The 57435-nt window shown below is 71.1% G+C and carries 51 protein-coding genes, 1 tRNA gene and 2 riboswitches (1 of these 54 only partly in view); of the genes, 19 read left to right on the top strand and 33 right to left on the bottom strand.

Features of this window, described 5'->3' with window-relative positions:
- Window positions 1-77 precede the first annotated feature (77 nt).
- Window positions 78-1358 (top strand): PKD domain containing protein, encoded by a 1281-nt coding sequence (locus tag FLL47_RS30590; RefSeq protein WP_144125250.1) that lies wholly within the window; start codon window positions 78-80, stop codon window positions 1356-1358.
- 126 nt (window positions 1359-1484) lie between these two features.
- On the opposite strand, the gene FLL47_RS30585 is transcribed toward FLL47_RS30590, so the two are convergent.
- The 4 genes from FLL47_RS30585 to ettA all read right to left on the bottom strand — a co-directional run bounded on the left by FLL47_RS30585 (window position 1485) and on the right by ettA (window position 4997).
- Window positions 1485-1952 (bottom strand): type III secretion system chaperone family protein, encoded by a 468-nt coding sequence (locus FLL47_RS30585; protein ID WP_120321434.1) that lies wholly within the window; start codon window positions 1950-1952, stop codon window positions 1485-1487.
- 273 nt (window positions 1953-2225) lie between these two features.
- A complete protein-coding gene (locus FLL47_RS30580; protein ID WP_144125247.1) occupies window positions 2226-2855 on the bottom strand; it encodes a DUF8185 domain-containing protein in 630 nt (209 codons plus the stop codon).
- Window positions 2840-3241: an acyl-CoA thioesterase gene (locus tag FLL47_RS30575; RefSeq protein WP_144125244.1), complete on the bottom strand. Its 402-nt coding sequence runs from the start codon at window positions 3239-3241 to the stop codon at window positions 2840-2842. The genes FLL47_RS30580 and FLL47_RS30575 overlap by 16 nt, the downstream gene beginning before the upstream one ends.
- A 79-nt stretch (window positions 3242-3320) precedes the next feature.
- Window positions 3321-4997, bottom strand: a complete 1677-nt coding sequence (gene ettA, locus FLL47_RS30570) for an energy-dependent translational throttle protein EttA (protein WP_144125241.1) — start codon at window positions 4995-4997, stop codon at window positions 3321-3323.
- A gap of 292 nt (window positions 4998-5289) precedes the next feature.
- On the opposite strand from ettA, the gene FLL47_RS30565 reads away from it, so the two are divergent.
- Together FLL47_RS30565 and otsB are read left to right on the top strand one after the other, a co-directional pair.
- Entirely contained in the window at window positions 5290-6711 is a 1422-nt protein-coding gene (locus tag FLL47_RS30565; protein WP_144125238.1) for an alpha,alpha-trehalose-phosphate synthase (UDP-forming), read from the top strand.
- A gap of 8 nt (window positions 6712-6719) precedes the next feature.
- On the top strand, window positions 6720-9248 hold the full coding sequence (otsB, locus tag FLL47_RS30560) for a trehalose-phosphatase (RefSeq protein ID WP_144125407.1): 2529 nt from the start codon (window positions 6720-6722) through the stop codon (window positions 9246-9248).
- Between the two features lie 219 nt (window positions 9249-9467).
- Here otsB and cobA read toward each other — a convergent pair whose 3' ends face one another.
- Complete coding sequence (gene cobA, locus FLL47_RS30555; RefSeq protein WP_144125235.1) at window positions 9468-10667, bottom strand: uroporphyrinogen-III C-methyltransferase; 1200 nt, start codon at window positions 10665-10667, stop codon at window positions 9468-9470.
- 42 nt (window positions 10668-10709) lie between these two features.
- Window positions 10710-11783, bottom strand: a complete 1074-nt coding sequence (cobT, locus tag FLL47_RS30550; protein WP_144125404.1) for a nicotinate-nucleotide--dimethylbenzimidazole phosphoribosyltransferase — start codon at window positions 11781-11783, stop codon at window positions 10710-10712.
- A gap of 152 nt (window positions 11784-11935) precedes the next feature.
- Between cobT and FLL47_RS30545 the strand changes: the two genes are divergently transcribed.
- Complete coding sequence (locus FLL47_RS30545) at window positions 11936-14128, top strand: transglycosylase domain-containing protein (protein ID WP_246158880.1); 2193 nt, start codon at window positions 11936-11938, stop codon at window positions 14126-14128.
- A gap of 57 nt (window positions 14129-14185) precedes the next feature.
- On the opposite strand, the gene FLL47_RS30540 is transcribed toward FLL47_RS30545, so the two are convergent.
- Window positions 14186-14785 (bottom strand): GNAT family N-acetyltransferase, encoded by a 600-nt coding sequence (locus FLL47_RS30540; RefSeq protein WP_144125229.1) that lies wholly within the window; start codon window positions 14783-14785, stop codon window positions 14186-14188.
- 194 nt (window positions 14786-14979) lie between these two features.
- Between FLL47_RS30540 and FLL47_RS30535 the strand changes: the two genes are divergently transcribed.
- Together FLL47_RS30535 and FLL47_RS44315 are read left to right on the top strand one after the other, a co-directional pair.
- Entirely contained in the window at window positions 14980-15795 is an 816-nt protein-coding gene (locus FLL47_RS30535) for an SURF1 family cytochrome oxidase biogenesis protein (protein ID WP_246158859.1), read from the top strand.
- A 124-nt stretch (window positions 15796-15919) separates the two neighbouring features.
- Window positions 15920-16858 carry a hypothetical protein gene (locus FLL47_RS44315; protein WP_246158858.1) on the top strand — a complete coding sequence of 313 codons (939 nt, stop codon included), beginning with the start codon at window positions 15920-15922 and terminating at the stop codon, window positions 16856-16858.
- A gap of 184 nt (window positions 16859-17042) precedes the next feature.
- Here FLL47_RS44315 and FLL47_RS30525 read toward each other — a convergent pair whose 3' ends face one another.
- The 4 genes from FLL47_RS30525 to ssb all read right to left on the bottom strand — a co-directional run bounded on the left by FLL47_RS30525 (window position 17043) and on the right by ssb (window position 21524).
- A complete protein-coding gene (locus FLL47_RS30525; protein WP_144125226.1) occupies window positions 17043-18416 on the bottom strand; it encodes a dipeptidase in 1374 nt (457 codons plus the stop codon).
- Window positions 18417-18509: 93 nt separating this feature from the next.
- Window positions 18510-19070, bottom strand: a complete 561-nt coding sequence (locus FLL47_RS30520) for a uridine kinase family protein (protein WP_246158856.1) — start codon at window positions 19068-19070, stop codon at window positions 18510-18512.
- The gene (locus tag FLL47_RS30515) at window positions 19067-20605 is read right to left on the bottom strand and encodes a cobyric acid synthase (RefSeq protein ID WP_144125223.1); all 1539 of its coding nucleotides are present in this window, start codon (window positions 20603-20605) and stop codon (window positions 19067-19069) included. Before FLL47_RS30515 ends, FLL47_RS30520 begins: the two co-directional genes overlap by 4 nt.
- 265 nt (window positions 20606-20870) lie before the next feature.
- Window positions 20871-21524 (bottom strand): single-stranded DNA-binding protein, encoded by a 654-nt coding sequence (gene ssb, locus FLL47_RS30510; protein WP_144125220.1) that lies wholly within the window; start codon window positions 21522-21524, stop codon window positions 20871-20873.
- Window positions 21525-21691: 167 nt separating this feature from the next.
- On the opposite strand from ssb, the gene FLL47_RS30505 reads away from it, so the two are divergent.
- The 3 genes from FLL47_RS30505 to FLL47_RS30495 all read left to right on the top strand — a co-directional run bounded on the left by FLL47_RS30505 (window position 21692) and on the right by FLL47_RS30495 (window position 23790).
- The gene (locus FLL47_RS30505) at window positions 21692-22636 is read left to right on the top strand and encodes an alpha/beta hydrolase (protein ID WP_186315997.1); all 945 of its coding nucleotides are present in this window, start codon (window positions 21692-21694) and stop codon (window positions 22634-22636) included.
- A 127-nt stretch (window positions 22637-22763) separates the two neighbouring features.
- Window positions 22764-22840 (top strand) — tRNA-Arg (locus FLL47_RS30500).
- Window positions 22841-22941: 101 nt separating this feature from the next.
- Window positions 22942-23790 carry a DUF4190 domain-containing protein gene (locus FLL47_RS30495; protein ID WP_144125217.1) on the top strand — a complete coding sequence of 283 codons (849 nt, stop codon included), beginning with the start codon at window positions 22942-22944 and terminating at the stop codon, window positions 23788-23790.
- A 74-nt stretch (window positions 23791-23864) separates the two neighbouring features.
- Here FLL47_RS30495 and FLL47_RS30490 read toward each other — a convergent pair whose 3' ends face one another.
- Genes FLL47_RS30490 through FLL47_RS30470 form a run of 5 tightly spaced genes read right to left on the bottom strand, consistent with a single transcriptional unit; the run spans window position 23865 to window position 28421 of the window.
- Window positions 23865-25535, bottom strand: a complete 1671-nt coding sequence (locus FLL47_RS30490) for a M16 family metallopeptidase (RefSeq protein WP_144125214.1) — start codon at window positions 25533-25535, stop codon at window positions 23865-23867.
- 2 nt (window positions 25536-25537) lie between these two features.
- Complete coding sequence (locus FLL47_RS30485) at window positions 25538-26485, bottom strand: hypothetical protein (RefSeq protein WP_144125211.1); 948 nt, start codon at window positions 26483-26485, stop codon at window positions 25538-25540.
- A gap of 58 nt (window positions 26486-26543) precedes the next feature.
- Window positions 26544-27536 carry an NADP-dependent oxidoreductase gene (locus tag FLL47_RS30480; RefSeq protein WP_144125208.1) on the bottom strand — a complete coding sequence of 331 codons (993 nt, stop codon included), beginning with the start codon at window positions 27534-27536 and terminating at the stop codon, window positions 26544-26546.
- On the bottom strand, window positions 27533-28003 hold the full coding sequence (locus FLL47_RS30475; protein WP_144125206.1) for a MarR family winged helix-turn-helix transcriptional regulator: 471 nt from the start codon (window positions 28001-28003) through the stop codon (window positions 27533-27535). The genes FLL47_RS30480 and FLL47_RS30475 overlap by 4 nt, the downstream gene beginning before the upstream one ends.
- Before the next feature lie 4 nt (window positions 28004-28007).
- Window positions 28008-28421 carry an organic hydroperoxide resistance protein gene (locus FLL47_RS30470; protein WP_144125203.1) on the bottom strand — a complete coding sequence of 138 codons (414 nt, stop codon included), beginning with the start codon at window positions 28419-28421 and terminating at the stop codon, window positions 28008-28010.
- Window positions 28422-28628: 207 nt separating this feature from the next.
- On the opposite strand from FLL47_RS30470, the gene FLL47_RS30465 reads away from it, so the two are divergent.
- Both FLL47_RS30465 and FLL47_RS30460 read left to right on the top strand, forming a co-directional pair.
- Window positions 28629-29249 (top strand): thermonuclease family protein, encoded by a 621-nt coding sequence (locus FLL47_RS30465; RefSeq protein WP_186315996.1) that lies wholly within the window; start codon window positions 28629-28631, stop codon window positions 29247-29249.
- Window positions 29250-29315: 66 nt separating this feature from the next.
- The gene (locus FLL47_RS30460) at window positions 29316-30083 is read left to right on the top strand and encodes a serine/threonine-protein kinase (protein ID WP_186315995.1); all 768 of its coding nucleotides are present in this window, start codon (window positions 29316-29318) and stop codon (window positions 30081-30083) included.
- A 7-nt stretch (window positions 30084-30090) separates the two neighbouring features.
- On the opposite strand, the gene FLL47_RS30455 is transcribed toward FLL47_RS30460, so the two are convergent.
- Both FLL47_RS30455 and FLL47_RS30450 read right to left on the bottom strand, forming a co-directional pair.
- Entirely contained in the window at window positions 30091-30258 is a 168-nt protein-coding gene (locus FLL47_RS30455; RefSeq protein ID WP_222106272.1) for a DUF397 domain-containing protein, read from the bottom strand.
- Between the two features lie 230 nt (window positions 30259-30488).
- On the bottom strand, window positions 30489-30683 hold the full coding sequence (locus FLL47_RS30450) for a DUF397 domain-containing protein (protein ID WP_222106271.1): 195 nt from the start codon (window positions 30681-30683) through the stop codon (window positions 30489-30491).
- A 180-nt stretch (window positions 30684-30863) separates the two neighbouring features.
- Here FLL47_RS30450 and FLL47_RS30445 point away from each other — a divergent pair, with 180 nt between their 5' ends.
- A complete protein-coding gene (locus FLL47_RS30445; RefSeq protein WP_186315994.1) occupies window positions 30864-31748 on the top strand; it encodes a helix-turn-helix domain-containing protein in 885 nt (294 codons plus the stop codon).
- Between the two features lie 46 nt (window positions 31749-31794).
- The gene (locus tag FLL47_RS30440) at window positions 31795-32529 is read left to right on the top strand and encodes a PIG-L deacetylase family protein (protein ID WP_144125188.1); all 735 of its coding nucleotides are present in this window, start codon (window positions 31795-31797) and stop codon (window positions 32527-32529) included.
- 124 nt (window positions 32530-32653) lie between these two features.
- Here FLL47_RS30440 and FLL47_RS30435 read toward each other — a convergent pair whose 3' ends face one another.
- Complete coding sequence (locus tag FLL47_RS30435) at window positions 32654-33157, bottom strand: DUF6232 family protein (RefSeq protein WP_144125185.1); 504 nt, start codon at window positions 33155-33157, stop codon at window positions 32654-32656.
- Window positions 33158-33649: 492 nt separating this feature from the next.
- Window positions 33650-33790, top strand: a riboswitch (cyclic di-AMP (ydaO/yuaA leader).
- 5 nt (window positions 33791-33795) lie between these two features.
- Here FLL47_RS30435 and FLL47_RS30430 point away from each other — a divergent pair.
- Window positions 33796-34776 (top strand): C40 family peptidase, encoded by a 981-nt coding sequence (locus FLL47_RS30430; RefSeq protein WP_246158850.1) that lies wholly within the window; start codon window positions 33796-33798, stop codon window positions 34774-34776.
- A gap of 73 nt (window positions 34777-34849) precedes the next feature.
- On the opposite strand, the gene FLL47_RS30425 is transcribed toward FLL47_RS30430, so the two are convergent.
- The 4 genes from FLL47_RS30425 to FLL47_RS30410 form a co-directional block, all read right to left on the bottom strand.
- A complete protein-coding gene (locus tag FLL47_RS30425) occupies window positions 34850-35782 on the bottom strand; it encodes a sigma-70 family RNA polymerase sigma factor (RefSeq protein ID WP_144125384.1) in 933 nt (310 codons plus the stop codon).
- Window positions 35783-36383: 601 nt separating this feature from the next.
- Window positions 36384-37310 (bottom strand): N-acetylmuramic acid 6-phosphate etherase, encoded by a 927-nt coding sequence (locus FLL47_RS30420; RefSeq protein ID WP_144125182.1) that lies wholly within the window; start codon window positions 37308-37310, stop codon window positions 36384-36386.
- Window positions 37303-38247, bottom strand: coding sequence for a MurR/RpiR family transcriptional regulator (locus FLL47_RS30415; protein WP_144125179.1), 945 nt, complete (start codon window positions 38245-38247; stop codon window positions 37303-37305). Before FLL47_RS30415 ends, FLL47_RS30420 begins: the two co-directional genes overlap by 8 nt.
- A 15-nt stretch (window positions 38248-38262) precedes the next feature.
- Window positions 38263-38898 (bottom strand): dTMP kinase, encoded by a 636-nt coding sequence (locus FLL47_RS30410; RefSeq protein ID WP_144125177.1) that lies wholly within the window; start codon window positions 38896-38898, stop codon window positions 38263-38265.
- A 125-nt stretch (window positions 38899-39023) separates the two neighbouring features.
- Here FLL47_RS30410 and FLL47_RS30405 point away from each other — a divergent pair, with 125 nt between their 5' ends.
- Complete coding sequence (locus FLL47_RS30405) at window positions 39024-39917, top strand: MHYT domain-containing protein (RefSeq protein ID WP_144125174.1); 894 nt, start codon at window positions 39024-39026, stop codon at window positions 39915-39917.
- 120 nt (window positions 39918-40037) lie between these two features.
- Window positions 40038-40760, top strand: a complete 723-nt coding sequence (locus FLL47_RS30400; protein ID WP_144125171.1) for an HD domain-containing protein — start codon at window positions 40038-40040, stop codon at window positions 40758-40760.
- A gap of 36 nt (window positions 40761-40796) precedes the next feature.
- Here the strand turns inward: FLL47_RS30400 and FLL47_RS30395 are convergent, their stop codons facing one another.
- The 3 genes from FLL47_RS30395 to FLL47_RS30385 all read right to left on the bottom strand — a co-directional run bounded on the left by FLL47_RS30395 (window position 40797) and on the right by FLL47_RS30385 (window position 45378).
- On the bottom strand, window positions 40797-41792 hold the full coding sequence (locus tag FLL47_RS30395) for a ribonucleotide-diphosphate reductase subunit beta (protein WP_144125381.1): 996 nt from the start codon (window positions 41790-41792) through the stop codon (window positions 40797-40799).
- A gap of 17 nt (window positions 41793-41809) precedes the next feature.
- Window positions 41810-44233, bottom strand: a complete 2424-nt coding sequence (locus tag FLL47_RS30390; protein ID WP_144125378.1) for a ribonucleoside-diphosphate reductase subunit alpha — start codon at window positions 44231-44233, stop codon at window positions 41810-41812.
- A gap of 303 nt (window positions 44234-44536) precedes the next feature.
- Window positions 44537-44724: riboswitch (cobalamin riboswitch) on the bottom strand.
- A 177-nt stretch (window positions 44725-44901) separates the two neighbouring features.
- Window positions 44902-45378, bottom strand: coding sequence for a rhodanese-like domain-containing protein (locus tag FLL47_RS30385; RefSeq protein WP_144125168.1), 477 nt, complete (start codon window positions 45376-45378; stop codon window positions 44902-44904).
- 95 nt (window positions 45379-45473) lie between these two features.
- Here FLL47_RS30385 and FLL47_RS30380 point away from each other — a divergent pair, with 95 nt between their 5' ends.
- Window positions 45474-46457: a helix-turn-helix domain-containing protein gene (locus FLL47_RS30380; RefSeq protein ID WP_144125165.1), complete on the top strand. Its 984-nt coding sequence runs from the start codon at window positions 45474-45476 to the stop codon at window positions 46455-46457.
- Window positions 46458-46535: 78 nt separating this feature from the next.
- Here the strand turns inward: FLL47_RS30380 and FLL47_RS30375 are convergent, their stop codons facing one another.
- Window positions 46536-48563, bottom strand: coding sequence for an AfsR/SARP family transcriptional regulator (locus tag FLL47_RS30375; protein ID WP_144125162.1), 2028 nt, complete (start codon window positions 48561-48563; stop codon window positions 46536-46538).
- A 186-nt stretch (window positions 48564-48749) separates the two neighbouring features.
- Here FLL47_RS30375 and FLL47_RS30370 point away from each other — a divergent pair, with 186 nt between their 5' ends.
- Both FLL47_RS30370 and FLL47_RS30365 read left to right on the top strand, forming a co-directional pair.
- Entirely contained in the window at window positions 48750-49622 is an 873-nt protein-coding gene (locus FLL47_RS30370; protein WP_144125159.1) for a M23 family metallopeptidase, read from the top strand.
- A 38-nt stretch (window positions 49623-49660) separates the two neighbouring features.
- Window positions 49661-50440, top strand: coding sequence for a M23 family metallopeptidase (locus FLL47_RS30365; RefSeq protein ID WP_246158848.1), 780 nt, complete (start codon window positions 49661-49663; stop codon window positions 50438-50440).
- Here FLL47_RS30365 and FLL47_RS30360 read toward each other — a convergent pair.
- From FLL47_RS30360 to FLL47_RS30335, 6 genes are all read right to left on the bottom strand, one after another.
- Window positions 50437-51363, bottom strand: coding sequence for a phytoene/squalene synthase family protein (locus tag FLL47_RS30360; protein WP_425457778.1), 927 nt, complete (start codon window positions 51361-51363; stop codon window positions 50437-50439). The genes FLL47_RS30365 and FLL47_RS30360 overlap by 4 nt on opposite strands.
- Before the next feature lie 512 nt (window positions 51364-51875).
- On the bottom strand, window positions 51876-52880 hold the full coding sequence (locus FLL47_RS30355; RefSeq protein WP_144125153.1) for a sugar phosphate isomerase/epimerase family protein: 1005 nt from the start codon (window positions 52878-52880) through the stop codon (window positions 51876-51878).
- Between the two features lie 114 nt (window positions 52881-52994).
- Window positions 52995-54164, bottom strand: coding sequence for a Gfo/Idh/MocA family protein (locus FLL47_RS30350; protein ID WP_186316003.1), 1170 nt, complete (start codon window positions 54162-54164; stop codon window positions 52995-52997).
- Between the two features lie 89 nt (window positions 54165-54253).
- Window positions 54254-55309: a substrate-binding domain-containing protein gene (locus FLL47_RS30345; RefSeq protein ID WP_144125147.1), complete on the bottom strand. Its 1056-nt coding sequence runs from the start codon at window positions 55307-55309 to the stop codon at window positions 54254-54256.
- Window positions 55310-55421: 112 nt separating this feature from the next.
- Window positions 55422-56519 carry an ABC transporter permease gene (locus FLL47_RS30340; protein WP_144125144.1) on the bottom strand — a complete coding sequence of 366 codons (1098 nt, stop codon included), beginning with the start codon at window positions 56517-56519 and terminating at the stop codon, window positions 55422-55424.
- A 67-nt stretch (window positions 56520-56586) separates the two neighbouring features.
- Window positions 56587-57435, bottom strand: the 3' portion of a protein-coding gene (locus tag FLL47_RS30335; RefSeq protein WP_246158847.1) for a sugar ABC transporter ATP-binding protein. It continues 717 nt past the right edge of the window; only the last 849 of its 1566 coding nucleotides appear in the window; the start codon falls outside the window, past its right edge; the stop codon is at window positions 56587-56589.

The following is a 57435-nucleotide window of genomic DNA, read 5'->3' as shown; positions in this document are numbered from 1 at the left end:
GCCGGGAAGGGTGCCCTTCTTTTCGGTCGCCTCGTTAACCAGGGGAGGAATGCCCGGATTTGCGAGGAGACGTCCTGATGCGCCATCGCGTGGTATCGCTGGCCGCCCTGGCCGCGATGGCCCTACCCGCCGCCGTGTGGGCGGCCGAACCCCAGGCCCCGGCCGAGAACCTGAAACCGCGCGCCGTGCGCACCGTGGACGAGGATCCCGCCGACTGGACGCCGCATATTCTCGACGGCGAGGTGCACGCGCTGGCCGTCGTCGGGCAGATCGTCGTGGTCGGCGGCGACTTCACCAGGGTGAGCGACAACGCCGGCACCGAGGAGTACGAGCGCGAGCACCTGTTCGCCTTCGACCTGCACACCGGGGCCGTGCTCGACTTCGACCCGGACGTGGACGGCATGGTCTATTCGCTGACCCCCGGCCCGGACAACTCGGTGTTCGTCGGCGGCTCGTTCGAGGAGATCGACGAGGAGGAGCAGCGCGGGCTCGCCCGGCTAGACCTGGCCACCGGCGAGCAGGTCGAGGGCTTCGACGCCTCGATCAACTGGGGCGACGTGCGCGGGCTGGCCGTCGACGGACCGTGGCTCTACCTCGGCGGTTCGTTCACCGCGGTCAACGACGTGCCGCGGCGCGGCCTGGCCCGGATCGACGCGCTCACCGGCCTGGTGGACCCGGTGTTCGACGCGCGGCTGGACGCCCCGGAGATCGGCCGGGTGAAGGTCGAGGACATCGCGATCTCGCCGGCCGGTGACCGGCTGCTGGCGATCGGCGCGTTCACCCGGGTCGGGTCGGCCCGCCGGGTGCAGGCCGCGATGTTCGACCTGACCGGCAACCCGTCGAAGGCCGCCAACTGGTCGACCGACGCGTACGTCCCGCTGTGCCGGGAGGGCTTCGACACCTATATGCGTGCGGCCGACTTCTCCCCCGACGGCGAGTACTTCGTCATCGTCACCACCGGCCGGCTCAGCGGCTACGAAATCAACTGCGACACGGCAGCCCGGTTCGAGACCTACGCCACCGGCAAGGTCCGCCCCACCTGGGTCAACCACACCGGCGGCGACTCGCTGTACGCCGTCGAGATCGTGGGCGGCGCCGTCTACGTCGGCGGGCACCAGCGCTGGCTGGACAACCCGTACGGCATGGAGTCCGCCGGGCCGGGTGCGGTGGAGCGCCCCGGCGTCGCCGCGATCGACCCGGTGACCGGGATGGCCCTGCCCTGGAACCCGACCCGCAGCCGCGGCGTGGGCGTGCGCGCGTTCGCCACCACCCCGCAGGGCCTGCTGGTGGGCTCGGACACCGACGAGCTCGGCCGCGAGTACCACGGCCGGATCGGCCTGTTCCCCCGCACCGGCTGAAGCGGTGACCGGCCGCCTGCGGGCTGCCGGAGCGGCTCGGACGAGATCAGCCGCCTGCCCGGGTGTACGAGACCCGGACAGGCGGCTGTCGCCGTCAGAGGGCCCTGCGGCGGTGGAGTGACGTCCTCAGAGCAGCAGGCCGCCGTCGCTGTGCATCCAGTCCACGAAGGTGGTGGACACCGAGGCGGCGCAGTCGAGCAGCTCCATCAGCAGCGCGTCGTGCACGCCGGAGCGCAGGGGCACCTGCCACTCGGCGTAGATCGGCAGTTGGCCGCGCTCGGTGGGGTCGCCCACGTAGGCCTTGGCGAAGCGGCGGGTGTGGTTCCACTCGTTGACCGCGCGGTAGGCGAGGTCGGCCAGCTCCGGCGGCACGGTGGCGTGCGGACGGGCCCGGATCACCAGGATCTCGTCGTCAGGCCCCTCGACCGCGAACAGCAGGGCGTGGCGCTCCCAGAGCGCCAGCAGGCTCTCCTCCCCGTCGGAGAGGTAGCGGATGTCGAGCAGGTCGAGGGTGGCGGCGATGCGGCGCAGGTTGACCTGTGGTGTCTCGGCCGGCGCCAGGGTCGTCGGCGCCGGTGGCAGGCTGTCCATCATGGACAGATCGTCCGGCACCTCGAAGAGGCTGCGTTGTTGCGGGACCGTACGCGGACGCGCCGTCCCCGCCGTCGACTGACCCACCCGCAAGCGTTGCCACGAAAACCACGCCATGCCCATGCTCCTGTCCGACCGTAGCCTGAAGCCGACAGATCAATGCTGAGGGAGATTGCTCGCCTACCCTCAGTTCCATCCCCGGCGAGGAGGCTACCCGTACAGCCGTCTTTCGTCATCCCCTTACCGAAGGTCCCGGGCTGAACAGACGATGTCCGATCAACCGATCGACCGACTTGCAATCGGCCGTACGGACAACACGGGTGCCCGGAACCACGCTGTGCCATAGGAACCGGCGAGTCCCGTCCATGTCCCGGCGGTGACCACGGTCACCTCCTCGGCACCGAGGAAGCCCATCCGCACCAACCCTTGCACGAGCCGCTGCGGCACGGCGAACGCCACGCCGTCCACATCGGACGTTCCGCTCACCACGATGTGGTCCAGGAGCGCGTCGCGCAACACCCGCTGCCCGACGACACGGCCCTTGAGGCCGGTGGACTCGACATCGCGCAACGCCTGCGCGGCGGACGCCGCCACCCCGCCGACCACGGTCGCGGGCAGCCGCTCGACGGCCGTGACGGTCGCCGGGGGCAGCGCGCCGCGCCACCGGTCGTCCAGCACCGGCGGCTCCGCGACGCCCTCCAGCAGCGCCGAGGCCGCGGCCACCCGGTCGCGGTCCACGCTGCCGGCGACGGTGCGGGTGACCAGCACACCCCACGGCAGCGACGCCCACAGCGCCACCCGGTCCGGCCCGGCCGGACGCAGCCGCACCAGCGTCGCCGGGTCCAGCCGCAGCAGCCGGCGCAGGAACACCGCCGCGTCGGCGCGGTCGCTCAGGTCGACAGCCATGGCTTCAGGAAACTCTGCTCGGCCTCGCTCATCCGGCGCGGCCGCTGCTTGTCCAGGTCGTACGGCACCAGCACGGACCGGGCCCGGCTGGCCAGCAGGTCCCCGTCGAACAGCTCGTAGCAGACGGTGAACCGGGACGATTTGAGATCGGCGATCCACAGTTCGATGCGCACCGGGTCGCCGTAGTCGACGGGCCGCAGGTAGTCCACCTCGTGCCGGGACACCACGATGCCCTCCTCGAAGGAGGTCACTCCGGCCTCCCGGGCGCCGACGAACATCATCGCGACCCGGGCCTCCTCGTACAGGGTGAGGAAGCGCGCGTTGTTGACGTGCCCGTACGCATCAAGATCGGACCACCGCAGCGCGCAGTGGTAGGTGAATCTCATGGTTCTCCCACTCGCCTTGATCGTTCGGCCTGCCGGTCGCTCGCGCGACCGGCAGGCCGGTGGATCTTCAAGATCCGGATCAGTCGCGCGTCAGCCTGCGGTGGGTGACCCGGTGCGGGCGGGCGGCCTCGACACCCAGGCGCTCGATCTTGTTCTTCTCGTACGACTCGAAGTTGCCCTCGAACCAGAACCACTTCGACTCGTTCTCGTCGGTGCCCTCCCACGCCAGGATGTGGGTGGACACGCGGTCGAGGAACATCCGGTCGTGGGAGATGACCACGGCGCAGCCGGGGAACTCCAGCAGCGCGTTCTCCAGGCTGGAGAGCGTCTCCACGTCCAGGTCGTTGGTGGGCTCGTCGAGCAGCAGCACGTTGCCGCCGATCTTGAGCGTCAGCGCCAGGTTGAGCCGGTTGCGCTCGCCGCCGGACAGCACGTTGACCGGCTTCTGCTGGTCCGGGCCCTTGAAGCCGAACGCGGCCACGTACGCCCGCGACGGCATCTCGACCTTGCCGACCATCAGGTAGTCCAGGCCGTCGGAGACGACCTCCCACACGGTCTGCGAGCTGTCCAGGCCGGCCCGGTTCTGGTCGACGTACGACAGCGTCACCGTCTCGCCGACCCTGACCGCGCCGTCGTCCGGCTTCTCCAGCCCGACGATGGTCTTGAACAGGGTGGTCTTGCCGACACCGTTGGGGCCGATGATGCCGACGATGCCGTTGCGCGGCAGCGAGAACGACAGGTTCTCGATGAGCACCCGCTCGCCGAAGCCCTTGACCAGGTCCTTGGCCTCGATCACCGTGTTGCCCAGGCGCGGGCCCGGCGGGATCTGGATCTCCTCGAAGTCCAGCTTGCGGGTCTTCTCAGCCTCGGACGCCATCTCCTCGTACCGGTCCAGACGGGCCCGGGACTTGGTCTGGCGCGCCTTGGCGTTGCTGCGCACCCACTCCAGCTCCTCGGAGAGCCGCTTGCGCATCTTGGCGTCCTTGCGGCCCTCGATCGACAGACGCGCGGCCTTCTTCTCCAGGTAGGTGGAGTAGTTGCCCTCGTACGGGTACGCGCGCCCGCGGTCGAGCTCGAGGATCCACTGGGCCACGTTGTCCAGGAAGTACCGGTCGTGGGTGATCGCGATCACCGTGCCGGGGTACTTCGCCAGGTGCTGCTCCAGCCAGAGCACGCTCTCGGCGTCCAGGTGGTTGGTGGGCTCGTCGAGCAGCAGCAGGTCGGGCTGCTCCAGCAGCACCTTGCACAGCGCCACGCGGCGCTTCTCGCCACCGGACAGCGGGCCGACCGGCAGGTCGGGCTCCGGGCAGCGCAGCGCGTCCATGGCCTGCTCGAGCTTGGAGTCGAGGTCCCACGCGTCACTGTGGTCCAGCTGCTCCTGGAGCCGGCCCATCTCGTCCATGAGCTCGTCGGAGTAGTCGGTCGCCATCAGCTCGGCGATCTCGTTGAAGCGCGCGAGCTTGGCCTTGGTGTCGGCGACGGCGAGCTCGATGTTCTGCAGCACGGTCAGCGACTCGTCCAGGCGGGGCTCCTGCGCCACCATGCCGACGGTGTAACCGGGCATGAGCCGGGCCTCGCCGTTGCTGGGGATGTCCTGGCCGGACATGATCCGCAGAAGGCTCGACTTACCCGCGCCGTTCGGACCGACCACGCCGATCTTGGCACCCGGCAGGAAGTTGAGCGTGACGTTGTCGAGCACAACCTTGTCGCCGTGCGCCTTGCGTGCCTTCTCGAGCGTGTATATGAACTGGGCCACGGTCGGGCCAACCCCCTTCAGACAGTCTTCGTGTCAATACTCCCAGGTGGCCCCGCGACCCGGGACATGGGGCCGTGTGAGGTGGCTCGCTCGGCCCCGGACGTGCCCCGACCCGGACACAAGGTTTCGCAGGGCACGAGGTGGGCATCACGCAGCGGGTTGTGATCAAAGCGCAGCGCTGGGATGATCTACACGTATCGCCATCGCGTGTCGCGCCGATGATCCACCTTCCAGAGGACTTCAGTAGTCTCAGAGGATGGCCCACGATCCACCGATCGGAGGAGAGGCAGCGATGGTCGATCGCAGTCCGTTCGTTGTCGTCGCAAACCGGCTGCCCGTGGACGAAGTGACCACGGACACCCCGGGAGGCCGCGTCACCGGTTCCGGAGATTCCCGCCGCCGATGGCGGCGCAGCCCCGGCGGACTCGTCACCGCCCTGCACCCGGTGCTCGTCGAGCGCCACGGCACGTGGATCGGCTGGTCGGGTTCGCCCGGTTCGGCGCCGGACCCGTTCGAGCTGGACGGGATCAATCTGCGCCCGGTGCCGCTTTCGGAAGAAGACCTCGAGCGCTACTACGAGGGCCAGTCCAACGCCACCATCTGGCCGCTCTACCACGACAACGTCGAGCCACCGGTCTTCCGCCGCCGCTGGCGGGAGGCCTACCGGGTGGTCAACCGGCGCTACGCGGAGGCCGCCGCGGAGGTCGCCGCCGAGGGCGCCACCGTGTGGGTGCAGGACTATCAGCTGCAGTTGGTCCCCGCGATGCTGCGGGAACTGCGCCCCGACCTCAAGATCGGCTTCTTCCTGCACATCCCGTTCCCGCCGATCGAGCTGTTCATGCAGCTGCCGCAGCGCGCCGAGGTGCTGCGCGGCCTGCTCGGGGCCGACCTGGTCGGCTTCCAGCAGCGCCTGGCCGCGCAGAACTTCATCCGGCTGGCCCGGCATCTGCTCGGCACGCCGTACCACGGCAATGTGATCGAATATGAGGGCCGGCAGGTCAAGGCGGACGCCTTCCCGATCTCGATCGACGTGGGCGAGATGCAGCGTCTCGCGGACAACCCACTTGTCCGGGAGCGGGCGGTGCAGATCCGGGCCGAGCTGGGCGACCCCAAAACGGTCATTCTGGGCGTGGACCGGCTCGACTACACCAAGGGCATCGAGCACCGCCTGAAGGCATATCGCGAGCTCCTGGCCGCAGGGCGGCTGTCCGTGCCGGAATCGGTGATGGTGCAGGTCGCGACGCCGAGCCGGGAAAGGGTCGAGCACTACCAGGCACTTCGCATCAAGGTCGAGCGCGAGGTGGGCCGGATCAACGGGGATTTCGGCCGCGTCGGCGTGCCTGCCGTGCATTACCTGCACCAGTCGTACAGTCGCAGTGAGTTGGCCGCGCTCTACTGCGCGGCCGACGTCATGATGGTGACCCCGTTGCGGGACGGTATGAACCTGGTGGCCAAGGAGTACGTGGCGGCACGCTTGGAGCATGGTGGCGCACTCGTGTTGAGCGAGTTCGCGGGCGCGGCCGGAGAGCTGCGGCAGGCGTTCCTGTGCAATCCCCACGATCTGGACGCGGTCAAGGACGCACTCATGCGCGCGGTCACCGTCGACGAGCACGAGGCCCGGCGCCGGATGAGCGTGATGCAGCGGCACCTGCGCCGCCACGACGTGGCGCGCTGGGCGTCAGACTTCCTGACCGAACTGGGAGCAATACCATGACCCTGGGCATGACCGTCGATCTCGACCGCGACGGCTTCGACCCCGAACTGCGCTCCGCGCTCGCGCAGTTGGCCCGCGTGCCGCACCTGCTCGTCGCGTGCGACTACGACGGCACCCTGGCGCCGATCGTGGAGGACCCGTCCGCGGCCGCCCCCATCCCGGAGGCCGTCGCGGCGCTGCGATCGCTGGCCACGCTGCCGCAGACCACCGTCGCGGTGGTCTCCGGTCGGGCACTGCGCGACCTGGCGGCCCTGTCCCGGCTGCCCAGCGAGGTGCATCTCGTCGGCAGCCACGGCTCCGAGTTCGACATCGGCTTCGTCCAGCGGCTCGCCTCCGACCTGGTCGAACTGCGCAGCCGGCTGCAGACCGAGCTGGAGCGCATCGCCGCCGAGCACCCGGGCGTACGCCTGGAGAACAAGCCCGCCAGCGTCGCCGTGCACCTGCGCACCGCCTCCCGGGCCGTCGCCGCCGCGGTGACCGACGCCATCCGGTGCGGCCCGGCCGCCTGGGCCGGCGTGCACACCACGGAGGGCAAGGAGGTCGTCGAGCTGTCGGTGCTGGCCTCGCACAAGGGCACCGCGATCGACGAGCTGCGCCGCCAGGTGTCCGCGGGCGCGGTGCTGTTCATGGGCGACGACGTCACCGACGAGAACGCCTTCCGGCAGTTGTCGGGCAAGGACATCGGCGTCAAGGTCGGCGCGGGCGAGACCGCCGCGAACTTCCGGGTGCACGACCCCCTGCAGGCGGTGCGCATCCTGGCGCTGCTGCTGGACACCCGGCGGCACTGGCTGTTCGGCGAGCGGGCCGTGCCGATCGAGCGCCACTCGATGCTGGCCGACGGCCGCACCGTCGCGCTGATCAGCCCGGACGCCCGGGTGAGCTGGCTGTGCCACCCGCGGCCGGACAGCGCGGCGATCTTCGCCGACCTGCTCGGCGGCGCGCCCGCGGGCCACTTCACCGTCGCTCCGCAGCGTGGCGGCCACCCGCTGGGCCAGCGCTACCGCCCCGGCACGATGACCGTGGAGACCCGCTGGTCCGGGCTGACCGTGACGGACTGGCTCGAGGGCGACAGCCTGATGCGCCGCCTCACCGGCAACACCGTGGTGCGCGTCGAGTACGCCCCGCGTCCGGAGTTCGGGCAGGTGCCGGTGCAGCTGCAGCCGCTCACCGACGGGCTGCTCGTGCTGGGCACCAGCGAGCACCTGTGCCTGTACTCCCCCGGTGTGGAGTGGGACGTGGTCGACGACGGCGGGCACGACACCGCCCGCGCGGTGATCGACCTGTCCCGGATGAACGGCGAGGCGCTGCTCGAGATGCGCATGCGCAGCCACAACCTGACCGCGCACCCGCTGACCGCGACCGAACGGCTGGAGCAGGTCGAGCAGCCGTGGCGGGAGTGGGCCAACTCCCTGGAGCTGCCCTCGGTCGAGAAGGAGGTGGTCATGCGCAGCGCGCTCACGCTGCGCGGGCTGTGCCACTTCGAGGGCGGCGGCGTCATCGCGGCGGCGACCACGTCCCTGCCGGAGACGCTGGGCGGCATCCGCAACTGGGACTACCGCTTCGTCTGGCTGCGTGACGGCGCGATGACCGTCAAGGCGCTGGTCGAGCTGGGCTCGCTGACCGAGGCCGAGGCGTTCCTGCGCTGGGTCGACGGCGTGGTCGACCGCACCGGCGGGCACCCGGAGCGGCTGCACCCGCTCTACACCGTGGACGGCTACGAGCTCGGCCCGGAGGCCGTGATCGAGAGCCTGCCCGGCTACGCCGGCTCCCGGCCGGTGCGCGTCGGCAACGCCGCCAACAAGCAGCTGCAGCTCGACGTGTTCGGCCCGGTCGCGGACGTGCTGATGGCGGTCGCGGACCGGCGCGGCAAGATCCGTCACGAGGAGTGGCGGGTCATGGAGGCCATGGTGCAGGCCTGCAGCCAGCGCTGGCACGAGCCCGACCACGGCATCTGGGAGGCCCGCCTGCCTCCGCGCCACCATGTGTACTCCAAGGTCATGTCGTGGATGACGGTGGACCGGGCGCTGCAGGTGCTGGAGCGGCACACCACCGAGGAGCGGCCCGAGTGGGTCGAGCTGCGGGACCGGATCGCCGAGAACGTCCTGCACCAGGGCTGGCACGAGGGCACCAAGGCGTACACGGTGGCCTACGGCTTCCCGGAGATGGACGCGTCCAGCCTGTGGATCGGGCTGTCCGGCCTGCTGGCCGACGACGACCCGCGCTTCCTGGACACGGTGCTCGCGGTAGAGGCCGAGCTGCGTTCGGGACCGGTGGTCTACCGGTACAAGTGGGACGACGGCATGCCCGGCAAGGAGGGCGGCTTCCACATCTGCACGGCGTGGCTGATCGAGGCGTACCTGCGGACCGGCCGCCGGGCCGACGCCGAGGAACTGTTCGACCAGATGCTGGCCACGGCCGGCCCGACCGGACTGCTCCCCGAGCAGTACGACCCGGACCTGGAGCGCGGCCTCGGCAACCACCCGCAGGCATACAGCCACCTGGGCCTGATCCGCTGCGCCCAACTCCTGGGCCGCTGACGAAGGAAGGGCACCTTCACAACGCTCAGCGTTGTGAAGGTGCCCTTCCTAACGCTCTCCCCTCCACCCACCCAGACCGCCGACGCGTCGTCGCGACGCCTCCGGCGGCCGTCGCGTTGCAGTTTCGGGGAAACTGCACGATCCAGCCCTTCGATTCCTGCACTTTCCCCGAAACTGCAACGCGAAGCGCGCGGAGGCGGCGGCGGGGTGGGAGGTGGGTCAGGGGGTGGGGGGGAGGACGGCGGCCACGTGGCCGATGACGACGATGGCGGGCGGGTTGAGGCGCTTGGCCAGGTCGGGGAGGTCGGCGAGGGTGCCGTGGAGGGACTGCTGCTGGTCGGTGGTGCCCTCTTGGATGACCGCGGCGGGGGTCGCGGCGTCGCGGCCGTGGGTCAGCAGTGTCGCCACGATGGCGGGCAGATTCTTCAGGCCCATCAGGATGACCAGGGTGCCGCGCAGCCGGGCCAGCGCGGGCCAGTCCACGAGTGAGTCCGGATGGTCAGGGCCGAGGTGGCCGCTGACCACGGTGAACTCGTGGGCCACCCGGCGATGCGTCACGGGGATCCCGGCCGCCGCCGGCACCGAGATGGCGCTCGTCACGCCGGGCACCACGGTCACCGGCACACCCGCCTCGGTGCAGGCCAGCACCTCTTCGCCGCCGCGGCCGAACACGTACGGGTCGCCGCCCTTGAGGCGCACCACGAACAGCCCGGCCTTGGCCCGTTCGACCAGGACGCGGTTGATCTCCTCCTGCTGCGCGGCGGGCCCGTACGGAAGTTTGGCCACGTCGACCAGTTCCACGTCGGCGCGCAGCTCGTCGAGCAGCAGGCCGGGGCCGAGCCGGTCGGCGACCACCACGTCCGCGGCGGCCAGCAGGCGGCGGCCCTTGACCGTGATCAGCTCCGGGTCGCCGGGGCCCCCGCCGACCAGCGCCACGGTGCCCTTGACCGTCTCCGGCACGGTCGCCTCGTCGGTGGCCAGCAGGTTCGCGATGCGGTCGCGCACGGCCACCGCCCGCCGGGGCGAGCCGCCCGCGAGCACGGCCACGGTCACCGCGCCGTGGCGGGCCACCGCCGGGGTCCAGGCGCTCGCGGCGTGCCGGTCGTCGGCGCGTACGCAGAAGATGCGGCGCTGCTCCGCAGCGGCCGAGACCGACTCCGCGGCCTCATGGTCGTCGACCGCGACCTGCACCAGCCACACGCCGTCCAGGTCGTCCTCCGCGAACGGACGCGCGAGCCAGGTGAGCCGGCCCGCATCGGACAACCCGCGCAGCGCGGGCGTCAACTCCGGTGCGACCAGCCGCACGTTCGCACCAGCCGCCAGCAACGCCGGCACCCGTCGGGTCGCCACCGCGCCACCGCCGACGACCAACACCAGTCGCCCGTCCAACCGGAGCGCCAGGGGATACAGCTCAGTCACGGGTGTCCTCACTCGGTTCAACGGCGAGCCACCACCCGCCGCTCACTCCTCGACCTTCGCGGCGACACCGGCGCTGTCGAATGTCGCCATCTCGTGCAGGACCCGCACCGAGCCGGCGACGATCGGGTAGGCCAGCACCGCGCCCGTGCCCTCGCCCAGCCGGAGGCCGAGGTCGAGCAGCGGGTTCAGTTCGAGCTGCGACAGCGCCACGCTAGCGCCCGGCTCGACCGACTGGTGTCCCGCGATCATGGCGTCCCGGCTGCTGGGCGCGAGGGCGGCGGCCGCCAGTGCGGCGGCGGCGGCGATCACGCCGTCGAGGATGACCGGCACCCGGCGCGACGCCGCGCCGAGGATGAAGCCGGTCAGCCCGGCGTGCTCGAGGCCGCCGAGCGCGGCCAGCACCGCCACCGGGTCGGTGGCCGGCTCGCCGCCCCAGGACGGGCCGTGCAGCGCCAGCGCCTGCCGGATCACCTCGACCTTGCGCAGGTGGGTGGGCGCGTCGATGCCGGTGCCGTAGCCGGTCACCACACCGGCGTCGCGGCCGGTGAACGCGGAGATGAGTGCCGCCGACGCGGTCGTGTTGCCGATGCCCATGTCCCCGGTGAGCAGCACCCGGGCTCCGCCGTCGATCATCGCGTGCGCGGTCTGGATGCCGACCTCGAGCGCGGCCTGTGCCTCGGCGCGGGTCATCGCGGGCTCGACGGTCATGTCCCGGGTGCCGTGCCGGACCTTGGCCGAGATCAGGCCGTCGGCCGGGGGCAGGTCGGCGGCGACGCCGATGTCGACCACGGTCACCGTCACGCCGGTCTGCCGGGCCAGCGCGTTCACGGCCGCGCCGCCGGCCAGGAAGTTGCCGACCATCTGCGCGGTGACCTCCTGCGGCCACGGGGTCACGCCCTGCGCGTGTACGCCGTGGTCCCCGGCGAAGACGGCGAGCTGGGCCGGCTCCAGCAGCGGTGGCGGGCAGACCGCGGTCAGCCCGGCCAGGCGCACCGACAGTTCCTCCAGCTCACCGAGCGATCCGGCCGGCTTGGTCAGCCGCGACTGCAGTTCGCGCGCCTGCTTCATCGCGGCGCCGTCGAGCGGACGGACCGCCTCGATCGTTAAGCCCAACAGCTCACTCGTCACGACCTCACCTCACCACGTCGGCTGTCGCGATGCCGACTCGGGGGTAGAAAACGTCGCGTCTTTTACTGCTTTGAATCCATCTCCTGAGTAGTTTGTCCTACCTTTGTAGGGTGAAGCCGCTTAGCCGCCTAAAAGGTGCAATTTCCGCCACCGGACGTCTCGCGCCGATCCTGCGCTCGGGCTTGCTCGCAGGCGTCGTCGTCGCCGCGGTCACCTACCCCCTCGCCGCGGTGGGCGGCCTGGGGCTGAAGGCCGGCGCCGATTTCTACGACTCGCTGCCGGCCGAGCTCAAGAGCCTGCCGCCGGCGCAGACCAGTTACGTGTACGCCTCCGACGGCAAGACGCTGCTCACGAACTTCTACGAGGAACACCGCAAGTACTCGCCGATCGCCGAGGTCTCGGACAACATCCGCAAGGCGATCGTGGCCAGCGAGGACGGGCGCTTCTACGAGCACAACGGCGTCGACGCCAAGGGCATCGCGCGTGCCTTCGTGGCCAACCACACCGCGGGCGAGGTGTCTCAGGGCGCCTCGACGCTGACCATGCAGTACGTGCGCATGGCGCTGCGCGACGGCGCGCAGACCCCCAGCGAGGTCATGGCGGCGACCGAGCAGACCCCGCTGCGCAAGATCCGTGAGGCCCGGCTGGCCATCAAGGTGGAGAAGGAGCTGTCGAAGACCGACATCCTCGAGCGCTACCTGAACGTGGCCTACTTCGGCCACCGCGCGTACGGAGTCTTCGCCGCGGCGCAGATCTTCTTCTCCAAGCTGCCGAAGGACCTGACGCTGGCCGAGTCGGCCACGCTGGCCGGCCTCGTCAAGGCACCCACCGCATACGACCCGGCGGGCAGCGACCAGACGGCCGCCACCCAGCGGCGCAACTACGTCATCGACCGCATGGCGGAACTCGGCTACATCACGCCTGAGGTCGCGGCGACGACGAAGAAGGAACCCATCAAGCTGAAGATCACCGAGCCGCCGAACGACTGCATCGCGGTGGGCAAGAAGAACAACAGCTGGGGCTTCTTCTGCGACATGTTCAAGAACTGGTGGCTGTCGCAGCCGGCCTTCGGGGCCAACCCGGGCGAGCGCGAGGACAACCTGCGCCGCGGCGGCTACAAGATCACCACTTCGCTGGACCCGAAGGTCCAGGACATCGCGATGGACCACGTCACCAAGCGCCAGCCGATCGGCAGCGCGTACGCCCTGGGCGAGGTCGTGGTGCAGCCCGGCACCGGGCTGGTCAAGGCCATGGCGGTGAACCGCACCTACTCGCTCGACCAGGCGGGCAACGGGGCGCACACCGACCCCAAGCGCTACGGCAAGGTCAAGGGCAACTACCCGAACACGGTGAACCCGCTGCTCGGCGGCGGCAACCTGCCGGGCTACCAGGCGGGCTCGACGTTCAAGATCTTCACGATGGTCGCCGCGCTCGACGCCGGGATGAAGATGAACACCTGGTTTTACGCGCCGCACCGGTACAAGTCGCAGTACTTCGCCGGCTGGGGCGAGCGCGGCTCCTGCGGCGGCGGGCACTGGTGCCCGTCCAACGCCAGCGGCTCGATGACCGGCAACCACGCCATGTGGTCGGGCTTCGGCAAGTCGGTCAACACGTATTTCGTGCAGCTGGAGCAGAAGGTCGGCGCGGACAAGGCGGTCCGCATGGCCGAGCGGCTCGGCCTGAAGTGGCGCACCGACATCGACCAGCTGCAGGCGTCGCCGGGCAAGTCCAAGACCTGGGGCTCGTTCACCCTCGGTGTCGCGGACACCACGCCGCTGGAGATGGCCAACGCGTACGCCACCATGGCCGCCGACGGCAAGTACTGCGACCCGCTGCCGGTGCTCGGCATCGTCAAGCCCGACGGCAGCCCGGCGATGATGGAGGTCAAGGGCCAGCAGGTGCCGGTCGCGACGCCCCGCTGCCGGCAGGAGGTCAGCAAGGACGTGGCCCGTGCCGCCACCGACGCGATGCGCTGCGTCACCGGGTACGGCGCGGCCAAGGGCGGCTGCGGCGGCTGGTCCACCGCCCCCGGCGTCTACGGCATGGTCGACCGGCCGGTCGCGGGCAAGACCGGCACCACCGACGACACCCGGGCCGCCTGGTTCGTCGGGTTCACCAAGGAGCTGGCCGCGGCGGCGTTCATGGCCGACCCGGACAACCCGTTCCACGCCACCGGCGACTACAACGCCTGGAAACCGATCGAGACCGTGGCGTACACCCTGAAGGACTCGCTGAAGGGCAAGGACGTGCAGCACTTCAGCCCGCCCTCCGACAAGATCCTCGGAAAGAAGCCGGCGAACCTGCCGAAGATGAAGAAGAAGAAGAAGAACTGAACGGCTCACACAGTGCAGGGGCCCCGCCGATCGGCGGGGCCCCTGCACTGTGTGAGCTCAGCGCAGATCGGCCGCGACGATGGACCAGACCTCCAGGTCCACCCGGCCGCTGTGCACGTATCCGGCGTTGCGCAGCAGGCCCTCGTAGGTGAAGCCGGCCTTCTCGGCGACCCGGCGCGAGGCCGTGTTGCCCGGGGCCACCCGCAGCTCGATGCGCTGAAAGCCGTGCTCCAGCACCAGCGCCAGGGTCAGCGCGTCCACCGCCTCCGGGGCCATGCCCAGCCCGCGGGTGTCCGCGGAGACCGCGTACGAGATCTCGGTGACCCGGCCGACCCAGTCCGTGCGCTTGGTCCACAGGCAGCCGACCAGCCGCTGGTCCTCGCGCCGCACGATGCCGTAGTGGTCGCCGGCCCCGCTGTCGCGGCGCTCCCCCGCCATCTCCGTGCACCACGAGCGCCCGTCGATCTGGCCGAACTCCTTCGGGAACGGCAGCCAGCGCTGCGTCTGCTTGTCCGCGAAGATCTCCGTCACCGGGTCGGCGTCGGCGGCCACCAGCGGGCGCACGTCCAGCCGCGGCGTCTGCACGGTCATCGTCGGAAAGCGGCGCACCGCGACGTTGCCCAGCCCGGCCACGCCGGAATCGGGATTGGCAGACATACGACATACTCCAGACGTAAGGGCGGCCGCCTCGGCGGAGCACATGACCTGATCCTCGACAGAGCTGATCCTTGGACGAGCGGCCGCTGTCCGAAGCTGCACCATACCCGCTGTGCCATCCGGTCGCCCGAGTGACCGCTCCACCGATCGGCCGTGACAGAACTCACAGCTCAGGGCGTGGGTAAACTGCCCGGGTGCACGCCCTCCTCTCCCGCCGCTGGCTGACCGTCTTCGCCGTCGCCCTGCTCGCCTCCTTCGTGATGGTGCTGCTCGGCCGCTGGCAGTGGAGCCGCTACGAGCTGCGCAGCGCGATCAACGACCGGATCGATGCCAGCACCGTGGTCACACCCGTGCCGGTCGGCGAAGTGCTGGCCGCCGCCACCGGCAGCAAGGGCGCGGCACCGGGCCCGGGAGAGGACGCGGCCTGGACGCGGGTCACCGCGACCGGCCGGTACGACACCACGCAGGAGATCCTGGTGCGCAACCGCACCGTCGACGGGCAGGTGGGCTACGAGATCCTCACCCCGCTGCTGCTTGCCGACGGCTCGGCGCTGCTGGTCGACCGCGGCTGGGTGCCGCCGCACCCCGACGGCATCACCGTCGCGCCGCAGTTCCCCGCGGCACCGGGCGGCACCGTCACCGTCGTCGGCCGAGTGCACCTGACCGAGTCCGGCGCCGGCGCCGTCGACCAGCGCAACGGCCACTGGGAGACCCGCCGGGTCAGCGTGCCCGCCATCGCCGACAAGCTCACCTACCCGGTGCTCGGCGCATACGTGCTCGCCGACTCCGACACCCCCGGCGCACAGGGGCTGACCGCGATCGAGGTCGGCCACGAGAACGACTGGCTCAACCTCGGGTACGCGGTGCAGTGGTGGATCTTCGCGGCCGGTGCGCTGGTCGGCGTGGCCTTCCTGGCCCGCAAGGACCTGCGCGAGCAGCGGGCCGCCGAGGAGTCCGGCACCGGCCCGGACCCGGAGCCCTCACCGGAAACCGCCGCCGCCTCCGCCTGACCCGCGACCGTCCGGTGCGGACGGCCGCGCCGGAACGCATGGTGTCGCCTCGGGCACGGCCAGCCGCACCCGTGAGCGCCCGAGGCAGCCGATGCCGTGAACGGGCAACGGCTATCGTGCCGGTGTGACCGACGAGCAGCCCGACCAGCCGCGCCCCGACCTGCCGCCGACCCTCCCGCTGCCGACCGAGCCGATGAAGGCCTTCGGCGCGCGCGCCCGCGCCGAGATGCCCGACGCAGCTCAGGTCCCGGTCGCTGCCCCGCCGAGCGAACCGCCGGCCCCGCCGACCATGCCCGTGGTCTACCTCCCCACGCCGCCGGCCGACCCGACGCAGCCCATCCCGCCGGCACCCGCCGTGGGCTCGGCATCCGTCCCCACCGCGCCGACGGCCCCGATCTCCTCCGCACCCGCCGTGGGTTCCGCGCAGGTGGCCACACCACCGCTCGCGCCGATCTCCTCCGCACCCGCCGTCGGGTCCGCGCAGGTCTCCACTCCCCCGGTCGCCCCGTCGCCGTGGACGCCGCCCGTCGCCGCCGCACCACCGGCTCCGGCCGCACCCGTGGCACCGCCGGTTCCGCCCGTCGCGCCGCCGCCCGCGGCCCGCGCCACGCAGCCGACACAGCCCGCGCCGCCGCGCTTGCAGCTGCCGCACACCCCGGCTCCGGCGACACGTCCCCCGGCCACGCCCCCCGGCCGACCGGCCGCAGGACCCGGTCCGGTGCTCGTGCAGCTCGGCGAGGTGTCCGTCAGCTCGACCACGATCCACACGCCGGCGGGCGAGATCCCGCTGCGCGGTTCGCAGTGGGCGGTCAGCGACCAGTGGCACTCCCAGCAGCGCATCCCCGCTTGGGCGGTCGTCTGCGCCGTGGTGGGCTTCTTCCTGGTCTGCTTCCTGAGCCTGCTCTTCCTGCTCGCCAAGGAGACCCGGTACAACGGCACGGTCCAGGTCATCATCACCAACGGCCAGCGGCAGTACGTGGTCCGCATCCCGGTGACCGACCAGCGCGTGGTCGCCCACATCCACGCCCAGGTCAACTACGCCCGCTCCCTGGCAGCCCTGTAACCAGGCCGACGGGGCACCGCCCGGACCCCGTCCCGGCGCGTCCAAGATAGACGTTGGCCTATCACATCGAGAAAACGTGGATCAGACTCGATGTGATAGGCCAACGTCAATGCGAAACCGGGTATGGGCGCGGGGTGCCGCCCGCCGTTCCCGCGCCGAGGCGCTTGGCGGCGGGCGGCGGGAATCAGGCTGCGGCGGCCGCGGCCACGTTGTGCAGGAGCAGGGCCTCGGCGAGGCAGACCCGGGCGAACTCGCCCAGGTGCAGGCTCTCGTTCGGGCCGTGCGCCTTGGCGTGCGGGTCCTCTACGCCGGTGACCAGGATGGACGCGCCGGGGTACATCTCCTGGAAGGTGGCGATGAACGGGATCGAGCCGCCGACGCCGATCTCGACCGGCTCCGTGCCGTCCCAGGCGGTGGCGAACGCCGCGCGGGCCGCGTCGAAGTACTTGCCGGTCGCGTCGATCACGCACGGGTTGCCGTCGTGCTCGAACTCGAAGCTGAGCTTCGCACCCCATGGCACGTGCTTCTCCAGGTGCGCCATCAGCGCCTGGTACGCCGATTTCGGGTCGTCCCCGGGGGCGAGCCGCATGCTCAGCTTGGCGCGGGCCGCCGGCACCAGCGCGTTGGGCGCCTCGGCCGTACGCGGCGCGTCGATGCCGAGCACCGCCAGCGCCGGCTTGGTCCACATCCGGTCGACGATGCGGCCGGTGCCGATCAGCTCGACGCCGTCGAGGATGCCCGCCTCCGCGCGATAGCGGTCCACGGGGTAGTCCAGCGGCGCGGCCTCGCCGCTGACCAGGCCTGGCACCGCCACGTCGCCGTTGGCGTCGTGCAGGGTCGCCAGCAGCCGGCACAGCACGGTCAGCGCGTCGGGGACGGGGCCGCCGAACATGCCGCTGTGCACCGCGGACTCCAGCACCTGCACGTCGACGAAGGTGTTCACGATGCCGCGCAGCGAGGTGGTGAGCGCGGGCACGCCGATGTCCCAGTTGCCGGAGTCGGCGATGACGATGACGTCCGCCGACAGCTCCTCCTTGTGCTTGGCGAGCAGGCCCGGCAGCGAGTCGGAGCCGAACTCCTCCTCGCCCTCGACGAACACGACCACGCCCAGCGGCAGCCGGTCGTCGTCGGTGCCGCAGCCGAACGCGCGCAGCGCCGCGATGTGCGCCATGACGCCGGCCTTGTCGTCGGCGGCGCCGCGGCCGTAGAGGCGGCCGTCGCGCTCGGTCGGCTCGAACGGCTCGGACTCCCACTTGCTCAGGTCGCCGACCGGCTGGACGTCGTGATGGGCGTAGAGCAGGACGGTCGGCGCGCCGTCCGGGGCCGGGCGGCGGCCGATGACCGCGGGGTGCCCGTCGCCGATCCGGCTGACCTGCACGTCGAGCCCGACGCCGCGCATGAGTTCGGCGACCGCCTGGGCGGAACGCTCCAGCGGGGCGAAGTCGAAGCCGTCGAAGGCGATACCGGGGATGCGTACGAGCGCCTCGAGGTCGGCCCGTACCCCCGGGAGCTCGCGCTCGATCGCAGCGCGCAGCTCGTCAACAGTGAGGGTCGTCATGAGGATGATCCTGTCACGGCCCCCGGACGACCTGCACGGCGATCGGCCTGTTGGGGCCGGTGCCACCCGGCCGGGACCCCGGGAAGGCGCCGGTCAGCCGGCGCCGTCGACGCGCAGGTCGGCCAGCGCGGCGGTGCAGTCGGCGGCGAAGTGGATCGCCTCGCGCCGCCGCCACCGGCGCAGCACCGGCTGCATCGCCGGTCCGTCGCGCAGCACGCTGCGGGCCCGGCGCACCGCGGGCGGGGCGTCCACGTACACGGTGAGGTTCGCCCAGGCCCGGCCCTGCTCGCGGGCGCTGCCCACCCCCTCGACGAGCACGACCTCGGCGGGCCACACGGTCACCCACTCGGTGCCGAAGCGCTGCAGGTGCCAGTCGTACGGGTGGTAGCCGCCCGGCGCGCCGAGCCGGATCGGCGCGAGCACCTGCCGCTCCAGCCGCGACCAGTAGGTGAACTGGTCGTCCCAGCCGTCGATCAGGTCATCGGTGTGCACCACCGAGACCGAGCGCTCGCCCAGCGCCCGCGCCAGCCGCGCCGCGTAGAAGGTCTTGCCGGCCCCGCTCGGCCCGTCGACCAGCACCAGCCTGCTGCGCCCGAGCCGCGGCGGCGCCGCGAACAGCCGCGTGACCTCGTCGCCCATCACTTCGGCCGTCATGCGAGCGTCGGCGCACCGGGCGGCAGGAACGGCAGGCCCACCTGCGCTCCCTTCTCGATCAGCTGCCAGAGGCCCTCGGTGTCCAGGTGCTCCTCCACCAGGTCACCGAGCCGGTCGACGGTCGCCTCGCGCATCGCCGCGAAGCTCGTGTCCGGCGCAACCTCGAACCCGTGCCGCCCGGCCAGGCCCGCGACCAGGGTGAGGAAGCGGCGGCGGAACTCGTCGGACTCGAACGCGCCGTGCCAGTGCGTGCCGAACACGTTGCCGGCGGCCACGCCCTCCGACTCGCCGCCGGGCAGGGTGATCAGCGAGGCCAGCGCCGGATCGCGGTACGCCACCTGCCCGTGATGGATCTCGTAACCGCGCACCTGCGCCCCGAGCGCCTGACCGGCCGGCCGGGACAGCGTCTTGTCCGGCGCGAACACGATCCGCACCGGCAGCAGCCCGAGGCCGGAAACGTCGCCGCGGCGGCTCTCCACCTCGTCGGCGATCTGCTCGGACAGCATCTGGAAACCGCCGCAGATGCCCAGCAGCGGCCGACCCGCGCGGGCATGCGCGAGCACCGCCCGGTCCAGTCCGGTGTCGCGCAGCCAGCGCAGGTCGTCCACGGTCGCCTTGGTGCCCGGCAGCACCACCAGGTCGGCGTCGGCGATCTCGCCCGGCTCGACGGTCAGCCGCACGCTCACCCCCGGCTCGCAGGCCAGGGCTTCGGCGTCGGTGGCGTTGGAGATGTGCGGCAACCGCACCACGGCGACCCGCAACCACTCCTGGCCCCGGGCCGGGCCGGGTCGCCCGAGCACCCGCCCGTACGCGAGCGCATCCTCCGCGTCGAGCCACAGGTCCACATCGAACGGCAGCACGCCGTACACGGTCCGGCCGGTGGCCGCCTCGATCATGTCGATGCCGGGCTGGAGCAGCTCCCGCGAGCCGCGGAACTTGTTGACCACGAACCCGGCGATCAGCGCCTGGTCCTCGGCGTCGAGCAGGGCGACCGTGCCGAACATGGCCGCGAAGACGCCGCCGCGGTCGATGTCGCCGACCACGATCGTGGGCATCCGCCCGTGCCGGGCCAGCCCCATGTTGACGTAGTCGTGATCCCGAAGGTTGATCTCCGCCGGGCTGCCCGCGCCCTCGCACACCACCACGTCGTACTCGGCCCGCAGCTCGTCGTAGGCGGCGAACGCCGCACCCGACATGGCCGACTTCAGCCGCCGGAAGTTCGCCGCGTCGATGGTGTCCACCGCCTGCCCCATCAGCACGACCTGGCTGGTGTGGTCGCTGCCGGGCTTGAGCAGCACCGGGTTGAACCGCACCTGCGGCTCCAGCCCGCTGGCGACCGCCTGGAGCGCCTGCGCCCGCCCGATCTCACCGCCGCGGCCCGACGCGTCGACGACGACCGCCGAGTTGTTCGACATGTTCTGCGCCTTGAACGGGGCCACCCGCACACCGCGGCGGTGCAGCCAGCGGCACACCCCGGCGGTCAGCACGCTCTTGCCGGCGTCGGAGGTCGTGCCGGCTATCAAGATCCCGCTCATGCTCCCAGCCTAGGGGAACGCGGTGGGCCGTCTGCCATGCCGGAACGGCGACGACCCGGCCGCACCGTCGCGCCGCCGCGGTCACGCCCGAGACCTGGCCCGGGAGTGTCCAGGGAGCGGGGCGACCGGCCTCCCCAGCAAGCCCGCCGGCCGCCCCTCCCCTGCACGACATGGCCCGCCCGCTGATGCGCCCGCCGCTACCGCGGGCCGCCGACGCGCGTCCCTACCGCGGACGGCGGAACGGGCCATGCCCCCTCCCAGGGGTCTATGCCGCGACGGGCACGCGTGAGCGGGCCGCCGCCTCGTCCTCGTCGAGGTCCTCGTCCTCCTCCCCGTCGGCGTCCTGCTCGTCGGCGACGAGCTCGGCCTGCAGGCCGCCGCCGCGCAGCGACGCGATCGCGTCGAGGTCAAACGCCCCGCCGAACGCGTCGTCGTCGGCGAACAGCGGGTCGTTCGGGTCGGGGCCGATCCGCATGTCCGGCGCGGCCTCGGTCTCCTCGCCGCCCACCCGGCTCTCACCCGTGCCGTCCTCGACCGCGCTGGTCGAGGTGCCCGGCTTGGTCCGGGCGAACCTGCCCCGGCCCCGGGACAGGTCGTGGCCGACCGCCGCCGCCTCCAGCTCGTACATCACGCGGCGCTGGCCGTCCTCGTCGATCCAGTCCCGGGTGTAGAGGCGGCCGACGACCACGACGGGATCGCCCACCATCACCGAGCTGGCGACGCCCTCGGCGAGCCGCCGCCAGCAGTTGACCCGCACGCGCAGGCTGTTCCCGTCGACCCAGCGGTTGTTGGCCCGGTCCAGCCGGCGGGCCGTGGAGGCCACCTTGAAGTTGGCCACGAGCTGCCCGGACTGGCTGGTGCGCCGCCACTCCGGCGCGGTGAGGACATTGCCCACGATCGTGACGTTCGTGTCGAACACTGTCATTTCTCCTCTCGGCGTCCGATGCACAGAGGGTGCGCCGAGAGCGCGGTGCCGAGCCATCCCTCAGCCCCGCGAGCTGTGGACGATGCGCGGCTTGGGGATAACGCCCTGATCATGGAGTTGATCTGTTAAGGCAGACCCCTACCTCGCGGTAACATAGCGGCGTGCAGACCGACATCCTGGGCGAGCCGTACCTGCAGCGGGTCATCGAACTCCCCGACGACGACCAGGGCCCCGTCGTCGCGACGCTGGTCAGCCGGCGTGCGCCCGAAAGCACCGGCCGCGCGGTGCTCTACCTGCACGGATTCACCGATTACTTCTTTCAGAGACACCTGGCCGACTTCTTCGTCGAGCGCGGCTACGACTTCTACGCCCTGGATCTGCGCAAGTACGGCCGCAGCCTGCTGCCCCACCAGACGCCCAACTTCGCCCGCAGCATGGCCGAGTACTTTCCCGAGCTGGACGAGGCGGCGCGGATCATCCGCGAGGAGGACGGCCACGACACGATGGTGGTCGCCGCGCACTCGACCGGGGGCCTCATCTCCTCGCTGTGGGCGCACGCCCGCGCCGCCGACCGGCTCGTCGACGGGCTGCTCCTCAACAGCCCGTTCTTCGACATCAACGCGCCATGGATCATGCGCCGCCCGGCCGTGTCGGCGGTCGGCTCACTCGCCCAGCGCGCGCCCTACCGCGTGGTGCCGCTGAAGCTGCCCGGCCTGTACGGCCGGAGCCTGCACCGCGACCACGACGGCGAGTGGGACTACCGGGTCGACTGGAAGCCCGTGACCGGGTTCCCGGTCCGGGTCGCCTGGCTCAAGGCGATCCGCAGTGGCCAGCGCCGCCTGCACGCCGGGCTGGGCCTGCAGGTGCCGGTGTTCGTCGGCTGCTCGACGGCGTCGTACCGGCAGCGGCAGTGGTCGGAGCTGGCGCACGAGGCCGACGCCGTGCTCAACGTCGACCACATCGTGCGCTGGGCACCGGCACTCGGCCGCGACGTGACACTGGTGCGCATCGAGGGCGGCAAGCACGACCTGACCCTGTCCCGCCAGCCCGCCCGCGACCGCTTCTTCACCGAGTCCGCCCACTGGCTCCAGACCCAGCTGCACTGACCCCACCACCAGGTTGATCATGAACTTAAGTTGCTGTTCGAACGGCGTGTCGCTGGCCTAGGATCGTGGTCAACTTCCGCCGGGTAGCCGATCACGCCGGTCGTCCCGCACGGTAGCCTTCAATCGCGCGCTCGTAGCTCAGCTGGATAGAGCAGGGGCCTTCTAATCCTCAGGTCGCAGGTTCGAGTCCTGCCGGGCGCACCACATCACGCATGGTCACCGAGGGGCGAGCAATGCCTGCCCACCCGTCCAGCCACGCGAGAACGACCGCGCGTCCCGTCGGCCTGTGGTGATAACTTCCGCCGGTGAGCTACCCCTCTCCTGAACCGACTCCGCCGCCCTACGGGCAGCCGTACCCGCAGGTCCCGGCACCGCCGCAGTCCGGCCCGCCCGCCGACCCGTACGCGCCCTACGGTTCGAACCCCCAGTACGGCACGGGCCAGCAGTACGGCACCGGCCCTCAGTACGCCGCGGGCCAGCCCTTCAGTGCTCCGCCGCAGCAGACGCCACCCGGCGGCTACGGCGTCCCGTACCAGCAGCTGCCCCCGGCGAAGTCGGGAACCAACGGCTTCGCCATCGCCTCGCTGGTCTTCGGCGTCATGGGCGGCGTCCTGCTCGGCTTCATCTTCGGTTTCGTGGCGCTGTCGCAGATCAAGAAGCGCAACCAGAGCGGCAAGGGCATGGCCGTGGCCGGCCTGGTCCTCAGCACGATCTGGTCGCTGGTCATCTGCGGCGTGATCGGCCTGGCGATCGTGGCCGCCAACGACGACAGCACCACCGGCACCACCAGCACGACCGGCGGGGACGACACCTCCGTCTACTCGCTGCGCATCGGTGACTGCCTCAACGACCTCAACACCGAGGACGAGATCGAGGAGCTGCCGGTGGTGCCGTGCAGTGAGCCGCACGACGGTGAGGTCTACGCCGAGTTCAAGCTGACCGAGACCGCCTACCCCGGCGTCGACGCGATCGAGAAGAAGGCCGACCCGCGCTGCGCGGACCTGCTGAAGTCGTACGCGCCCAAGGCCGTGGACGACCCGGCCGTGGACACGTACTACCTCTACCCGACAGCGGAGAGCTGGGCGCGCGGCGACCGCGCGGTGACCTGCATCGCCACCTTCGACCCGGCACGCACGGGCAAGCTCAAGGGCTGACCCGAGACGCCGCCCGGGTCGCCCACCGGGCGGCGTCTCATCTGCGGTGTCGGCTCACCGGTCGCGGTGTGTTCTCACCGCCGACGGCGCCGTCGCAGCAGCAGCACCACCGGCGTCGCGAACAGGGCGGTGCCCACCGCCGCGCCGCCGAGCAACGACAGGTCGAGCGGCTTGCCGCCGGTGGTGGCGGCGATGACGGCCAGCAGCACACTGAACGTGCCCAGGCCCACGGCGACCAGCGTCAGCAGCACCATCGCGATGATCTCACCGGCGTTGGCGCCACCGGCGTCCACCCGTCTCCCACCGGGCCTGGGGATCGTGGCCGGGTCGCGGGCAGGCATCGGGATGTGCCGGGCCGGTTCGACGGCCGCGTCCAGCGCGGCCGGGTCGGGGGGCGGCACCGCCCACATGGTGGGTTCCAGGTGCAGCACGACGCCGTCGTCGCCGATGAGCCGTCGGGCCCCGTCGGGCCACGTCATCATGGCCGCGCACGCGTCGTAGCGGACCGTGGCGCACGAGCCGGGGCGTACGATGCTCGTCGCCTCCGGCCCGATCACCAGCTCCACCGCGGCGTCCTCCCGGTGCGGATGGCGGCGGCCGTCCACCTCGTGCGCCGAGGACGGCGGGGCGGCGGTGAACCCGGCCCAGTCGGCCGTGGTGCGGTGGGGTGCCTGCAGCAGCCCGGCGTCGACGGCCTCGGCGGCGACCGCGTGCACCTGCTCGGCGGTGACGGCCGAGAGCTCCGCGCGCAGCTCGTCCACGGTCAGGTTGCGCTGGCCGGTGAGCAGGTTCAGGGCGTGTCCGGGCAGGCGGGCCGCCTCGATCTCGGGGTGGTTCAGCTTCTCCAGGGACTTCGTGCGTACGCCGGCGACGCTGCTCGGATCGATGTTGCCGTACCGCATCCGGGCCAGCACGTCGACGAAGCCGCCGAGCACGGCGTCCTGCTTGCCCGGCAGCGCGTCCGCGTGCGCGGTGACCGTGGCGCAGCCGTCACCGCGCGGGTCGTACGACGAGGTGGCGGTGTACGAGTAGCCGCCCTCCTGCCGCAGGTCGCGGAACAGCTCCCGTTCGAGCACTCCGGAGTAGACGCTGGCGGCGGTGCTGCGACGGACCACCGCACTGAAGACCACGCTGGTGTCGTCGCCGCTGAACCAGGCGGGTGTCGCCGGCAGCGCCGACGTGGGCAGGGGCGCGGCACGGCGTACCCCCGGCCGCAGTGGCAGCCGCAGGCCGGCGGGGATCCCGTTGCCGGCGATCCACAGCACGGCGTTCTCGCGGGTGAAGTAGTCCTCCACCCACTGGCGCAGGTCGTCGGGGCCCAGCCGGGCCAGCCCCCATTCGGGGTAGCTGGGCAGGCCGTAGCCCCGCGCGCCGTACCTCCGTAGCGGCAGCGCGCTGGTGGCGCCACGGCTGCGACTCTCGGTACGCAGGATCTCCTTCTCCGTCTCCAGCCGGTGCATCGGCAGGTCGGCGAGCCCGGCGCAGACCTTGCCGAGGTAGCCGACCACATCGGACTCGGAGCCCCGCAGGTGGAAATGGGTGTAGACGGAAGCCGTCTCACCGTTGTAGTGGTAGTCGGACAGCCCGCTGTCATGCAATGCCAGGTGTTCGACCAGGTGGGTGATGCCGTGCGTGGGCAGCGTCTCGTCGGCCTGGCCGACCCGGAAGATCAGCCCGGCCGCCGCTTGCCCGGAGGACGGCGCGACCAGCGTGGGCACCCCGTCGACCTCGGTCAGTTCGAGCACAGTCAGCCCCTCCGCGCCGCGAGGGCACGGTATCTGGCGAACTGCTCGGCCGGATCGCCGAGGTACGCCCAGGGGGCGCGGTCGGCCAGGTCGCCGAGCGCCTCGAAGTGGACGCGCGCCCGCCGGTGGTCGCCCGCCAGGCTGAACACCGCCGCGAAGTGGTTGTGGGCGCCCACCCAGCCGTAGTCCGGCCGGAACGACGGGTGCAGCACCGAGCGGGCGGCGGCCTCCACCAGTTCCTGCGCCACATCGGGGCGGCGGAAGTAGGCCGCCCGCTCGCTGCCGCGCAGGTCCCGCCAGTACTCCACGTGCGCGTGCGCGATCAGCACGGCGTTGGGGCCGCCCTCGGGCGCGGCTGCCGCGCACGCCCGCGCGAACGCGAACGCCGCCTCCCAGGAACCGCTCCATTTCGGACACAGTTGCTGGAGCAGTTGCGCCTGCGCGCCGTGCATGTGCGGATGGTGCATGGCCAGCCGGTCGTAGCGCCGCCTGGCCTCGGCCTGGCCTAGTTCCAGCCCGCGCGCGTTGATGATGCGCAGCGCCCACGCGGCCCCGTCGGCGGGGTCACGGGCGGTGACCTCGATCAACAAGCGCTCGCCGCGGCGCAGATGCGCGTGCATGCCGTCGAACTGCTCCCGGCTGACCTGCTGCGCCCGCGCGCCGGTGCGCGCCTGCCAGGCCAGCCCGACGGCACGCGCGCCGAGCAGCACCTTGGGCAGCAGCGCCGACGGCTGCGCCTGCGCCGCCTGCGCCAGGAACGCGTCCGCCTCCGGCAGGTCTCCCACGATCCGAGCCATGAAGTAGACGTCGTCGACGGTCTGCAACCGCGCGAACAGGTCGGACAGTGCGCTCCAAGCACCCTGGCGGCACCACGCCCGTACGTCCTCGACCTCGGGAAAGGCCACGGTGGGAGCCAACGGGGGTGGCGCCGGTCGAGGGATGATCGTCACCGGGGCATCCTAGGTGACCGGTCACGCTGTGCGATGCCCCGTGACGACCGCCGGACGGCTAGAGCTTGACCACCATCTTGCCGGTGTTCGCGCCGCGCAGCAGGCCCAGGAACGCTTCCGGCGCGTTCTCCAGCCCTTCGACCACGGTCTCCTCGGCCTTGATCTCACCGGCCGCGTACCAGGCGCCGACCTCGCGGATCAGATCGGCCATGCGGTCGTTGTGGTCGGTGACGATGAAACCGCGCATGGTGATCCGCTTGCCGATGAGCAGCGCCATGTTGTCCGGCCCCGGCACCGGCTCGTTGTACGCCGAGATCGCGCCGCACAGCGCGAACCGGGCGAACGGCCGCGCCCTGGCGATCGCCGCGGTGAGGTGGTCGCCGCCGACGTTGTCGAAGTACACGTCGACGCCCTCCGGCGCGGCCTGCTTGAGCAGTTTGGACACGTCGCCGTCGCGGTAGTTGAACGCGGCGTCGAAACCGAGGTCACCGGTGAGGTGGGCGACCTTCGCCGCGCTGCCGGCACTGCCGATCACGCGGGCGGCTCCCTTGAGCCGGGCCAGCTGGCCCACCAGGCTGCCGACCGCGCCCGCCGCACCGGACACGAACACCGTGTCGCCGGGCTTCATCGCGGCGATGTCGAGCAGCCCGACGTACGCGGTGAGGCCGGGCATGCCGAGCACGCCGAGGAAGGCGCTGGGCGGCGCGACCGGGTCGAGGCGGCGGAAGCGCCGCGCGTCCTCGACCACCCAGTCCCGCCAGCCGTAGCCGTGCAGCACCAGGTCGCCGGCCTTCAGGTCGGGCGAGCGCGACTCGACGACCTCGCCGACGGCCCCGCCGTCGAGCACCGCGTCGACCGCGAACGGCGGCACGTACGACTTGGCGTCGTTCATCCGCCCGCGCATGTACGGGTCCACCGACATCACCAGGTTGCGGACCTTCACCTGGCCCTCGGCGGGTTCCGGCACCGCCACCTCCACCAGGCGGAAGTTGTCCGGGGTGGGCACGCCCACGGGGCGCGAAGCCAGCTGGATCTCACGTCCGACGGTCACGTCGTCTCCTTGTCCGGGGTGGCCGTGGCCACCTCAGTGATCTTGCGCAGCGTGTCACGCAGCGAAGCGAGTTCGGAAGCGGGCACGCCGGTCGCCTCGGCGATGGCCCGCGGGATGCCGGTGGCCTGCTCGCGCAGGCGGTCGCCGGACGGGGTGAGGCTGACGACCACGGAGCGCTCGTCGCGCGGGTCGCGGGCCCGGTCCACCAGACCGGCCGCCTCCAGCCGCTTGAGCAGCGGGGACAGCGTGCCCGAGTCGAGCTGCAGGGACTCCCCCAGCGCCTTGACCGAGGTCGGGCCGCGCTCCCAGAGCACCAGCATCACCAGGTATTGCGGATAGGTCAGGCCGAGCCGGTCGAGCACGGGCCGGTAGAGCGCGGTCAGCGCGCGGCTGGCCGCGTACAGCGCGAAGCAGACCTGCTTCTGCAGGTCCAGGTCACCGGGGTCCGGGCGGTCGGCGCGGGTCATGGTTTCAGCGAAGCACGAGTTGCACGGCGATGTTGCCTCGGGTGGCGTTCGAGTACGGGCAGACCTGGTGCGCGGTGTCCACCAACTGCCGTGCCGTGTCGGCGGGCACACCCGGCAGCGCGACCTCCAGCGTGACGGACAGCGCGAACCCTGCGCCCGCCCGGCCGAGTCCCACGTGCGCGGTCACCTCGGAGCCGTCGACGTCGACCTTGGCCCGCCGGGCGACCAGCCGCAGCGCGGAGTGGAAGCAGGCGGCGTACCCGGCCGCGAACAGCTGTTCCGGGTTGGTGGCCCCGCCGGTGCCGCCGAGTTCCACGGAGGTCGCCACGGCCGTCTCCAGCAGCCCGTCCGAGCTGCGCACCTTGCCGTCACGTCCGTCACCGGTGGCCGTCGCGACAGCCGTATAGAGAGAAGTCATGCCGCAGACGTTAACCAGCATTTAGATTGCGCACAACTAAACATCACGCGACTTAAGTCACGCGTACCGCCCTGCGGTTCCTGCAGTTTCGGGGAAAGTGCACGAACCGGGCCGCTGGAGGCTGCAGTTTCCCCGAAACTGCAGACCCGCCTCCGCACACGCGACGGAGCCCGCGGCACTGAACGACAGTGCGACGATGGGCCAGTGGTGCGAACGCGACAAAGCGGGCGGCGTCGCGAGCAGCGGGCGACGTTGTTCTGGCTGCTCGTGCTCGTGCTCGCGGCGGGCGGCGGGCTCTGGTACGCCTACGGCCGCCCCGAAGCCCCGCCTGCCGCGACGGCGACGGCGTCGCCGAGTCCGCCCGCCCGCCGCGCCGGGCCGCCCGCCGGGGCGCAGCCGGTGCGGGTGGACTTCCCGCTCGACGGCGACTCGCTGCAGGTCACCGCGGACCAGCCCGGTCCGGTGATCGACGTCACCGACCCCGTCCAGCTGCGACTGCTCGGCATCGACGCACCCGAACTGCACGGCGCCGACGGCAGCCCGCAGTGCTGGGCCGACGCGGCCCGCGCCGAGCTGCACCGGCTGGCCCCGAACGGGGCGCGGCTGTGGCTGCTGCCCGACGCACAGCGCCTCGATCCGTACGGCCGCCGGCTGGTGTACGCGTGGACCGCCGACGGCCGTTTCCTCAACGGCGAACTGGCTGCGCTCGGGGCCGTGCGTGAGCTGGCGATCCGGCCCAACCTGGCGCATCAGCCGGAACTGCACGACGCCGTCGAGCAGGCGCGGGTGCAGCGGCGTGGCCTGTGGGGAAGCTGCGTCGGCAGATAATCATTTAGCGAAGATTTCAAGCACGCCCGATGGCTTTGTGCGGTTGATTGCGGAAGAATCCCGCCCGTGGAGGTCCCGATCGGTACCGCGCTGGCAGGGCGATACGTGCTGACCAGGCCTCTGGCGCGCGGCGGAGTATCCACTGTGTACCAGGCGGTCGACGCGACGGCGGGCCGCCGCCTCGCGGTGAAGGTGGTCGACGACCGCTATTCCGGCCTGATCCGGCACGAGGCCGCGATGACCGACCGGCTGCGCCATCCGCACGTGCCCAAGGTGCTCGACGTCGGCGTGGAGACCGGTCCGGACGGGCGCGACATCGGCTACCTGGCCCTGGAGTTGCTCAAGGGCGAGGCGCTGACCAGCGTGCTGCTGGACGGGCCGCTGCCGTGGGCCGGTGCGGTGCGGGTCGCCGCCACCGCCGCCGACGTGCTCGCGGTCGCCCACCGGCGCGGTGTCGTGCACCGCGACCTCACCCCGGGCAACGTCATGATCACCACCACCGGGCCGAAGGTGGTCGACTTCGGACTGGCCGAACTCATCGTCAGCACCGGCATGCCGCAGTACGCGAACCCCTCCGACGACGTGTACGCCCTCGGCGCGCTGCTCTACCAGGTGCTCACCGGCAAGTCGCCATATGCCGGACACAACCGCAGCCCGCAGGGGACCACGGCGCTGCGCCGGCTCGCACCCACTCCGGTGCTGGCCGTGCCGGGCCTGCCGCAGGCCGTCTCGGACCTGTGCCGCGCCTGCATGGACAAGAACTCGCTGGCGCGGCCCAGCGCCCGGGAGGCGTCGCTGCGACTGTGGACCATCGCCGGCAGCGCCATGCACTGACACGTGGTCAGTCGCGGAACTCGCCTTCGGCGACAGCGGCGCAGAACACACGCCACTCCTCGCGGTCGAATGTCAGCCAGGGACCGTCAGGTTCCCGTGAACTGCGCACCAGCACGCTGGCCCCGTCGAAGCACACCTCGACGCAGTGCGCGGACTCACACGCCTGAGCGGTCACCCACCCTCGGTCAGTCTCTTTCTCGGACATGGCACCCGCCTCATGCCTCGCATCCGGATCCCCGCCCACCACTGTGACACAAGAGGCGGGAGTGGGATATAGCCGGTTGCGTCGGCAACCGGCAGGGCCGCGTCATCCAGCGAATGAATCACGGATCCGAACCCCGGGAGTCGACGAAAGGCACGTCACACGAAAACGGCGACGTGCCTTTCACTCACGCGAAAGAAGCTTCAGACCCGGTCGAACTCGCCCGACTTCACGCCGTCCACAAAAATACGGAACGACTCCGGCGAGATGATCAAATGCTGCTGCGGCGTGACCGAGTCGCGGATACCGACCGCGACGGCAAGGTCTGCGATCTCCACACAGTGCCCGGATTCGCACCGGCGGCTCTTCTTCCACACGGCATGCAGCACAGACGTCACCAAGACTCCCAGATTATCTTGTCAAGATCGGATCGCTGCCCACCCATGGCACAACGAATGCTGGCAGGCGCAACACCCTACAAGTAAACTCGCCGAAAGGAACTGTCGCAAGTAGCCACCTGGCGTGTCGCAACAAGACGGCGATGAGGGCAGGCCGACCAGCGGAAGGTGGAGATCAACGTGAGCGGCGGACAGAGTCCGACAGTCGCCCGCCTCCGGTTGCGCCACGCTCTGCGGTCGGCCCGCGAGAGTTCGGACTACACCCAGGAACAGGTGGCCAACGAACTCGAGTGGTCGCTTTCGAAGATCATTCGCATCGAGAACGGTGCGGTGCGGATGACCGTGACCGACGTGCGGGCACTGCTGCAGCTCTACGGCGTGAACGACGCCTCCGAGGTGTCGGAGATGGAGACGCTGGTCCGCGCCTCCCGGCAGCGATCCTGGTGGACCGAGCATGCCGACCTGCCGCCGCGGTTCGCCACCTTCATCGGCCTCGAGGACGGCGCCTCCGAGCTGTCTTTCTACAACTCGATGCTCATTCCAGGGCTGCTGCAGACCGAGTCCTACGCGCGCGCGGTGATCCGCACACTGGAGCCGGACTGGGCGCAGACACGCCAGGAGGAGGAGTTCGTCACCATCCGGATGCGCCGCCAGGAACACGTGCTGGGGCGGGTCGACCCGCCCCGGGTCCGCGTGGTGCTGGAGGAGGCGACCCTGCGCCGGGTCACCGGCGGCGTGCAGGTGCAGCGTGAGCAACTGCTCCACCTGGTCGCGCTGGGCACCCGGCCCAATATCTGCCTCCAGGTGCTGCCGTTCAGCGCGGGCGTCTACACGCTGGAGCCCACGTTCGTCCTGATGGGCTTCCCCTTCGACGCCACCTCCGATGTCGTGGTGTACCTGGAGATGAGCAACGCCCTCGCGCTGCCCAGCGACCGCGGGCAGTTCCTCGAACGCGGCGAGGTCGCCGCGCCGTACCAGGAGGCGTTCAGCCGCATCACCGACGCGGCGTTCAGCGAGGCCGACTCGCTGGCGTACATCGCACAGGTCGCCGGCGAACTCCGCTGATCACCACGCGACGGCCCGCCGCAGCGTGCGGCATATGCTCGGCCGCATGAGCTTCCCTGCCTCCGCCACACCCTGCGACGACGTGCAGCGCGTGCTGTGCGTGTTCGCCCACCCCGACGACGTCGACTTCGGTGCGGCGGGCACGGTGGCCCGCTGGGTGGACGAGGGCCTCGAGGTGTCGTACCTGCTGGTCACCCGCGGTGACGCGGGCGGTTTCGACGAAACCCCGCGCGGCGACATGCCCGGCCTGCGCGAGGCCGAGCAGCGGGCCGCAGCGGCCGCCGTCGGGGTCAAGCAGGTCGACTTCCTGGAGGGGTACGCCGACGGCTCGGTCACGCCGAGCCTGGCCCTGCGCAAGGACCTCGTCGCGGCGATCCGGCGGGCTCGGCCCGACCGCATCCTGACCAGCGCTCCGCTGCGCCGCTGGGACCGCATCGCCGGGCCGAGCCACCCCGACCACCTGGCCGTGGGCGAGGCCGTGACCTGCGCCGTCTACCCCGACGCCCGCAACCCGTTCGCGCACCCCGACCTGGCCGCAGCCGGTCTGGAAGCCTGGACCGTGCGCGAGATCTGGTACACGGGCGGGCCCGACCCCGACCATGCGGTGGACGTGACCGACACCTTCGACCGCAAGCTCGCCGCGCTGCGGGCGCACGTCTCGCAGACGAGCCACCTGCACGAGCTCGACGTGATGCTGCGCGAGCGGCTGGGCGGCCTGGCGGAGTCGCTCGGCCTGCCGGGCCGCGTGGCCGAGGCGTTCACGATCATCAGAACCGAGTGACCGGGCCACTCGTCGCCGACCTCGCGTCGCACCGGTGACCTGCGCTGTCCATCGCATCGCGGACGTTCGCACAGCAACGGGACGCCGCCGCGGTGTGCGGCGACGCCCCGTCTGCTGAGGCAGGTCAGGCGGCGCGTTCCCAGCCGGACCGGCTTCCGCCGGGGGTCAGCCGGGAGGGGTGCATGTTCGAGGGGTGCGGCACGCCGCGGCTCGGCCGGGGCCGCGGCAGGGTCAGGTGGCCCAGCCGCGCCTCGACGAGGCTGCGGCGCAGGTAACGCTCCACCGCGTGGAACAGCCACCAGTCGTCGCTGACGAACAGCTGGGTGGGGTGCCCGTGGTAGTCGGCCCACAGCTCCAGCCGCCGCGGCCGCCGCCGCGCGCTGATCAGCGTGAGCACGGCCAGGCCGCTGAGCACGGCGACCGCGGCCACGATGCCGGTCGGCTGCAGCAGCGGCGCGAACGCCCCGAGCAGGACCATGCCGACCACGGCCATCGCTCCGGCGCGACGTGTCAGCGGGTCGTGCCCGGCCTGTCGGGTGTGGACGTTCGCGATGGCGCTGAGGGTGAAGTGACGCCCGCCGACCTGGAAACATGTCGACGAGATGTGCAGCCCGGGGCGGATGGTCACGATCGCTTGTTCTGGTGGCCGTTCCGGCGCCCGTGTAGGCTCCATGGAAGTCTCCCAACTGCTCGATACGCGGGCCCGGCTGGTGGTGGTGCCCGCGGAGGTGGCGACACCTGGCGTGTGGTGGAGCTGTGGACCGACATCCGGTGGCCGCCGGGTGTCGGTCTTTCGCGTTTGCGAGCCGCCGCTTGAGCCGTCCGTCGGTGGACTTCCCGGCTGCCTCGTGACCTCAGTGTGACCGAGACAGGCATCGTTGTGAAGTCTCTCAATCAGCCACCTGTCAGATTGGCACGTTCCCTGAACCTAATGTGCGTTCAGGAATCACCTAATGTGACGGAACTTTTCCCGCAATCCATTACCAGGTCGGGCACTCCGCCCATTACGCACTTGGGCTTGCCCGATCACGGGGCTACCGTGGCGGGCACTGGCCCGGTTGTCCGCCGCCCACCCCCGGGCGGCACCGGACCAGCGCCGCCGAGTCGCCAAGCGATCGCGAAGATCGATACCCCTTGCGGGTGGGGCGAGCCGGGGACCCAGGTTATCGGGGTGAATCAGTGGTCACGCTACGTGATCGCAGTAGGGCGCCCTTCGCCCGAACCCGTCAGCTAACCCGGTAGGCGGCTACGGAGAAGGGCCACACCTTGTCATCCCCCCATGGCAGGGGCTGGCGCGCTGCCGCGCGCCTGCTCGCCCCCGCCGGTGCACTGATCATCGGACTGCTCGTGACCGCCGCGCCCGCGCACGCCGCGCCCAGCGCCGCCGAACTCCGCAAGCAGATCTCGGAGAAATCCGAGCAGCTGGAGAAGGTCGTCGAGCAGTACAACAAGCTCAACACACAGCTGAAGCAGACCCGCACCGAAGCGGCCGCGCTCGAGCGCGAACTCGGCCCGCTGGAGGTCAAGGCCGACCAGGCGCAGGGCAACGTCGCGCGGATCGCGGTGACCGCGTACCGCACCGGATCGTTCAGCGGCTTGAACGCGCTGCTGGATTCGGCCGGCAACGGCAAGCTGCTGGCCCGGCTGAGCGCCCTGGACCAGCTCGCGACGAGTCAGCGGGCACAGATCGACGAGGCGCACCAGGCGGCCGGAGACCGGTTCGAGGTCAAGGCAGCGCTGGACGCGCGGCTGCAGGAGCAGACCACCCGGTTCACGGCGCTGGAGACCCAGCGCAAGGGCGTCGAACGCGACCTGGCGAAACTCAAGGAACTGCGGCGCAAGGCGGGCCTGGTCGACGAGAAGTCGTCCACCTACACGGGCAGCATCCCCAAGTACAAGGGCAAGGCCGGCATCGCCGTGGCGTTCGCGTACAAGCAGCTGGGCAAGCCGTACGTGTGGGCCGCCGACGGGCCGGGCGGGTACGACTGCTCCGGCCTCACGCTGGCCGCGTGGCGCGCCGCGGGCGTGGGCCTCTATCACCAGGCCGCCACGCAATGGCGCGAGACGGCCCACGTCAGCCGGTCCCAGCTGCTCCCGGGCGACCTGGTCTTCTACTCGGGCCTGGGACACGTGGCCATCTACGTCGGCTCGGGCAAGGTGATCCACGCGCCCACCACCGGCGAGGTGGTGAAGGTCGCCAGCGTCGACATGATGCGCCCCTACGGCTACGGACGCGTGCGCCTGTAACCCGATCAGCACGGCAAGAAGCCCTCTCCCGGCCTCGGGAGAGGGCTTCCTCGTCAGTAGGGAGAGGGTCGGGTCAGACGGACTGCAGGCCCTCCGCGCGGGCCAGCTCGCGCAGCCGGCCCAGCGCCTGGATCTCCAGCTGGCGGATGCGCTCGCGGGACAGCGAGAACCGCGACGCCACCTCGGTCAGCGAGTGCTCGCGACCGTCCTCCAGGCCGTACCGCGCGCGCATGATGCCGGCGGAACGGTCGTCGAGGTGGTTGAGCAGGCCCTCGATCCGCTGACGCTCCAGCGCCGAGAGGACGATCTCCTCCGGGCTGGGCGTGTCGCGGTCGGCGACCAGGTCACCCAGGTTGGTGTCGCCGTCGTCGCCCACGGGCGTGTCGAGCGAGACGGTGTCCTGCGACCAGCGGATCAGCTCGGTCACCCGCTCGACGGTGACGCCGAGGGCGGCCGCGATCTGGTCCGGCTCGGGATCGCTGCCCAGCTCACGGGTGAGCTGCCGGGTCACGTTGCGCATGCGGTTGACGTCCTCCACCAGGTGGACGGGCAGCCGCACGGTGCGCTCCTGCTGGGCGATGGCGCGGCTGATCGCCTGCCGGATCCACCAGGTGGCGTACGTGGAGAACTTGTAGCCCTTCACGTAGTCGAACTTCTCGACGGCGCGGACCAGGCCGGTGTTGCCCTCCTGGATCAGATCCAGCATCGGCATGCCCGAGCGCACGTAACGTCGGGCGATGGACACCACCAGGCGCAGGTTCGCGCGGATGAAGAGGTCCTTCGCATGGCTGCCCTCGGCAACCAGCTTCTCGAGCTCGTCGCGCTTCAGTCCGCGCTTGAGCTTGTCGGCCTCCAGCAGATGCTCAGCATATAGTCCTGCCTCGATCGCCTTAGAGAGGTCGACCTCCTGCGCCGCGTCGAGCAGCGGAGTACGCGAGATCTCGTGCAGATATACACCGACGAGGTCTCGCTCCTCAGCCACCTGGTCGGTGCGCAGCATGGTCATGTTCTCCACGTTCGGGTCCCTCCCACGTAATCGCCGCAGGGCCTTGCGGTACTGACACCTTCACAACAGATGACGCCCGGAGATGATTCCGCGTTGCCCATCGAAACTGTCACGAAAAGCTGTGAACTCGCTGATACCGACATAGCGGCTCGCTGGAAGGCGAGCCAACCGGTCCGCAATGCCCTATTTATGACACCACGGAGCTCAGCAAGGTACAGCGACCCACCTCACTACAACGCTGTGACCTGCATCGCCATTTCTTGTGACGCTCGGGCGGGCGCGCTATTGCACGGTTCCACACCTGGCCCACCCGAACGCAGGACGCACATACCCCATCGAGTGAGAAGCACACCCTTTCGGCCACGAAGAACCCGCGAAAGGGGACCACCCGACCGCCGCACGACGGCACTCGAACGGGAACCGACCCTCTTTCGAGGTCGCCCGCGTGGCCTTTCGGCAGTGATCGGCCGCTCTTCGGCCGGTAGCGGCGGCCTTTCGGCCTAGAGCGCTGTTTCGTGCCGAACTGCGGTCAGAGCACAGGTTCCGACACGAAACAGCGATCATGCATGCCCAGCCACCAACGGTGGGCGGTTGCCGGGGATTATTCGGTGAGGGCGGCGACGGCGTCGCGCACGCGGTTGCCGTGTCCGGCCAGGGCGCCACGGGCAGCGGCAACCTCACGGCCGGCCAGCAGCGCGACCAGTGCGGCCCGCAGGTCTCCGCCGGCCGCGTCGAGGGTGCGGCGACAGTCCTCCTCGTCGTGGCCGGTCGCCTCGACGAGCATGTTCAGCATGCGGCCGCGCAGCTTCGCGTTGGTCGGCACCACGTCGATCATGAAGTTGGAGAACACCCGCCCCAGGCGCACCATCACCGCCGTGGAGAACGCGTTGAGCAGCAGCTTCTGCGCAGTGGCGGCCTTCATCCGGGTCGACCCGGTGACCACCTCGGGGCCGGTGTCGACACCGATGAAGACGTCCACCCAGGCGGAGGCGGTAGCGTGCGGGTCCGCCGCGATCAGCGCGGTCCGGCAGCCCAGCTCCCCCGCCGCCCGCAGCGCGCCGAGCACGTACGGCGTGCGGCCGCTCGCGGCGATGCCCACGACCACGTCCCCGGTGCGGGCGCACTGGGCGAGCTCGTCCGCGCCGCCCACGGCGTCGTCCTCGGCGTCCTCGACCGCGGCCAGCAGCGCGCCAGGGCCGCCGGCGATGTGGGCGCAGAACCAGCTCGGCGGGGCGTTGTAGGTCGGCGGAAGTTCGGCGGCGTCGAGCACGCCGAGCCGGCCGGAGGTGCCCGCGCCCACGTAGTGCACGCGGTTGCCGCGCTGCAGTGCCGCGACGGCGTCCTCCACCACCACGGACAGCGGGTCGAGGACCACGCCGACCGCCTCGGCGACGGTGCGGTCGGCCTCGTTGATCACTCGCAGGATCTGCCGGGTGTCCAGCAGGTCGAGGTCGGCACTGGGGGCGTATCGCCGTTCGGTGGGGGCGTCGACCCGGACCGGGAGCGCGCCGCCGGGCAGCTCAGGCATCGCCGGACCGGCGACGCGTGGTGCCGAGGCGACGTCCGCGCACCGCCTCGGCGGTGACCTCGAGTGCCTTGCGGGCCTTGGTGCGGGTGCGCGCGGCCACCCCGACGAACAGGCAGTCCACGACCGTGAGCTGGGCGAGCCGGCTGGCCATCGCGCCGGAACGGTAGGTGGTCTCGCGGGCCGCGGTGGTCAGCACGAAGTCGGCGACGTCGCAGATCGGCGAGCGGGGGAAGTTGGTCAGCGCCACGGTCACCGCACCCGCCGCCTTGGCCCGCTCCAGCACGTCGATGGTGTCGGCGGTGGTGCCGGTGTGCGAGATGCCCAGGGCCACGTCACCGGGGCCGAGCAGGGCCGCCGAGGTGAGCGAGGTGTGCAGGTCGGGCCAGTAGTACGCGATGCGGCCTATGCGGTGCAGCTTGGCCTGGAAGTCGGCGGCGACGAAGCCGCTCGCGCCCGCACCGAAGACCTCGACCCGGGACGCCTTCACCAGCAGGTCCACGATCTTGTCGCAGACCTCGGGGTCGAGCTGCTCGGCGGTCTCCTCGACCGCGCGGGCGTCGTTGAAGGCGATGGTCGCGATGATCTGCGCCATGTCGGCGCCGGGCGGGATGTCGCCGCCGACCACCCGGGAGTCGGTCGGCTCGACCCGGCGCGCGGCCTCGGCGGCGAGCCGGATGCGCAGCTGCGGGTAACCCGACATGCCGATGGAGCGACAGAAGCGGATGACCGTCGCCTCGGAGGTCTCCGCGGCGGCGGAGAGGTCGGTGATGGTGCGGCGGGCCGAGGCGGCCGGATCGGCGAGCACGAGCCGTGCCACGCGCTGCTCGGCCGGGGAGAGCGCGGGCAGTAGACCGTTGATCTGAACGATCAGCCCGACAGGTTCCTGACCGGCGCGAGCGCCGTCATTCTCCTCGGAAACTTTCGACTTCTTCGCCACGGTTGAAACTTACTTTCATGACAGCCCGGCGTCAACTGCCATCCCGCGTTTCACCACCGGCCATACGACGGCCCAGATGGCCTGGGCGACCGCATCGGGATCACCACTGCCGTCGACGTGTACCGCATCCGACAGTACGTCTTTGTAGGCCGCGTAGCTCGCGTTCAGATATTCGATGTCCTCGTGGTCGTCGCCACGGTGCTCCACCCGGTGGTACGCCACCTCGGGCGGGACGTCGAGAAAGATGATGACAGCCGGGCGGGGGAAAGGGGCATACGCCGCGCGTACCGTCCGCGTCAGCCACTTGCCGCCCTCGTGTGCCCGAATGCTGACCAGCTGGCAGGGGGTGTACCGGTCCATCACCGCGGTCGCGCCCGTCAGCCGCGCCGCCACCAGTGAACGGGCGATGGCCAGCCAGCGCAGCACGGCCTCGACGGTGAGCAGGCCTCTGGGCCCGAGCAGGGAGACCGCGTCGTCCCGGCCCACCTTCCGGGCGACCCGGCCCAGGAAGCGCCGCCCGCCGGCGTTTCGGCCGTAGCGGGCGGTGACCCCGGCCGCACAGAGCGCCGCGGCCAGCCGTATCGCCTGGGTGGTCTTGCCCGAGCCGTCGATGCCGACCAGGGCGACCACCGACGCACTCGTGCCTGCCATGCCGCTGACGCTACCCGCCCCCCGCCAGCGGTGATCGACAGTGCGGACACGGACACGCTGTGCGATTGCGTGAACAACATTCGTGGCGCAATGGCATCCTCCTAATTCCGTTCGGAGGCGCTCCCATGGCAGAAGTGCACCACTTCGCATACGGCTGGTTCAACCCGGTGACCGCCTACCTGATGGCCTTCATCGGCTCGCTGCTCGGCCTGGTCTGCACGGCCCGCGCCCGCCGCGCGCCCACCACCGGACGGCGGGCCCGCTGGCTGATCATCGCCTCGCTCTCCATCGGCGGCACCGGCATCTGGCTCATGCACTTCATGGCGATGATCGGCTTCGACGTGCCGGACAGCCCGGTCCGTTACGACCCGGTCGTCACGTTCATCAGCCTCGCGCTCGCCGTCATCACCGTGGGCATCGGGCTGTTCATCGTGGGTCAGGGCCGCCGCTCGGCGCTGCGGATCGTGGCCGGTGGCGGCTTCACCGGGCTCGGCGTGGTCGCCATGCACTACAGCGGCATGGCCGCGATGCGCGTCGCCGGGCACGTCGGCTACGACTTCGGGCTGGTCGCCGCGTCCGTGCTGATCGCCGTCGTGGCCGCGACCGTCGCGCTGTGGTTCACCGTGACCGTCTCCACCATGCGTGCCATCGTGGCCGCCGCGGCGGTGATGGGCCTGGCGGTGTGCGGCATGCACTACACCGCGATGGCCGCGATCCGGATCACCCTGGACACCGGCGGCACCGGCCAGGTCGAAGGGCTCAGCCCGTTCGTGCTCATCGTGCCGATCGTGCTGCTGTCGGCGCTGTGCCTGATCGGTGTGATGTTCAACGCGTTGCAGGCCATGACGCAGGAGGAGTTCGACGGCGCGGACGCGGCCCGGGTGCGGCACCGCGCGCCGGTCGCCGGCACCGTCATCCCCGGGCCGCGGGCGACCATGGACCCGCCGCCCCCGGTGAATCCGCCGTTCAGCCTGGCCAGGTCGCTGGCCGACCGCAACCGCACGAAGATCCCCCGCTGACCGCAGCGTCCCTGCGGATACCGCGCCCGGAGTCGGTAGCACGACACCGGGACGCGGTATCCGTATACGTCCATATCCGGGGGAGCGCGCGGACGGCGTTGATCCGATATAAACGGCGGCATGGACGCCCCGGCATATCTCATGACCATGCCCCTGCACGCCATCACGGAGGTGCTCGGCGAGCAGGGCCTGCGTGACCGGTTCGCCCTGGAGATCCAGCGCCTGCCCGCTTCCGACCAGGCAGTTCTCGCCGACGCGCTGGAGCTGGCCGCCCGGCTGCACGCCGAGCAGCGGCGGGTACGCGAGCCGTACCTCAACCACCTGCTGCGCGTCACCATCCGGATCATCACCTACTACCGGATCACCGACCGGGACGTGCTGGTCGCCGCGCTGCTGCACGACTCGGTCGAGGACCAGCCGTGGGGCATCGTCGGCCGGCCGCACCGCGGCGGTCCCCCGCCCCGCGAGCAGGCGCTGACGGTGCTCGCCGAGCGCTTCGGTCCCCGCGTCGCACAGCTGGTCAACGCGGTCACCAACCCGGAGTACGACCTCGACCGCGACAAGGACGAGCAGTACCGCGAGCACGTGGTGGAGTCGCTGGACGTGGACCCGTGGGCGCGGGTCATCAAGGTCTCCGACTTCACCGACAACGGGGTCGGCGTCATCCACACCATCGGCCCGAAGGTGCTGCGGGCCGCCACCAAGTACCAGCCCCTGGTCCCGCTGCTGCGGGAGCTGGTGGCCCGGCCGGACACGCCGCTTCTCGGCGAGGTCAAGGCGCACATCTTCGCCCAGTTCGACCTCGCCGAGAAGCGATTTTCGGCCATTCTGGCCGGAAACTGAGGTTCAGTCAGGCCATCCTGGCCGGCAGCTGAGAGCTCAGAAGTCCTCGTCCAGGCTCACCGTGCCGGTGACCGCCACCTGGTAGGCGGTCACCCGGCGCTCGAAGAAGTTCGCCAGCTCCTGCACATCCTGCAGGGCCATGAACGGGAACGGGTTGCGCGAGCCGAACCGGGCCGGCAGGCCCAGCCGGGCCAGCCGCTGGTCGGCGACGTACTGCAGGTACTCCCGCATGTCGGCCAGGGTCATCCCGGGCAGGCCGGCGCCGCACAGGTCCTCGGCGAAGGCCAGCTCGGCATCGACCGCGTCCTCCAGCATCCGGGTCACCGCCTTGCCCAGCTCGTCGTCGAACAGTTCCGGCTCCTCGGCGCGGACCGTGTCGACGACCGCGAAGGCGAAGTCCATGTGCATGGACTCGTCGCGGAACACCCAGTTGGTGCCCGCGGCCAGGCCGTCCAGCAGGCCGCGCGAGCGCAGCCAGTAGACGTACGCGAAGGCGCCGTAGAAGAACAGGCCCTCGATGCAGGCGGCGAAGCAGATCAGATTGAGCAGGAAGCGCCGCCGGTCGTCGGCGGTGGTCAGCTCGGGCACGTCGAAGACCGAGTCGATCCACTCGAAGCAGAACTGCGCCTTGCGGGCGATCGACGGGATGTTCTCGACCGCGCTGAAGGCCTGGGCCCGCTCGGCGTCGTCGGGCAGGTACGTGTCCAGCAGGGTCAGGTAGAACTGGACGTGCACGGCCTCCTCGAACAGCTGGCGGCTCAGGTAGAGCCGGGCCTCGGGGGCGTTGATGTGCCGGTACAGGTTCAGCACCAGGTTGTTGGCCACGATGGTGTCGCCGGTGGCGAAGAACGCGACGAGGCGGTTGACCAGGTGCCGCTCCCCCGCGCTGAGCCCGGCCAGGTCCGGCAGGTCGTTACCGAGGTCGACCTCCTCCACCGTCCAGGTGTTGCGGATCGCGGCGCGGTAGCGCTCGTAGAAGTCCGGGTAGCGCATCGGCCGCAGGGTCAGGTCCAGGCCCGGGTCCAGCAGCATCTTCTTGGTGTCGGTAGTCACTGGCAGGCCTCGCAGATCTCAGGGTTTTCCAGGTTCAGGTTGATCGGGCTCGCCGCCGTGCGCAGCGGTTGCGCGGGCAGCCCGCCCGCTGCCGCATCGCCCGAGCTCACGACCGGTGCGGCGTTAAGAAGGTGCCCTTCCTCTACGGAAACCGATGTGAAGGTGCCCTTCCTTACCGTCGTCTGGGCGATGGCGGTGGCGGGGCGGGAGCGGAGGTAGTAGGTGGTTTTGAGGCCTTTTCGCCAGGCGTACGCGTACATCGAGGAGAGTCTGCCGATGTCGGGGGAGGCCATGAAGAGGTTCAGGGACTGGGACTGGTCGATGAAGGGGGTACGGGCGGCGGCCAGGTCGATGAGGGACCGCTGCGGGAGTTCCCAGGCGGTGCGGAAGCGTTTGCGCAGTTCGGCGGGGATCTCGGCGATGCCGGCAACGGAGCCCTCGGCGGCGAGGATGCGCTCGCGCAGGGCGGGCGTCCACAGGCCGTGGGCCTTGAGTTCGTCGACCAGGTAGCGGTTGACCTGGAGGAACTCGCCGGAGAGGGTCTCGCGCTTGAAGACGTTGGCGACCGGCGGCTCGATGCACTCGGCGCAGCCGGCGATCGAGGCGATGGTGGCCGTGGGCGCGATCGCGATGAGCAGCGAGTTGCGCAGGCCGGTGCGGGCCACCTTGGCGGCCAGCTCGTCCCACGCCCACGGGCGGGTGCGGACGGCGTCCGGGTAGTGGTCGGGGTGCAGCACGCCGCGGGCGGCGCGGGTGTCCGCGTACGACGGGTGCACGCCCAGCTCGGCGGCGAGATCCGCGCTGGTGTCGTAGGCCGCGAGCGCGATCTCCTCGGCGATGCGGGTGGACAGCGCCAGCGCCTCGGGCGAGTCGAAGTCCAGGCGCAGCGCGGAGAAGACGTCGGCCAGGCCCATCACGCCCAGGCCGATCGGCCGCCACCGGTTGTTGGCTCCGGCCGCCTCCCCGGTCGGGTAGTAGGACAGGTCGATGGTGCGGTCGAGCACGCGTACCGCGACGCGCACCGTGTCGCGCAGCGCGTCCCAGTCGACGCCGTCCGCGCCGAGGTGGGCGGCCAGGTTGACCGAGCCGAGGTTGCACACCGCGGTCTCGCCGTCGCTGGTCACCTCGAGGATCTCGGTGCACAGGTTGGACAGGTGCACGGTGTTGCCGGCGACCGCGGTCTGGTTGCAGGCGCGGTTGGCGGCGTCCTTGAACGTCATCCAGCCGTTGCCGGTCTGCGCGAGAGTGCGCATCATCCGGCCGTACAGCTCCCGGGCAGCCACCGTGCGCGCCGCGCGCCCGGCGGCCTCCGCGGCCCGGTACGCGGTGTCGAACTCTTCGCCCCACAGGTCGACCAGCTCCGGCACGTCCTTCGGGTCGAACAGCGACCAGCTCGCGTCGGCCTCGACCCGGCGCATGAACTCGTCCGGCACCCAGTTGGCCAGGTGCAGGTTGTGGGTGCGGCGGCTCTCCTCGCCGGTCGAGTCGCGCAGCTGCAGGAACTCGTCCAGGTCGGCGTGCCAGGTCTCCAGGTAGACGCAGGCCGCGCCCTTGCGGCGGCCGCCCTGGTTGACCGCGGCGACGCTGGCGTCGAGCGTGCGCAGCCAGGGCACGATGCCGTTGGACAGCCCGTTGGTGCCGCGGATCAGCGACCCCCGGGACCGGATCCGGCTCCACGCCACCCCGATGCCCCCGGCGTACTTCGACAGCCGCGCGATCTGGCCGTAGCGCTCGTAGATCGACTCCAGCTCGTCGCGCGGCGAGTCCAGCAGGAAGCAGCTGCTCAGCTGCGGGCGCCGGGCGCCGGCGTTGAACAGCGTCGGCGAGCTGGGCAGGTAGGCGAGCCGGCTGAGAATGGCGTACAGCCGGGCGACCTCCCCGGTGCTGCCGGGCAGCCGCCGCCCGGCCGTGCCCGCGTCACCGACCTCGCCCATCAGGCCGCAGGCCACCCGCAGCAGGAAGTGCTGCGGCGTCTCCAGCACCTTGCGGGTCACCGGGTGCCGCAGCAGGTAACGGTCGTAGACGGTGCGCAGCCCGAAGTATTCGAAGCGCTCGTCGGCCGCCGGGTCGACGAGCTCCCCCAGCTCGTCGGCGTGGGTCGTGACGAACGCGGCCAGGTCGTCGGCGAGCAGCCCGGCCGCGTGCGCGGCGCGCACGGAACTCGGGAAGTCGGACACGCCCTGGGTGGCCGCCTCCGCGGCGATGTGCACGGTGAGCAGGCGCGCCGCGAGACGGCTGTACGACGGCTCCTGCGCGACCAGGGCGGCGGCCGTCTCGATGGCGCGCAGCCGCAGGTCGGCCTCGGTCGCCCCGGGCCAGACGCCGGCCGCCACCGGCGTGAGGACGGCGGTGTGGTCCACGTCGGGCAGCCCCTGCGCCGAGTCGGCGAGCAGGTCCGCCAGCGACGCCGTAGGCGTCACGGCCGTGTCGGTGTCAGCGGTGTCACGGAAGGTGGTGCTGGTCAAAGCGTTCGCTCCCCCTCGTCGAAGCGCGGGAGAGCACGCGAACAGCGCCCACCCTGACGATCCAGGCTGCGCACCATCCACCGTGGACCATCCCGCGCGGCCCGGTGTCCCCGACCCTTCCCGCTCCGGCAGCACTCGGCCGGGCGGCCGCCATGGCGACCTCGCGGACCAGCGTCTGCCCAGCGCGCCGTGGAAACGGTGCGTGGGACGGGTGGGTCGTGGGCGCGTCGCGGGTAGGTCCGCGACACGCACGCCGGCAGGTCTTCGGGCTCGTGGGCACGGTCGGGCCGCACGGTGAGCACCGTGCTGCCGTAGACCCCCTTGACCGTCGCTTCCCAGGCCGGACCGGCCCAGTGCTGTCCGCACCCCTCTTCGCGGGAGGAGGCGGGACGGTTTCGTTCCCACTCACCGCTGCGGGGCAGCTCCGGAATCGCACCGGATTCCCTCAGCGCGGGCCGCCCTGCGGCGGCCCGAGCGCACCCCTCGACCCGGTCCCGAGGGGGACCGGAGGGGTGGACCAGCGATGTCCTCACACTACATCTAGTGGCATCCAAGTGAAAGCGACCCCATATAGGCTCGGCGTGTCGTCAATGGCCCACCCTCACCGGTATCGATGCGTCCCGTCAGCAGGCGCAGGCCGCGCCGCTCGCGGGCGCGGTCAGCGGGTCCACATCGTGCTTGCGGAGCCCGAGGAACGTCTGCGTGTCGAAGCCCTCGCGCACCCAGTACTCGTACCCGCCGAGCATCTCCTTGACCCGGTAGCCCAGTCGGGCGAAGGCCAGCGCGGCCCGGGTCGCGCCGTTGCAGCCCGGCCCCCAGCAGTAGGTGACCACGACGCTGCCGGCCGGCACGACGTCGGCCGCGCGCGCCGCGATCTCGGCGGTGGGCAGGTGCACCGCGCCAGGCAGGTGGCCCTGCTCCCACGCCTCCAGGGAGCGGGAGTCGACGAGCACGAACCCGGGCACGCCCGACTCCAGGTCGGCGTGCACATCGGACACGTCGGCCTCGAACGACAGGCGGGCGGCGAAGTGGGCGGCGGCGACGCCGGCGGCGGCCGGGGGCGTGCCGAGCACTGCGGACGTGGTGACTGCGGCGGACATGTGCGGCTCCTTCTGGTCGGTCACTGGTTCCATCCTGTCGAGCGGGCGGGACGGCCAGAAGTGGCGAGAACGCCGCTGTCCGCTAATATCTCGCCATGCGTACGCCGGTGGCACTGGAGACCCGCACCCGGCACCGGATCGCGGTGCTGGCCTTCGCCGGGATGGCCCCCTTCGAGCTGGGCTGCGTCGTGGAGGTGTTCGGCCTGCCCCGCCCCGAACTCGACGTCGCCTGGTACGACCTCGACGTCTGCGCCGAGACGCCGGAACCGATGCCGAGCGTCGGCGGCTTCGCCATCACCGCCCGGCACGGCCTCGACGTGCTGGCCGCCGCCGACACCGTGATCGTGCCCGGGGTCGCGGACGTGCGCGCCGAGGTCTCCCCCGCACTCGTCGAGGCGCTGCGCACGGCCGCCGCCCGGGGTGCCCGGATGGTCTCCATCTGCTCCGGCGCGTTCGCGCTGGCCGCGGCGGGCCTGCTGGACGGCCGCGCCGCCACCACGCACTGGAAGTACGCCCCGCTGCTGCGCGAGCGCCACCCGCTGGTCGAGGTCACCCCCGACGTGCTCTACGTCGACACCGGCCAGGTGATCACCAGCGCGGGCAGCGCGGCCGGCCTGGACCTGTGCCTGCACCTGGTGCGCCGTGACCACGGGGCGCAGATCGCCAACACGGTCGCCCGGCGGCTGGTGCTGCCGCCGCACCGCGACGGCGGGCAGGCGCAGTTCATCGAGCTGCCGGTGCGTGACGTGATCGACGACGACGGCGTGGCCCGCGCCATGGCCTGGGCGCTGGACCACCTGACCGAGCCACTCACGGTGAACCTGCTGGCCGAGCACGCGCGCATGTCGCCGCGCAGCTTCCTGCGCCACTTCGCCCGGCACACCGCCACCAGCCCGATCCGCTGGCTCATCGACCAGCGGGTGGCGGCCAGCCTGCCCCTGCTGGAGACGTCGGACTCCCCCGTCGAGCAGGTCGCCGCCGCGGTCGGGTTCGACTCACCGGCCACGTTCCGGCACCACTTCAGCCGGTGCATGCGCACCTCGCCGTCGTCGTACCGCCGAACCTTCCGCGGCCGCTGACGTCTCCGCAGCCAAACGTGGCCCTGACGTTAAGAAGGTGCCCTTCCTCTACGCATAGCGATGTGCAGGTGCCCTTCCTTACAAGGGGGTGCGGGACATCTCGACGGTGGACTGGAGGCGGCGGGCTTCGGCGAGGTACGCGTCGGACAGGCCGAAGCGCTCGTCGCCGCGGTGCAGTTCGCCCAGGCGGCGCGCGGTCTGCGCCTGGGCGCGGCGGTCGCCGATCCGCTCGAAGATCTCCAGGGCCTGGGTGAGCCGCTGCACCGCCACCTCGGGCGCCTCCAGCGCGGCCAGGTCGGTCAGGCAGTAGGCCTCGCAGTGCGCGTCTCCGAGCACCGCGAACCGGTCCAGCGCCGCGATCAGGTCCGCCCGCGCGTGGGCCGGCTCGCCGCTGCGCAGCCGAAGCAGGCCCAGCTGGCGGGTCAGCAGCGCGGCCCGGTGCGCGTCGCCGATCTCCTCGGCGATCGCCAGCCCCGCGGTGAAGTCGCGGTATGCCTCGGAGAGCTCGCCCTTGGCCAGCCACACCATGCCCAGCGCGCCACGCGAGTAGGCCTCGCCGTGCCGGTGCCCGAGCAGCCGGTACGCCTCCAGCGCCTGCCGGTAGCAGTCCAGCGCCTCGTCGTGCTCCGACCGGATGCGGTGGCCCGTGCCCAGCCCGGCCAGCGCCGCGGCCTGCCCGCACAGGTTGCCCAGCCGGGCGAACAGCAGCCGGGACCGGCTGAACGCCTCCGACGCCTCCTCGTAGTGGTCCCGGTACAGATGCAACTGCCCCAGCCCGCGCAGGGTCACCGCCTCGCCGAGCAGGTTGCCCTGCGCCCGGCAGGCCGACAGCGCAGTGCGGTGCGTCTGTTCCCATTCGGCCGTGTGGCCGCCCATGTCGCACCAGGCCACCATCGCGTGGGCCAACTCCCAGGCCAGATCGGACAGCCCGTTGGCGGCGGCCGCCTCGACCGCGCCGAGCAGCGCCTCCCGCTCGGCCGCGAACCAGCGCACCGGATCGTGGCACAGCTCCGCCGCGCCGGGCACCGGCCACCGGGCCGCGACGGTGACACCGGGGCCGAACACCTGCGGCGGCAGCCCCGCGGCGGCGCGTTCGGCCAGGGCGAGGTACCCGCCGAGCGCCCGGGTCAGGGCCGCGCCGATCGCCTCCCCAGGCAGGTCCGGGGCCAGCAGGCCGACCAGCACCGGCAGCCCGTAGCGCGGCTGGTCCAGCTCGTCGGTGCCGATGGGGCGGAGCAGCCGGGCCCGGTCGAGCGCGTCGAGCACCTCTGTCGCGGCCGGACGGTCCAGCAGCGCCGCCGAGACCCAGCTCGGCGTGGCGGCGATGCCCAGCCGGGCCAGGCCGCGCAGCACCAGTGCGGCGGCGCCGTCCAGCCGGGTGCCCAGCATCGCCGGGCCCTCCTGCTCGACCAGCAGCGTGCGGTGCAGGCGGCGCAGCGGCTCGCCGGGCTCCACGCCCAGCTCCTCGGTGAGCGTGCGGCGCGCGGTGGCGTACGCCGACAGCGCCTCGGCCCGGTGCCCCGCGTCGCGCAACGCGGTCACCAGCAGCAACCACGCCTCCTCGCGCAGCGGCTCCTCGGCGACCAGCCGGCGCAGCTCGTCCACGGCGGCGGCCGGCTGCCCGGCCTCGATGTGCAGCCGGGCCCGGGTCTGCCGGACCGACCGCCGCCGCTCCACCAGCCGGTCTATCTCGGCGCGCCACAGCGGCGACGCGGGCAGGTTCTCCACCGGCTCGCCGCGCCACAGGCCCAGGGCCGCGTCGAGGCTGTCCGGGTCGCCGCCGCGGGCGTACTCCTCGAAGCGCAGCAGGTCGAGCTCCGCGCAGTGCAGCTCCAGCCGGTATCCGGGCGCCTGACGGCGCAGCCGGTCCTCGCCCAGCCGGGTGCGCAGCGCACTGACGTAGGTCTGCACGTTGGCCAGCGCCGACCGGGGCGGGTCCTGCCCCCACAGCACCTCGATCAGCTGGTCCACCGACACGGTTCGGCCATGGTTGAGCGCCAGGGTGGCCAGCAGCTGACGCGGCTTCACGCCGCCCACGGGTGCGTCGGCGCCGTCCAGGGTCAACTCGAAGGAGCCCAGTATGCGCAGTTCCAGCCGGTCCGACATCGTCCAACCACCCACACGATCCGTGATCGCCTGAGCCTACGCGCGCTCGGCTGATCGGACCAGAGCACTCGGCTGAACGGCTGTAGTGGTTCTGGAGAAACGTTGGAGAGCTTGTCGCGACCCTGTGGTGACCCCGCGCAGTAACGGGCTTCCTGTTCCACCACCCCACGGAAGGGAACCGTCCTCATGCGACCGAAGAAGCTGTTGTCCGGCATCGCCGCGCTGATCATCGGCGGGGCCGCCTCGGTCCTGCTCGGCAGCCCCGCCCAGGCCGCGCCTGCTTTCCAGCTGCCCTTCCCCTGTGGCCAGACGTGGAACGGCAACAGCAGCAACAGCAGCGCCCACGTCTCCTGGGAGATCGACTTCAACCGCGGCTCCACCGCCACCGCCGACCTCGGTGACACCGTGGTCGCCGCCGCCGCGGGCACCGTCGAGGTCTCCGCCCACCAGGGCTCCGTCAACGGCTACGGCAACCTGATCGTCATCGACCACGGTGGCGGTTACTTCACCTACTACGCCCACCTCGACACCCGCGCCGTCACCGCGGGCCAGTCGGTGCTGCGCGGCCAGGCCATCGGCTCGCTCGGCAACACCAGCAAGCCGGGCAACGGCATCTCCCCGCACCTGCACTACGAGGTGCGCTACCCGGACCGGTCGCAGTCGCACATCATCAAGGCCGTCTTCAACGGCAGCACCTTCGGCTACGGCTCGGCCAACGTGACCAGCAACAACTGCGCCACCTCATACGACCCGGCGGCCGAGTGCGGCAGCGGGTTCCAGGTCATCGACTCGGTGAAGCTGGGCACGGCGGGCACCACCAACCTGCTGTGGAAGGGCTCCACCGGCCAGAACTGCGTCATCACCCTCAAGATGGCCAGCGTCGGCACCCCGACGACCACGAGCGCGCTCCTGGAACCGCAGGGGTCGAGCAGAACCACCGACTCCGGCAGCTTCTCCTACTACGCCGGGCCGGTCATCCGCACCGCTCCGAGCTGCGTGAAGTGGGGCGGCAGCGCCGGCGGCACCAGCTACACCTCCGGATTCGAACACTGCGCCTGATCCCCTTCCCGCACTCACTTCAACGAAAGGTGCATACCGTGCACATCAAACGCATCCTGGGGCTGGCCGTGGCCGCCGTGGCCGTAGGCGCGGCCGTCCTGGTCGAAGCCTCGCCTGCGATGGCCGCCCCGACCTTCAAGGTCCCCTTCCCCTGCAACCAGGTGTGGTCGGGCCAGACCCGCACCAACCACAGCCCCGCCAACGCCATCGACTTCAACCGCACCAACGACACGGGCGACCCCGTCGTGGCCAGCGCGCCCGGCACGGTCGACGTGGTCACCAACCTCGGTGACACCAGCTACGGCAAGTACGTGCGGATCAACCACGGCAGCGGTTACACCACCTACTACGCGCACCTGAACTCGTTCAACGTGTCGGTGGGACAGACCGTGAAGTACGGCACCGTGATCGGGTACGTCGGCACCACCGGCGGCTCCACCGGCCCGCACCTGCACTACGAGCAGCGCTCCGGCGGCTCCGCCATCCAGATCAAGTTCAACGGCGTGACCGCGCTCTACTGGGGCACCAAGAACTACACCAGTGACAACGGCTGCGGCGGCGGCGCGGCGCAGGGCACCGTCAACACCGCGGGCTCGCCGCTGACGGTGCGCTCAGGCCCCGGCACCGGCTACGCCTCGGTCGGCACCGTCAACGACGGCGCGACCGTGTCCATCCAGTGCCAGACCACCGGCACCTCGGTCACCGGCACGTACGGCACCAGCACCATCTGGGACCGCATCGGGTCCGGTCGGTTCATCTCCGACGCCTACGTCTACACCGGATACGACGGCTTCATCCCCGGCGTCCCCCGCTGCTAGACCACAGGAAGGGCACCTTCTTGACGCTCCGCGTTGTGGAAGGTGCCCTTCCTGTGCGCCAGTAGGGCCTGGGCGAGGAGGCGGGCGCGGCGGTGGGTGGGAACCACGGCGCGGCGGGTGAAGACGTCGTGGTCGGCGCGCTCGATCTCGTCGAGGATGGCGCCGTAGACCAGGTACGCGGCGCGGACGCAGGTCTGGGAGGCACCGGGCAGCAGGTCCAGGCCGGGCATGGCGGCGGCGTAGTGGGCGCGGGCACGCGTGATCTCGTACGCGATGAGGCTCTTGATCTGCGGGGTGGCCCTGCCCCCCGTGGCGGCGGCGCGCAGGTCTGCGGTGGTGACACCGAACCGGGTCAGGTCGTCCTGGGGCAGGTAGACGCGGTCGCGGGTGAGGTCCTCGGCGACGTCGCGCAGGAAGTTGGTCAGCTGGAACGCCAGGCCCAGCTGCCGGGCAGGTTCGCGGGCTGCTGCCGGGTCGGCGGGGCCGAGGATCGGCAGCATCAGGGTGCCGATCACCGCCGCCGAACCCTCCATGTACGACAGCAGCGCCGGGTAGTCGGCGTAACGGCGGACGGTCAGGTCCATCGCCATGCTGTCCAGGAACGCGGCGAAGTCGGCCGGGTCGAGGTCGAAGGTCGCGACGGTGTGCAGCAGCGCGGGCAGCAACGGGTCGTCCACCGCCTCGCCGCCCAGCCCGGCGAGGAAGCGGCCGGACCAGTCGCGCAGGCGCCGCTCGCGCTCCGCGGGGGTGCCCGTGTCGGTCCGGTCGACGATCTCGTCGGCGTGCCTGGCGAACCCGTAGAGCGCGTGCACGTGCGGGCGCTTCCAGGCAGGTAGCAGCCGGGTCGCCAGGTAGTAGCTGCGGCCGTGGTGGCGGTGCAGGTCCTGGCAGCGGCGGTACGACGCCGCGAGCGAAACGGGCACGGCGGCGTTCGCGGCCTCCAGGTCCAGAACAGGTTCGGCCCGGCGTAGCCCGGCCGTGCCCGCCGACCCGGCGTCCCGCGCCGGCCAACCCATCCGATCCCCCTTGTGCCCACGTCCGTGCAGGCCGCAGGCAATCTTAGGCGGCCGCCCCGATGCCCCCGAAGACGACCGGAACCACGTTCGTTTTTCGACTATCAGCGCTGTTCATCCCGTTAATCACGTATCAACTTTCATATTCTGATTTGCGCGTTTATAGGCCGTTGTGACGTAGCTGTGGTCCGAGCGTGGATATCCTCCGGCTGGACACCGGTCCTGGCTGCCTACCGCCTTCCGGCCGCTGGGCGAGATTCGCACCACCTGATTCCCAGCTCGACCGATAAAAGGTGCACCTTCCGTATCGCGAAGCGATGCGGAAGGTGCACCTGGTACGCCGACCCGTAAGCCGCCGTTCTGCGGGGTGGTGCGGGCCCGCCGGCCGGCACGTGGGAGCAGCGGCCGGCGGGGGCCGGGGCTCAGTCCGAGCTGAAAGCCGCGTCGAACGAGGCGGTGGGCGGGTCGAAGAGGAGATTGCGCACGAACTGCAGCGCCTGGGGAGCCCCGACGAGGCGGTCCATGCCGGCGTCCTCCCACTCGATCGAGATAGGACCGTCGTAGCCGATCGCGTTGAGCGCGCGGAAGCAGTCCTCCCACGGTACGTCGCCGTGGCCGGTGGACACGAAGTCCCAGCCGCGGCGCAGGTCCGCCCACGGCAGGTGGGACGACAGGATGCCGCGGCGGCCGTCGCCCATGCGCACCTTGGTGTCCTTGCAGTCCACGTGGTAGATGCGGTCGGCGAAGTCGAGGATGAAGCCCACCGGGTCGTTGCCCTGCCACACCATGTGCGACGGGTCCCAGTTCAGCCCGAACGCGGGCCGGTTGCCCAGCGCGTCCAGGGTGCGGCGGGTGGTGTGGTAGTCGTACGCGATCTCGCTGGGGTGCACCTCGTGCGCAAAGCGCACGCCGACCTCGTCGTACACGTCGAGGATCGGGTGCCAGCGCCGGGCGAACTCCTCGTACCCGGCATCGATCATCGACTGCGGGACCGGCGGGAACATCGCCACGAAATGCCAGATCGGCGAGCCGGTGAAGCCCACGACGGTGTTCACGCCGAGCTTGGCCGCGGCGCGGGCGGTGTCGGCCATCTCGGCCGCGGCCCGCTGCCGCACCCCCTCGGGCTCGCCGTCGCCCCAGATGCGGGCCGGCAGGATGCCCTTGTGGCGCTCGTCGATCGGGTTGTCGCAGACCGCCTGGCCGACCAGGTGGTTGGAGATGGCGTGCACGCTCAGCCCGTACTTGTCGAGCTGGGCGCGCTTGCGCGGGATGTAGGTCTCGTCCGACAGCGCCTTGTCGACCTCGAAGTGGTCGCCCCAGCAGGCGATCTCGAGGCCGTCGTAGCCCCACTCGGACGCCAGCCGGCAGACCTCCTCGAACGGAAGGTCCGCCCACTGGCCGGTGAACAGGGTGATGGGTCGGGGCATGTGTTCGCTCTCCGATCTGTGCGGTGCCGGTGCGGCGGGGACGCCGGAGTCGTTGGGCGAGAGGGCCGGTCGGTCGGCGTCCGGCCGGCCCTCCCACGTTCGGTGCCGGTGCGGTCAGGCCGCTACCGGGACGGCGGGCTGCGCCACCTGCGTCCAGGCGGACGCGGACGCGGCGGAACTCTGCACCGCCTCCAGCACGAGCTGCACGCCGAGGGCCTCCTCGAAGGAGGGGTGAGGGTCGATGCCCTCCGCCACGGCCTGCACGAAGTCGCGCATCTGGTGGGTGAAGGAGTGCTCGTACCCGATGATGTGGCCGGGCGGCCACCATGCGGACAGGTACGGGTGCTCCGGCTCGGTCACCAGGATCCGGTTGAAGCCCTGCTCCGCACCCGGCCGGGTCGCGTCGTAGAACTCCAGCTCGTTGAGGCGCTCCAGATCGAACGCCAGCGAGCCGAGTGAGCCGTTGATCTCCACCCGGAGGCCGTTCTTGCGCCCCGTCGCGAAGCGGCTGGCCTCGTACGTGGCGATCGCGCCACCGGACAGTCGCGCCGTGAACAGCGCGGCGTCGTCGACCGTCACCTGGCCGACGGCTTGGCCGTTGCCCGTGGCGGCCAGGCCGCTCGCCTCGGCCGGGATCGGCCGCTCCTTGATGAACGTCTCGGTCAGCGCGCTCACCCCGGTGATGCGCTGGCCCGTGATGTACTGGGTCAGGTCGATGATGTGCGCACCGATGTCGCCGAGCGCGCCGGACCCGGCGCGCTCCTGCTGGAGCCGCCAGACCAGCGGGAACTGCGGATCGGTGATCCAGTCCTGGAGATACACGGCACGTACGTGGCGGATCACTCCGAGCCTGCCGGCGGCGATCATCTGACGCATCAGCGCCGCCGCCGGCACGCGCCGGTAGTTGAACCCGCACAGCGTACGAATACCCGATTCCCGCGCCGCGGCTGCGGCATCGACCATCGCCCGGGCCTCCGCCACGGAGTTCGCCAGCGGTTTCTCGCACATGACGTGCTTGCCCGCGGCGAGCGCGGCGATGGTGATCTCCGCATGGCTGTCGCCGGGCGTGCAGACGTCGATCACGTCGATGTCATCCCGGGCGATCAGCTCCCGCCAGTCCGTGACGTAGCCGTCCCAGCCCAGCCTTTCGGCCGCCTCGGACACCTTGGCCTCGTCACGGCCGCAGACCGCCGCCATCCGGACCTGCAGGGGCAGGTCGAACGCGCGGTTCACGGTGCGCCACGCCTGTGAGTGCGCGGCGCCCATGAACGCGTAGCCGACCATGCCGACCCGCAGTTCCTTGTTGTCGTTTGTGGACACGGGGTGGGCTCCTCCGTTACCGAGCCCGCTGGTGCGGGCGAACCATGTCGGGCTTAGAAACCGAGCTTCAGGTACGTGCTCGCGTTCTCTTTCGTGATCGTCTCGGAGGCCAGGACGACCTCCTTGGGCACCTGCAGCTCCACCAGGTCGGACATGCCCCGGCCCTGGGCGATCAGGCGGGCCAGCGAGATCGCCGACGACGCCATGGAGGGGCTGTAGGTTACCGTCGCCTTGAGCACGGTCTTGTCGGCGGCGATGTCCTCGATCGCCTTCTTCGAGCCGGCGCCGCCGACCATGAAGAACTCGCTGCGGTTGGCCGCCGTGATCGCGGCCAGCACGCCGATGCCCTGGTCGTCGTCGTGGTTCCACACGGCGTCGATCTTCGGCAGCGCCTGCAGCAGGTTCTGCGCCTCCTTCTGGCCGGAGTCGGCGGTGAAGCGCGCCGCACGACGGTTGGCCACGGTGAAGCCGTAGGTGGCCAGCGCGGCCTTGAAGCCCGCGCTGCGCTCCTGGGTCAGCTCCAGCTCGTCCATGCCGGCGATCTCGCCGATGATCGGGCTGGCGATGTTCTTGGCCTTGAGCGCCTTGCCGATGTAGTGGCCGGCGGCCACGCCCATGCCGTAGTTGTCGCCCTTGATCTGCAGGCGGTACGCCAGCGCGTCGGGGAAGGCACGGTCGAGGTTCACGACCGGGATGCCCGCCTCCATCGCCTTGAGGCCGAACGCGTTGAGCTCCTTGCCGTCGTACGGCAGCAGCACGATCACGTCGGGCTTCTCGGCGATCAGGGTGTCCAGCGCGCCACGCTGCGCCGCGGCGTCCTTGCCCGCCTCGACCTGCTTGAAGGTGACGTCCTTGTACGCCCCGGCCTGCGCCTTGGCGTTGTTGGTGATCGCCGCGATCCAGCCGTGGTCGGCGGCCGGAGCGGAGAAACCGATCGTGACCGCCTTGCCGGCGGCGGCGTTCGGGTTGGTGTCGTCGGCGCCCTTGGTCTGCGCCGGGGTCGGCGTCTGCTCGTTGCTGGTGCAGGCGGTGAGCAGAGCGCCGGCGGCGATCGCCGTGCCGCCGAAGAGGAGCCGGCGGCGGGACGTGTCCGGAATCGGGTTGGTCATCACGACCTCCTGGTCGTCGCGAGGGTGCATTCGGTCCGGCGACCGTCGCGTTCGACGGTCACCCCAGATGGAGCGGGCTGTGCGGTGATGGAACCTGTTACACAGGGGGCGGTCAGGTCTGCGGTTTGGCCCGAGTGAGACCGTGCCTTCGGGCGAACTGCGTGACGGACGAGAACCGCACCTGCTGGAGAAGGACCGCGACCACGATGATCGCGCCCTTGACCATGTTCTGGACCTCGGTGGGCAGGTTGGCGATGGCGAACAGGTTGGTGATCGCGGAGAACACGATCACGCCGAACAGCGAGCCGACGATGGTGCCGCGGCCGCCGGAGAGCAGCGTGCCGCCGATGATCGCCGCGGCGATCGCGTCGAGTTCGTACAGTTCGGCCGCGGCCGCCTGGGACGAGGTGGCGAGCGAGGTGAGCATGATCGCGGCGATGCCGCAGCACAGGCCCGAGAGCGCGTACAGCAGCATGGTGTGGCCGCGGACGTTGATGCCGGCCAGGCGGGCCGCCTCGGCGTTGCCGCCGATGGCGACGGTGCGCCGGCCGAAGGTGGTGCGATTGAGCAGCACCCACCCGAGCCCGGCGACCACCAGCAGGATGATGGCCAGCAGCGGGATGCCGAGGATGCGCTCCTTGGCGATGCTGTTGATGAACATGTCGTTGGAGATCTGGGTCTGCTTGCCCGAGATCTGCGCCGCCAGGCCGCGCGCCGCGACCAGCATCGCCAGGGTGGCGATGAAGGGCACCAACCGGCCGTACGCGACGAGCGCGCCGTTGACCAGGCCCGCGCCGATGCCGACGGCGATCGCGGTGAAGATCATGCCGGCCGCGCCGAAGCTCTGTGTGGCCAGCGTCGTGGCCCACACACCGGACAGCGCGATCAGCGCCCCGACGGACAGGTCGATGCCGCCACCGATGATCACGAAGGTCATGCCCACGGTGACCACGCCGATCGCGGCCGCCTGGGTCAGGATGACCATGATGTTGTTGATGACCCAGTCCGCGTTGCTGTAGAGGTCCGGCCGGATGAACGCGCCGATCGCGAACAGTGCCAGCAGCACCCCGACCAGGCCCAGGTTGCGCCGCAACGGCTCCTGCGCCTCGTCCTTCCACCAGCTCGTGCCACCGCCCCGCGCGGCGGGCGCGGCATGGGGCGCGTGGCCCTCCGGTGCCTGTTCCACCTTCTGTTCGCTGGACACGCTCATGCCCTCTCCTCGCTTCGCTCGTCGACGGCATGACTGCCGAGCCAGCTGATTCGCTCGTGGTGCTCGCTCATGCGGCCACCTCTTCAGTCGTCGCGGCGGTCAGCGATCCCGCCATCACCAGATCGAGTACGTCCTCTTCACTGAGCTCGGTCGCGGGCGCGGTGCGCACCACCCGGCCCTCGCGCATGACCAGCACCCGGTCGGACAGCCCGAGCACCTCCGGCACCTCGCTGGAGACCAGCAGCACCCCGACGCCGTTCGCGGCGAGGTCGCGGATCACCTGGTAGAGCTCCGCCCGCGCACCCACGTCCACGCCCCGGGTCGGCTCGTCGAGCAGCAGCAGCCGGGTGCCGCCCAGCAGCCACCGGCCGACGACCACCTTCTGCTGGTTGCCGCCCGACAGGGTGCGCACGGCTCGACGCACGTCGCGCGGGCGCAGTTCCAGCTGGTCCGCGACCCGCATGGCCTCGGCCTGCTCCTTGCCGGTGTCGGTGAAACCGGCGGTCGCGTACGTGCTGAAGTTGGTCAGCGTCATGTTGCGGTAGATCGGCTGGCCCAGCAGCAGCGCCTGGCTCTTGCGCTCCTCCGGGGCCATGCCCAGGCCCGCCCGCACCGCCGCGGCGACGTTGCCCGGCGGCAGCCCGCGCCCGTCCATGACCACCGTGCCGGCCTCGGCCTGGCGCGCGCCGAACACCGTCTCCAGCAGCTCCGAACGGCCCGAGCCGACCAGGCCCGCGATACCGACGATCTCGCCGGAGTGCACGTCGAGGTCGACGCCGGCGAACTCGCCGGAGCGGCCCAGCCCGCGCACCTCCAGCAGCTTCTCGCCCGGCTCGGTGTCCGGACGCGGCGGGAAGACGTACTCGATGGAGCGGCCGGTCATCCGGCTCACCAGGTCACGGGTCGGCGTGGTGCG

The sequence above is a fragment of the Catellatospora sichuanensis genome, from assembly GCF_007483665.1.
GTDB classification, from domain to species: Bacteria; Actinomycetota; Actinomycetes; order Mycobacteriales; family Micromonosporaceae; genus Catellatospora; species Catellatospora sichuanensis.
The sequence above is the reverse complement of the archived record's forward strand: the minus strand, read 5'-3'. Positions and strand labels throughout refer to the sequence as shown.

Bases quoted from the DNA above. Each gene is read 5' to 3' on its own strand.
- FLL47_RS30405 (WP_144125174.1), top strand. From the start codon at position 39,024: ATGGCAGAAGTGCACCACTTCGCATACGGCTGGTTCAACCCGGTGACC.
- FLL47_RS30400 (WP_144125171.1), top strand. From the start codon at position 40,038: ATGGACGCCCCGGCATATCTCATGACCATGCCCCTGCACGCCATCACG.
- FLL47_RS30585 (WP_120321434.1), bottom strand. From the start codon at position 1,952: ATGATGGACAGCCTGCCACCGGCGCCGACGACCCTGGCGCCGGCCGAG.
- FLL47_RS30515 (WP_144125223.1), bottom strand. From the start codon at position 20,605: ATGAGCGGGATCTTGATAGCCGGCACGACCTCCGACGCCGGCAAGAGC.
- FLL47_RS30345 (WP_144125147.1), bottom strand. From the start codon at position 55,309: ATGACCAACCCGATTCCGGACACGTCCCGCCGCCGGCTCCTCTTCGGC.
- FLL47_RS30440 (WP_144125188.1), top strand. From the start codon at position 31,795: ATGAGCTTCCCTGCCTCCGCCACACCCTGCGACGACGTGCAGCGCGTG.
- FLL47_RS30375 (WP_144125162.1), bottom strand. From the start codon at position 48,563: ATGTCGGACCGGCTGGAACTGCGCATACTGGGCTCCTTCGAGTTGACC.
- FLL47_RS30575 (WP_144125244.1), bottom strand. From the start codon at position 3,241: ATGAGATTCACCTACCACTGCGCGCTGCGGTGGTCCGATCTTGATGCG.
- FLL47_RS30340 (WP_144125144.1), bottom strand. From the start codon at position 56,519: ATGAGCGTGTCCAGCGAACAGAAGGTGGAACAGGCACCGGAGGGCCAC.
- FLL47_RS30590 (WP_144125250.1), top strand. From the start codon at position 78: ATGCGCCATCGCGTGGTATCGCTGGCCGCCCTGGCCGCGATGGCCCTA.
- FLL47_RS30525 (WP_144125226.1), bottom strand. From the start codon at position 18,416: ATGACGACCCTCACTGTTGACGAGCTGCGCGCTGCGATCGAGCGCGAG.
- FLL47_RS30425 (WP_144125384.1), bottom strand. From the start codon at position 35,782: ATGACCATGCTGCGCACCGACCAGGTGGCTGAGGAGCGAGACCTCGTC.
- FLL47_RS30420 (WP_144125182.1), bottom strand. From the start codon at position 37,310: ATGCCTGAGCTGCCCGGCGGCGCGCTCCCGGTCCGGGTCGACGCCCCC.
- FLL47_RS30580 (WP_144125247.1), bottom strand. From the start codon at position 2,855: ATGGCTGTCGACCTGAGCGACCGCGCCGACGCGGCGGTGTTCCTGCGC.
- FLL47_RS30520 (WP_246158856.1), bottom strand. From the start codon at position 19,070: ATGACGGCCGAAGTGATGGGCGACGAGGTCACGCGGCTGTTCGCGGCG.
- FLL47_RS30470 (WP_144125203.1), bottom strand. From the start codon at position 28,421: ATGACTTCTCTCTATACGGCTGTCGCGACGGCCACCGGTGACGGACGT.
- FLL47_RS30410 (WP_144125177.1), bottom strand. From the start codon at position 38,898: ATGGCAGGCACGAGTGCGTCGGTGGTCGCCCTGGTCGGCATCGACGGC.
- FLL47_RS30565 (WP_144125238.1), top strand. From the start codon at position 5,290: ATGGTCGATCGCAGTCCGTTCGTTGTCGTCGCAAACCGGCTGCCCGTG.
- FLL47_RS30355 (WP_144125153.1), bottom strand. From the start codon at position 52,880: ATGCCCCGACCCATCACCCTGTTCACCGGCCAGTGGGCGGACCTTCCG.
- FLL47_RS30475 (WP_144125206.1), bottom strand. From the start codon at position 28,003: ATGACCCGCGCCGACCGCCCGGACCCCGGTGACCTGGACCTGCAGAAG.
- FLL47_RS30540 (WP_144125229.1), bottom strand. From the start codon at position 14,785: ATGTCTGCCAATCCCGATTCCGGCGTGGCCGGGCTGGGCAACGTCGCG.
- FLL47_RS30395 (WP_144125381.1), bottom strand. From the start codon at position 41,792: ATGCTGCTGGACCCGGGCCTGGACCTGACCCTGCGGCCGATGCGCTAC.
- FLL47_RS30350 (WP_186316003.1), bottom strand. From the start codon at position 54,164: ATGGTCGGCTACGCGTTCATGGGCGCCGCGCACTCACAGGCGTGGCGC.
- FLL47_RS30380 (WP_144125165.1), top strand. From the start codon at position 45,474: ATGCGTACGCCGGTGGCACTGGAGACCCGCACCCGGCACCGGATCGCG.
- otsB (WP_144125407.1), top strand. From the start codon at position 6,720: ATGACCGTCGATCTCGACCGCGACGGCTTCGACCCCGAACTGCGCTCC.
- FLL47_RS30370 (WP_144125159.1), top strand. From the start codon at position 48,750: ATGCGACCGAAGAAGCTGTTGTCCGGCATCGCCGCGCTGATCATCGGC.
- FLL47_RS30385 (WP_144125168.1), bottom strand. From the start codon at position 45,378: ATGTCCGCCGCAGTCACCACGTCCGCAGTGCTCGGCACGCCCCCGGCC.